Annotated in this window: 53 protein-coding genes and 1 tRNA gene (2 of these 54 cut by a window edge); 23 read left to right on the forward strand and 31 right to left on the reverse strand. The window is 64.7% G+C overall.

Going from position 1 to position 56,426, the window contains the following annotated elements:
• Positions 1–11 carry the end of an SOS-induced cell division inhibitor SulA gene (sulA, locus tag QO207_RS17125; protein WP_301533533.1) on the forward strand. It extends 463 nt beyond the left edge of the window, so the window shows 11 of its 474 coding nt (coding positions 464–474); the start codon falls outside the window, past its left edge; the stop codon is at positions 9–11.
• Positions 12–55: 44 nt separating this feature from the next.
• Here the strand turns inward: sulA and QO207_RS17130 are convergent, their stop codons facing one another.
• The 6 genes from QO207_RS17130 to fadB all read right to left on the reverse strand — a co-directional run bounded on the left by QO207_RS17130 (position 56) and on the right by fadB (position 7,431).
• Positions 56–295: a hypothetical protein gene (locus QO207_RS17130; RefSeq protein ID WP_301533534.1), complete on the reverse strand. Its 240-nt coding sequence runs from the start codon at positions 293–295 to the stop codon at positions 56–58.
• A gap of 107 nt (positions 296–402) precedes the next feature.
• On the reverse strand, positions 403–924 hold the full coding sequence (locus tag QO207_RS17135) for a DUF6586 family protein (protein WP_301533535.1): 522 nt from the start codon (positions 922–924) through the stop codon (positions 403–405).
• Between the two features lie 67 nt (positions 925–991).
• Positions 992–3,598, reverse strand: a complete 2,607-nt coding sequence (topA, locus tag QO207_RS17140) for a type I DNA topoisomerase (protein WP_301533536.1) — start codon at positions 3,596–3,598, stop codon at positions 992–994.
• A gap of 92 nt (positions 3,599–3,690) precedes the next feature.
• A complete protein-coding gene (locus tag QO207_RS17145; protein WP_301533537.1) occupies positions 3,691–3,954 on the reverse strand; it encodes a DUF1653 domain-containing protein in 264 nt (87 codons plus the stop codon).
• A 123-nt stretch (positions 3,955–4,077) separates the two neighbouring features.
• Positions 4,078–5,253, reverse strand: a complete 1,176-nt coding sequence (gene fadA / locus QO207_RS17150; RefSeq protein WP_081519444.1) for an acetyl-CoA C-acyltransferase FadA — start codon at positions 5,251–5,253, stop codon at positions 4,078–4,080.
• 30 nt (positions 5,254–5,283) lie between these two features.
• Positions 5,284–7,431: a fatty acid oxidation complex subunit alpha FadB gene (gene fadB / locus QO207_RS17155; protein WP_301533538.1), complete on the reverse strand. Its 2,148-nt coding sequence runs from the start codon at positions 7,429–7,431 to the stop codon at positions 5,284–5,286.
• 474 nt (positions 7,432–7,905) lie between these two features.
• Between fadB and QO207_RS17160 the strand changes: the two genes are divergently transcribed.
• Positions 7,906–8,712 (forward strand): hypothetical protein, encoded by an 807-nt coding sequence (locus QO207_RS17160; protein WP_301533539.1) that lies wholly within the window; start codon positions 7,906–7,908, stop codon positions 8,710–8,712.
• Positions 8,713–8,717: 5 nt separating this feature from the next.
• On the opposite strand, the gene QO207_RS17165 is transcribed toward QO207_RS17160, so the two are convergent.
• The gene (locus QO207_RS17165) at positions 8,718–9,152 is read right to left on the reverse strand and encodes a hypothetical protein (RefSeq protein ID WP_301533540.1); all 435 of its coding nucleotides are present in this window, start codon (positions 9,150–9,152) and stop codon (positions 8,718–8,720) included.
• 81 nt (positions 9,153–9,233) lie between these two features.
• Here QO207_RS17165 and QO207_RS17170 point away from each other — a divergent pair, with 81 nt between their 5' ends.
• Positions 9,234–9,674 carry a universal stress protein gene (locus tag QO207_RS17170; RefSeq protein WP_301533541.1) on the forward strand — a complete coding sequence of 147 codons (441 nt, stop codon included), beginning with the start codon at positions 9,234–9,236 and terminating at the stop codon, positions 9,672–9,674.
• 44 nt (positions 9,675–9,718) lie between these two features.
• Here QO207_RS17170 and QO207_RS17175 read toward each other — a convergent pair whose 3' ends face one another.
• Positions 9,719–10,405 (reverse strand): hypothetical protein, encoded by a 687-nt coding sequence (locus tag QO207_RS17175; protein ID WP_301533542.1) that lies wholly within the window; start codon positions 10,403–10,405, stop codon positions 9,719–9,721.
• Between the two features lie 67 nt (positions 10,406–10,472).
• Positions 10,473–12,389: an ATP-binding cassette domain-containing protein gene (locus QO207_RS17180; protein WP_301533543.1), complete on the reverse strand. Its 1,917-nt coding sequence runs from the start codon at positions 12,387–12,389 to the stop codon at positions 10,473–10,475.
• Positions 12,390–12,600: 211 nt separating this feature from the next.
• Between QO207_RS17180 and QO207_RS17185 the strand changes: the two genes are divergently transcribed.
• A complete protein-coding gene (locus tag QO207_RS17185; RefSeq protein WP_301533544.1) occupies positions 12,601–14,526 on the forward strand; it encodes a transglycosylase SLT domain-containing protein in 1,926 nt (641 codons plus the stop codon).
• A 61-nt stretch (positions 14,527–14,587) separates the two neighbouring features.
• Positions 14,588–14,968 (forward strand): lysozyme inhibitor LprI family protein, encoded by a 381-nt coding sequence (locus tag QO207_RS17190; RefSeq protein WP_301533545.1) that lies wholly within the window; start codon positions 14,588–14,590, stop codon positions 14,966–14,968.
• A gap of 133 nt (positions 14,969–15,101) precedes the next feature.
• Here QO207_RS17190 and QO207_RS17195 read toward each other — a convergent pair whose 3' ends face one another.
• From QO207_RS17195 to QO207_RS17220, 6 genes are all read right to left on the reverse strand, one after another.
• Positions 15,102–15,911, reverse strand: a complete 810-nt coding sequence (locus QO207_RS17195; RefSeq protein ID WP_301533546.1) for an MOSC domain-containing protein — start codon at positions 15,909–15,911, stop codon at positions 15,102–15,104.
• A gap of 289 nt (positions 15,912–16,200) precedes the next feature.
• A complete protein-coding gene (locus tag QO207_RS17200; protein WP_301533547.1) occupies positions 16,201–17,130 on the reverse strand; it encodes a chemotaxis protein CheV in 930 nt (309 codons plus the stop codon).
• Positions 17,131–17,243: 113 nt separating this feature from the next.
• Positions 17,244–18,164 (reverse strand): lipid kinase YegS, encoded by a 921-nt coding sequence (yegS, locus tag QO207_RS17205; RefSeq protein WP_301533548.1) that lies wholly within the window; start codon positions 18,162–18,164, stop codon positions 17,244–17,246.
• Positions 18,165–18,243: 79 nt separating this feature from the next.
• Complete coding sequence (locus tag QO207_RS17210) at positions 18,244–19,803, reverse strand: FGGY-family carbohydrate kinase (protein WP_301533549.1); 1,560 nt, start codon at positions 19,801–19,803, stop codon at positions 18,244–18,246.
• A 7-nt stretch (positions 19,804–19,810) separates the two neighbouring features.
• Positions 19,811–21,385, reverse strand: coding sequence for a glycerol-3-phosphate dehydrogenase/oxidase (locus QO207_RS17215; protein WP_301533550.1), 1,575 nt, complete (start codon positions 21,383–21,385; stop codon positions 19,811–19,813).
• 4 nt (positions 21,386–21,389) lie between these two features.
• On the reverse strand, positions 21,390–22,985 hold the full coding sequence (locus QO207_RS17220; protein WP_301533551.1) for an FAD-binding oxidoreductase: 1,596 nt from the start codon (positions 22,983–22,985) through the stop codon (positions 21,390–21,392).
• A 158-nt stretch (positions 22,986–23,143) separates the two neighbouring features.
• Here QO207_RS17220 and QO207_RS17225 point away from each other — a divergent pair, with 158 nt between their 5' ends.
• A complete protein-coding gene (locus QO207_RS17225) occupies positions 23,144–24,172 on the forward strand; it encodes an AraC family transcriptional regulator (RefSeq protein ID WP_301533552.1) in 1,029 nt (342 codons plus the stop codon).
• 256 nt (positions 24,173–24,428) lie between these two features.
• Here the strand turns inward: QO207_RS17225 and glp are convergent, their stop codons facing one another.
• Both glp and moaB read right to left on the reverse strand, forming a co-directional pair.
• Positions 24,429–25,643 (reverse strand): gephyrin-like molybdotransferase Glp, encoded by a 1,215-nt coding sequence (gene glp, locus QO207_RS17230; RefSeq protein WP_301533553.1) that lies wholly within the window; start codon positions 25,641–25,643, stop codon positions 24,429–24,431.
• The gene (gene moaB, locus QO207_RS17235; RefSeq protein WP_184586989.1) at positions 25,640–26,179 is read right to left on the reverse strand and encodes a molybdenum cofactor biosynthesis protein B; all 540 of its coding nucleotides are present in this window, start codon (positions 26,177–26,179) and stop codon (positions 25,640–25,642) included. Before moaB ends, glp begins: the two co-directional genes overlap by 4 nt.
• Before the next feature lie 70 nt (positions 26,180–26,249).
• On the opposite strand from moaB, the gene mobA reads away from it, so the two are divergent.
• The 3 genes from mobA to QO207_RS17250 all read left to right on the forward strand — a co-directional run bounded on the left by mobA (position 26,250) and on the right by QO207_RS17250 (position 27,370).
• Positions 26,250–26,837, forward strand: coding sequence for a molybdenum cofactor guanylyltransferase MobA (gene mobA / locus QO207_RS17240; RefSeq protein WP_301533554.1), 588 nt, complete (start codon positions 26,250–26,252; stop codon positions 26,835–26,837).
• A gap of 91 nt (positions 26,838–26,928) precedes the next feature.
• The gene (locus QO207_RS17245; protein ID WP_253448783.1) at positions 26,929–27,150 is read left to right on the forward strand and encodes a YgdI/YgdR family lipoprotein; all 222 of its coding nucleotides are present in this window, start codon (positions 26,929–26,931) and stop codon (positions 27,148–27,150) included.
• 143 nt (positions 27,151–27,293) lie between these two features.
• Positions 27,294–27,370 (forward strand) — tRNA-Pro (locus QO207_RS17250).
• A 112-nt stretch (positions 27,371–27,482) separates the two neighbouring features.
• Here the strand turns inward: QO207_RS17250 and QO207_RS17255 are convergent.
• The 3 genes from QO207_RS17255 to QO207_RS17265 are packed head-to-tail and all read right to left on the reverse strand — an operon-like array spanning position 27,483 to position 29,235.
• Positions 27,483–28,358, reverse strand: coding sequence for an NAD(P)-dependent oxidoreductase (locus tag QO207_RS17255; RefSeq protein ID WP_301533555.1), 876 nt, complete (start codon positions 28,356–28,358; stop codon positions 27,483–27,485).
• 51 nt (positions 28,359–28,409) lie between these two features.
• Complete coding sequence (locus QO207_RS17260) at positions 28,410–28,649, reverse strand: glutaredoxin family protein (protein WP_301533605.1); 240 nt, start codon at positions 28,647–28,649, stop codon at positions 28,410–28,412.
• 28 nt (positions 28,650–28,677) lie between these two features.
• Positions 28,678–29,235, reverse strand: coding sequence for a TetR/AcrR family transcriptional regulator (locus QO207_RS17265; protein WP_301533556.1), 558 nt, complete (start codon positions 29,233–29,235; stop codon positions 28,678–28,680).
• 182 nt (positions 29,236–29,417) lie between these two features.
• On the opposite strand from QO207_RS17265, the gene QO207_RS17270 reads away from it, so the two are divergent.
• From QO207_RS17270 to QO207_RS17280, 3 genes are all read left to right on the forward strand, one after another.
• A complete protein-coding gene (locus QO207_RS17270; protein WP_301533557.1) occupies positions 29,418–30,014 on the forward strand; it encodes a glutathione S-transferase family protein in 597 nt (198 codons plus the stop codon).
• 75 nt (positions 30,015–30,089) lie between these two features.
• The gene (locus tag QO207_RS17275) at positions 30,090–30,956 is read left to right on the forward strand and encodes an MBL fold metallo-hydrolase (RefSeq protein WP_301533558.1); all 867 of its coding nucleotides are present in this window, start codon (positions 30,090–30,092) and stop codon (positions 30,954–30,956) included.
• A gap of 175 nt (positions 30,957–31,131) precedes the next feature.
• Entirely contained in the window at positions 31,132–32,403 is a 1,272-nt protein-coding gene (locus QO207_RS17280; RefSeq protein WP_301533559.1) for an OprD family porin, read from the forward strand.
• 71 nt (positions 32,404–32,474) lie between these two features.
• On the opposite strand, the gene QO207_RS17285 is transcribed toward QO207_RS17280, so the two are convergent.
• Positions 32,475–33,683: an ammonium transporter gene (locus tag QO207_RS17285; protein WP_301533560.1), complete on the reverse strand. Its 1,209-nt coding sequence runs from the start codon at positions 33,681–33,683 to the stop codon at positions 32,475–32,477.
• Positions 33,684–34,088: 405 nt separating this feature from the next.
• Between QO207_RS17285 and QO207_RS17290 the strand changes: the two genes are divergently transcribed.
• The 5 genes from QO207_RS17290 (at position 34,089) to QO207_RS17310 (ending at position 37,817) form a co-directional block, all read left to right on the forward strand.
• Complete coding sequence (locus tag QO207_RS17290; protein WP_301533561.1) at positions 34,089–34,406, forward strand: YqjD family protein; 318 nt, start codon at positions 34,089–34,091, stop codon at positions 34,404–34,406.
• Between the two features lie 15 nt (positions 34,407–34,421).
• Positions 34,422–34,802, forward strand: a complete 381-nt coding sequence (locus QO207_RS17295; RefSeq protein WP_301533606.1) for a phage holin family protein — start codon at positions 34,422–34,424, stop codon at positions 34,800–34,802.
• The gene (locus tag QO207_RS17300; protein WP_301533562.1) at positions 34,799–35,143 is read left to right on the forward strand and encodes a hypothetical protein; all 345 of its coding nucleotides are present in this window, start codon (positions 34,799–34,801) and stop codon (positions 35,141–35,143) included. Before QO207_RS17295 ends, QO207_RS17300 begins: the two co-directional genes overlap by 4 nt.
• 105 nt (positions 35,144–35,248) lie before the next feature.
• Positions 35,249–36,415 (forward strand): EAL domain-containing protein, encoded by a 1,167-nt coding sequence (locus tag QO207_RS17305; RefSeq protein WP_301533563.1) that lies wholly within the window; start codon positions 35,249–35,251, stop codon positions 36,413–36,415.
• Between the two features lie 70 nt (positions 36,416–36,485).
• Positions 36,486–37,817, forward strand: coding sequence for a deoxyguanosinetriphosphate triphosphohydrolase (locus QO207_RS17310; protein ID WP_301533564.1), 1,332 nt, complete (start codon positions 36,486–36,488; stop codon positions 37,815–37,817).
• Positions 37,818–37,832: 15 nt separating this feature from the next.
• On the opposite strand, the gene QO207_RS17315 is transcribed toward QO207_RS17310, so the two are convergent.
• Positions 37,833–41,474 carry a transporter substrate-binding domain-containing protein gene (locus tag QO207_RS17315; RefSeq protein ID WP_301533565.1) on the reverse strand — a complete coding sequence of 1,214 codons (3,642 nt, stop codon included), beginning with the start codon at positions 41,472–41,474 and terminating at the stop codon, positions 37,833–37,835.
• Between the two features lie 8 nt (positions 41,475–41,482).
• A complete protein-coding gene (locus QO207_RS17320; RefSeq protein WP_017519319.1) occupies positions 41,483–42,109 on the reverse strand; it encodes a response regulator transcription factor in 627 nt (208 codons plus the stop codon).
• A 903-nt stretch (positions 42,110–43,012) separates the two neighbouring features.
• Here QO207_RS17320 and QO207_RS17325 point away from each other — a divergent pair.
• A complete protein-coding gene (locus QO207_RS17325) occupies positions 43,013–43,405 on the forward strand; it encodes a response regulator (protein ID WP_301533566.1) in 393 nt (130 codons plus the stop codon).
• Positions 43,406–43,418: 13 nt separating this feature from the next.
• Here the strand turns inward: QO207_RS17325 and QO207_RS17330 are convergent, their stop codons facing one another.
• Entirely contained in the window at positions 43,419–43,766 is a 348-nt protein-coding gene (locus QO207_RS17330; protein ID WP_301533567.1) for a YggL family protein, read from the reverse strand.
• 250 nt (positions 43,767–44,016) lie between these two features.
• Here QO207_RS17330 and dacB point away from each other — a divergent pair, with 250 nt between their 5' ends.
• A complete protein-coding gene (gene dacB / locus QO207_RS17335; protein ID WP_301533568.1) occupies positions 44,017–45,453 on the forward strand; it encodes a D-alanyl-D-alanine carboxypeptidase/D-alanyl-D-alanine-endopeptidase in 1,437 nt (478 codons plus the stop codon).
• Between the two features lie 40 nt (positions 45,454–45,493).
• On the opposite strand, the gene QO207_RS17340 is transcribed toward dacB, so the two are convergent.
• Together QO207_RS17340 and rlmKL are read right to left on the reverse strand one after the other, a co-directional pair.
• Positions 45,494–47,905: a diguanylate cyclase gene (locus QO207_RS17340; protein ID WP_301533569.1), complete on the reverse strand. Its 2,412-nt coding sequence runs from the start codon at positions 47,903–47,905 to the stop codon at positions 45,494–45,496.
• A 103-nt stretch (positions 47,906–48,008) separates the two neighbouring features.
• A complete protein-coding gene (rlmKL, locus tag QO207_RS17345) occupies positions 48,009–50,192 on the reverse strand; it encodes a bifunctional 23S rRNA (guanine(2069)-N(7))-methyltransferase RlmK/23S rRNA (guanine(2445)-N(2))-methyltransferase RlmL (protein WP_301533570.1) in 2,184 nt (727 codons plus the stop codon).
• A gap of 481 nt (positions 50,193–50,673) precedes the next feature.
• On the opposite strand from rlmKL, the gene rmf reads away from it, so the two are divergent.
• Positions 50,674–50,892: a ribosome modulation factor gene (gene rmf / locus QO207_RS17350; protein WP_081519407.1), complete on the forward strand. Its 219-nt coding sequence runs from the start codon at positions 50,674–50,676 to the stop codon at positions 50,890–50,892.
• A gap of 132 nt (positions 50,893–51,024) precedes the next feature.
• On the opposite strand, the gene QO207_RS17355 is transcribed toward rmf, so the two are convergent.
• Positions 51,025–52,050, reverse strand: coding sequence for a quinone-dependent dihydroorotate dehydrogenase (locus tag QO207_RS17355; protein WP_301533571.1), 1,026 nt, complete (start codon positions 52,048–52,050; stop codon positions 51,025–51,027).
• Between the two features lie 53 nt (positions 52,051–52,103).
• The gene (locus tag QO207_RS17360; RefSeq protein WP_301533572.1) at positions 52,104–52,325 is read right to left on the reverse strand and encodes a DUF2835 domain-containing protein; all 222 of its coding nucleotides are present in this window, start codon (positions 52,323–52,325) and stop codon (positions 52,104–52,106) included.
• A 150-nt stretch (positions 52,326–52,475) separates the two neighbouring features.
• Here QO207_RS17360 and QO207_RS17365 point away from each other — a divergent pair, with 150 nt between their 5' ends.
• On the forward strand, positions 52,476–53,357 hold the full coding sequence (locus QO207_RS17365; RefSeq protein ID WP_301533573.1) for a DUF6685 family protein: 882 nt from the start codon (positions 52,476–52,478) through the stop codon (positions 53,355–53,357).
• 2 nt (positions 53,358–53,359) lie between these two features.
• Here QO207_RS17365 and QO207_RS17370 read toward each other — a convergent pair whose 3' ends face one another.
• On the reverse strand, positions 53,360–53,767 hold the full coding sequence (locus tag QO207_RS17370; protein ID WP_301533574.1) for a helix-turn-helix transcriptional regulator: 408 nt from the start codon (positions 53,765–53,767) through the stop codon (positions 53,360–53,362).
• Positions 53,768–53,889: 122 nt separating this feature from the next.
• On the opposite strand from QO207_RS17370, the gene QO207_RS17375 reads away from it, so the two are divergent.
• Positions 53,890–54,102 carry a DNA-binding protein gene (locus QO207_RS17375; protein ID WP_301533575.1) on the forward strand — a complete coding sequence of 71 codons (213 nt, stop codon included), beginning with the start codon at positions 53,890–53,892 and terminating at the stop codon, positions 54,100–54,102.
• On the opposite strand, the gene QO207_RS17380 is transcribed toward QO207_RS17375, so the two are convergent.
• Complete coding sequence (locus tag QO207_RS17380; RefSeq protein WP_301533576.1) at positions 54,093–54,623, reverse strand: hypothetical protein; 531 nt, start codon at positions 54,621–54,623, stop codon at positions 54,093–54,095. The two genes, QO207_RS17375 and QO207_RS17380, sit on opposite strands and share 10 nt — an antisense overlap.
• 199 nt (positions 54,624–54,822) lie before the next feature.
• Here QO207_RS17380 and QO207_RS17385 point away from each other — a divergent pair, with 199 nt between their 5' ends.
• On the forward strand, positions 54,823–55,038 hold the full coding sequence (locus tag QO207_RS17385) for a hypothetical protein (protein ID WP_301533577.1): 216 nt from the start codon (positions 54,823–54,825) through the stop codon (positions 55,036–55,038).
• A gap of 674 nt (positions 55,039–55,712) precedes the next feature.
• Here the strand turns inward: QO207_RS17385 and QO207_RS17390 are convergent.
• Positions 55,713–56,426 carry the 3' portion of an NAD-glutamate dehydrogenase gene (locus tag QO207_RS17390; RefSeq protein ID WP_301533578.1) on the reverse strand. 4,149 nt of this gene lie beyond the right edge of the window, so only the last 714 of its 4,863 coding nucleotides appear in the window; its start codon lies off the right edge, out of view — the gene reads right to left on this strand; the stop codon is at positions 55,713–55,715.

Raw genomic sequence — 56,426 nt, forward strand, 5'->3', positions numbered from 1 at the left:
GTCTGGGGTGATCGGATCGAGAAGCTTCGCCGCGAACGCGGCGAAGCGGAAGAACTCAGTGCAGGACGCGTGGGCCTTCTTCATCCACGCTCATGTCGCCGCCTTCGGCAAGACGACCAGCCATCTGCACACCGACATTGAACATCGCCTTGGCGATCTCGATGTGCTGGCCCTGCAGGAAGCCCTTGGCATCGGCGGAGAACTCCAGGGTCACCAGCGCCTCCTCTTCGTCCGCACGACGCAGCACGATACGCCCGTCAGGCAGCTCGACAATTTCCAGAAATGAGGTTGGCATAGCGACGTTCTCCACAGCAGAACGCGTAGTGTAACAGCCACATTCGCCGCGCCCTAGCCAAAGCTTGCGCGGACCGACCGGAAGGCCGGCACGCTGTGAAGCAGGAATCAGAGCTCGGTCAGCGATGCGCGGAAGCGCAGCACCAGCTCCTTGAGGGATTTGCGCCAGGCTTCCAGCTCGTCATTACTCAACTCAACTGGTGCCTCGTCGTCGACATTCACCGCCTGGATCAGCGGCTGGGTCGGATCGACCTTGGCCTTCTTCGGCTCGCTCGGCGGCTGGAACAGTGCGGCGTAAGCGCCCAACAGGCGACCCAGCCAGGCTTCCGACGATTGCGCCAGTTCGACCATTTCCGCCAGCTCCGGGCTTGGCGCTGCGGCCAGCACCTCGGCATTGAGCAGCAGCTCGACGCGCGGCGCACCGGCCTGGGGCAGGCGGTAGTAGCCGGCGATCTCATGGGCCACGCCAAGCACCGCTCCGTAGAGGTGGAACAGCGCCGCTTCACGCTCGGCCTGGATGCGCGCCTGGGCGTTCATTGCGCGCGCCGTTTCGGCGTTGCGCCAGGCTTCCAGGGCAAGGCCGGCGAAGAACAGCTTCTGGTTGGTGCGGGTATAGAGTTCGTTCGCCATGACCGGGCCCTCTGCAGTCGACTTCGGCAGTATAAGCACGCCCCGCCTCAGCGGGGCGCGCCTTCCATCAGCGCTTGTCTTCGACCTTCCACTTGCCGCCGTCGAAGAACGCACGCCAGCCGGTGGGCTTGCCGTCGACTTCGGACTGCACGTACTGCTCCTTGGTCTTGCGGCTGAAGCGGATCACCGCCGGGCGACCATCCGGGTCTTTCGCCGGAGCGGACAGCAGGAAGTGGTACTTCGGATCCAGCTCTTCCTTGTGCGGGATCAGCTCGGCCACCAGCGGAGCGCGGGTCTCGCGGTTCTTCGGGAACTGGCTGGCGGCCAGGAACAGGCCGGAAGCGCCGTCACGCAGTACGTAGACGTCATCGACCTTCTCGCACTTGAGTTCCGGCATGCGGATGGCGTCCATCTTCGGCGGCGCCGGCTCGCCGCTCTTAAGCAGCTTGCGGGTGTTCTTGCAGGTCGGGTTGGTGCAACCGAAGAACTTGCCGAAACGGCCGGTCTTGAGCTGCATCTCGCTGCCGCACTTGTCGCATTCCAGGCTCGGGCCTTCGTAGCCCTTGATGCGGTACTGGCCTTCCTCGATCTCGTAGCCGGCGCAATCGGGGTTGTTGCCGCAGATGTGCAACTTGCGCTTCTCGTCGACCAGGTAGGCATCCATCGCGGTGCTGCAGATCGGGCAGCGGTGCTTGCCACGCAGTACGCGGGATTCGGATTCGCCTTCGTCATCCGCAGCGATCTCGTCGCCAGGAATCAGGTTCACGGTCGCCTTGCAGCGCTCTTTCGGCGGCAGGCTGTAGCCCGAGCAGCCGAGGAACACGCCGGTGGAGGCGGTACGGATCATCATCGGCCGGCCGCACTCGCGGCAGGGGATGTCGGTCAGGGTCGGCTGGTTGGCGCGCATGCCGTCGTTGGAGGCTTCGGCCAGGTCGAGCTTCTTGCGGAAGTCGCCGTAGAACTCGTCCAGCACGTTCTTCCAGTCGCGCTCGCCCTGGGCCACGTCATCGAGGTTCTCTTCCATGCCGGCGGTGAAGCCGTAGTCCATCAGGTTGGAGAAGCTCTCGTTGAGGCGGTCGGTGACGATGTCGCCCATCTTTTCCGCGTAGAAGCGGCGGTTGTGGGTGGTGACGTAGCCACGCTCCTGGATGGTGGAGATGATCGCCGCATAGGTGGACGGGCGGCCGATACCGCGCTTTTCCAGTTCCTTGACCAGGCTGGCTTCGGAGAAGCGTGCCGGCGGCTTGGTGAAGTGCTGGCTCGGGTCGAGCTTGAGCAGCTTCATCGCATCGCCCTGGTTCATCAGCGGCAGGACATCATCCTCGCCCGGCTTGCTCTGCTGCGGCAGCACCTTGGTGTAGCCGTCGAACTTGAGGATGCGGCCCTTGGCGCGCAGCTCGAAGTCACCGGCAGCGGCGCTGACAGTGGTCGACAGGTATTCGGCCGGCGGCATCTGGCAGGCGACGAACTGGCGCCAGATCAGGTCGTACAGGCGCTCGGCGTCGCGCTCCATGCCCGACAGCTGGGTCGGACGCAGGTTGACGTCGGAAGGACGAATCGCTTCGTGCGCTTCCTGGGCGCCTTCCTTGCTCGAATAGAAATTCGGCTTGGCGGGCAGGTATTTCTTGCCGAACTCGCTGTCGATGAAGCCGCGCACCATGTCGATGGCGTCGGCCGACAGGTTGGTCGAGTCGGTACGCATATAGGTGATGTAGCCGGCTTCGTAGAGACGCTGGGCCATCATCATGGTCTTCTTCACCCCGAAGCCCAGGCGGTTGCTCGCGGCCTGCTGCAGGGTGGAAGTGATGAACGGCGCCGAGGGCTTGCTGGAAGTCGGCTTGTCTTCGCGCTTGGCGATGCTGTAGCTGGCGGACTTGAGCTTCTCCAGGGCAGCGGTGGCCTGGGCTTCGTTCAGCGGCTTGAAGGCTTCGCCCTTCTCGCGCACCACTTCGAAGCGGACCTTGTCGTTCTTCGGCGTGCCGAGGTCGGCGTGCACTTCCCAGTATTCTTCCGGGACGAAGGCGCGGATCTCGCGCTCACGCTCGACCACCAGCTTCACCGCCACCGACTGTACACGGCCGGCGGACAGGCCACGGGCGATCTTCGCCCACAGCAGCGGCGAGACCATGTAGCCCACCACGCGGTCGAGGAAGCGGCGTGCCTGCTGGGCATTCACGCGGTTGATATCCAGCTCGCCGGGCTGGGAGAAGGCCTCCTGGATGGCCTTCTTGGTGATTTCGTTGAAGACCACACGCTTGTAGCGCGAGTCGTCGCCGCCGATGGCCTCGCGCAGGTGCCAGGCAATGGCCTCCCCTTCGCGGTCCAAGTCGGTTGCGAGATAGATGGTGTCGGCATCCTTGGCCAGGCGACGCAGTTCCTCGATCACCTTTTCCTTGCCGGGCAGGATCTCGTACCGGGCCTTCCAGCCGTGCTCCGGGTCGACACCCATGCGGGTGACGAGCTGGCGCTTGGCCTTCTCCTTCGGCGACAGGGCCGGCGCCTCGGCAGCAGTCTTGCGCGTTTTTGCCGCAGGCTCCTTCGACGCGGACGAGCCGCTGGTGGGCAGGTCGCGGATGTGGCCGATGCTCGACTTCACCACGTACTGGTTGCCCAGGTACTTGTTGATGGTCTTGGCCTTGGCCGGTGATTCCACGATGACCAGCGATTTACCCATGGATCGGAATATTCCTGCGTCGAAAAGATGAATTTACAAGGAGGGAGGAGCTAGGAGCGGCACCGCTATATATAGTGGCGGTCGCGCCAAGGTCAAGCTTGGGTTTCGCCAGACGGGCCTGTCAGAAGACCCAGCGGATCGTCTTCGGCGCTGACCAGAGCGAAGCGCGGAACCTTCTCGCCATTCACTTCCACCGCTTCGGTGAACATGCTCAGTGGGCGTACCCAGAGGCCGAACTCGCCGTAAAGCGCCTGGTAGATCACCAGCTCTTCCTCGGTCTCGGAATGCCGGGCGACGCCGAGCACGCGGTACTGCTGTCCCTTGTAATGTCGATACAGTCCGGGCTGCAAATGCATGTCGGTTCTCCCTCGGCCGGCCAAAAGGCGGCGATTGTGCTCATTGCGCTGCCGCGGGGCAATCCCCGTCCGACAAAAACGAAAGCCGGGGCACAAGGCCCCGGCTCTCCCATCGTCGAAAGCTTAGACGCGTTCGAAGACGGTGGTGATGCCCTGACCGAGACCCACGCACATGGTGGATACGCCCAGGGTGCCACTGTTCTGCTTCATCACGTTCAGCAGGGTGCCGGAGATACGCGCACCGGAGCAGCCGAACGGGTGACCCAGGGCGATGGCGCCGCCGTGCAGGTTGACCTTCTCTTCCATCTTGTCGAGGATCTTGAGGTCCTTCAGCACCGGCAGGGCCTGTGCGGCGAAGGCTTCGTTGAGCTCGAAGAAGTCGATGTCGTTGATGGTCAGGCCGGCACGCTTGAGCGCCTTGTTGGTCGACGGTACCGGGCCGTAGCCCATGATCGCCGGGTCAACACCTGCCACGGCCATGGCGCGAACCACGGCCATCGGCTGCACGCCCAGGTCCTGAGCACGCTGGGCGCTCATGACGATCATGCAGGAAGCGCCGTCGGTGATCTGCGAGGAAGTACCCGCAGTCACGGTGCCGCCCTTGGGGTTGAACGCCGGTTTCAGGGCGGCCAGGCTTTCCAGGGTGGTTTCCGGACGGATGGTCTCGTCGAAGTCGAAGACCTTCAGGAAGCCGTTCTCGTCGTAACCTTCCATCGGGATGATTTCGTCTTTGAACTTGCCTTCCTGGGTCGCTTTCCAGGCCAGCTGGTGCGAACGCACGCCGAACTTGTCCTGCGCCTCGCGGGTGATGCCGTGCATCTTGCCCAGCATTTCGGCGGTCAGGCCCATCATGCCCGACGCCTTGGCAGCGTACAGGGACATGTGCGGGTTCGGATCGACGCCGTGCATCATGCCGACGTGGCCCATGTGCTCCACACCGCCGATGACGAAGACGTCACCGTTGCCGGTCTGGATCGCCTGCACGGCAGTGTGCAGGGCGCTCATGGACGAGCCGCACAGGCGGCTGACGGTCTGGCCGGCGCTGGTGTGCGGGATCTGGGTCATCAGCGACGCCATGCGCGCGATGTTCCAGCCCTGCTCCAGGGTCTGGTTGACGCAGCCCCAGATCACGTCCTCGACTTCCGCCGGGTCGATCTTCGGGTTGCGCTCCAGCAGCTTGCTGATCAGGTGCGCGGACATGTTCTCCGCGCGGGTGTTGCGGTGCATGCCACCCTTCGAACGGCCCATCGGGGTGCGGCCGAAGTCGACAATGACGGCGTCTCTCGGATTCAGGCTCATAAATTCACTCTCGCTCTATTCGTTGCGCACTCAACCGAAGAACTTCTGGCCGTTCTTGGCCATTTCACGCAGCTTCGCGGTCGGGTGGTACAGCGCACCCAGGTCGGCGTACTGGTCGGCCAGTGCGACGAATTCGGCCACACCGATGGAGTCGATGTAACGCAGGGCACCGCCACGGAAGGGAGGGAAGCCGATGCCGTAGATCAGGCCCATGTCGGCCTCGGCAGCGGTTTCGACGATGCCATCTTCCAGGCAACGCACGGTTTCCAGGCACAGCGGGATCATCATGTAGTTGATGATGTCCTCGTCGGTCAGCTCGCGCTGCTCGGTGACGATGGACTTCAGCAGCTCATAAGCCTGCGGGTCGGTGACTTTCTTCGGCTTGCCGCGCTTGTCGGTCTCGTAGGCGTAGAAGCCCTTGCCGTTCTTCTGGCCCAGGCGATCGGCGTCGTACATCACGTCGACGGCAGTCTTGCCTTCCACGGCCATGCGGTCCGGGAAGCCTTCAGCCATCACGTCGCGGCCGTGGTGGCCGGTGTCGATGCCGACCACGTCGGACAGGTAGGCCGGGCCCATGGGCCAGCCGAACTTCTCCATGACCTTGTCGATGCGCACGAAGTCCACACCGAAGCCCAGCAGCTTGGAGAAGCCGCCGAAGTACGGGAACAGCACGCGGTTGACCAGGAAGCCGGGGCAGTCATTCACCACGATGGGGTTCTTGCCCATCTTCTTGGCGTAGGCCACGGTGGTGGCGACGGCAACGTCGCTGGACTTCTCGCCACGGATGACTTCGACCAAGGGCATCATGTGCACCGGGTTGAAGAAGTGCATGCCGACGAAGTTTTCCGGACGCTTGAGTGCCTTGGCCAGCAGGTTGATAGAGATGGTGGAGGTGTTCGACGCGAGAACCGCATCTTCCTTCACGACGCCTTCAACTTCGGCCAGAACGATCTGCTTGACCTTCGGATTTTCGACCACGGCTTCGACGACGATGTCGACGGCGCCGAAATCACCGTAGGACATGGTCGGGCGAATGGCGTTCAGGGCCTCGGCCATCTTGGCCGGGGTCATGCGGCCTTTTTCGACGCGCTTGCCCAGCAGCTTCGAGGCCTCGTTCAGACCCATCTGGATACCCTCTTCGCGGATATCCTTCATCAGGATCGGAGTGCCCTTGGAAGCGGACTGGTAGGCGATGCCGCCACCCATGATGCCGGCGCCCAGTACGGCGGCCAGTTTCACGTCCTTGGCGATCTCGTCGTACTGCTTGGCCTTCTTCTTCAGGTCCTGGTCGTTGAGGAACAGGCCGATCAGGCTCTGCGCAACCGAGGTCTTGGCCAGTTTCACGAAGCCCTGGGCTTCGATCTCCAGCGCCTTGTCACGACCGAAGTTGGCGGCTTTCTGGATCGACTTGATCGCTTCGACCGGAGCCGGGTAGTTCGGGCCGGCCTGGCCAGCGACGAAGCCCTTGGCGGTCTCGAAGGCCATCATCTGCTCGATGGCGTTCAGCTTGAGCTTTTCCAGCTTCGGCTGACGGCGGGCCTTGTGGTCCAGCTCGCCGGCGATGGCGCGCTTGACCAGGTCCAGGGCGGCGGCTTGCAGCTGCTCCGGAGCCACGACGGCGTCGACGGCGCCGACTTTCAGCGCGTCTTCAGCACGGTTTTCCTTGCCCGAGGCGATCCACTCGACCGCGTTGTCGCAGCCGATGATGCGCGGCAGGCGGACGGTACCGCCGAAGCCCGGGTAGATGCCCAGCTTCACTTCCGGCAGGCCGACCTTGGCGGTGGCGCTCATGACACGGAAGTCGGCAGCCAGGCACATTTCCAGACCGCCGCCCAGGGCGATGCCGTTGATCGCGGCTACGGTCGGAACGTTCAGGTCTTCGAAGTCACTGAAGATCTTGTTGGCTTCGAGGTTGCCGGCCAGCAGCTCTTCGTCGGACAGCTTGAAGTTGTCGACGAACTCGGTGATGTCGGCGCCGACGATGAACACGCCCTTGCCGCTGGTCACGATCACGCCCTTGACGGACGCATCGGCCTTGATGGTATCGACTGCTTGGCGCAGTTCATTCAGGGTGAGTCGGTTGAACTTGTTGACGGACTCGCCCTTGAGGTCGAAATTCAGTTCGACGATGCCGCTCTCAAGAGCCTTAACCGTGATGGCTTTACCTTGGTAAATCATCAACTGATCTCCACGCTAGGGAAGCTTGAAATCACACGTCGGACACCGTGTATCGGGACCGTTCGGCAGCGCCGAGGATAGTCCCAAAGCTTGCGGCACACCCGCCGACGCGATAGCCGGGGCGTTCTGATCGAATCATCGCACATGGCAAACGCTCGATTCATACGCCCGTTTGATTTGGGTGCGCCCACCTTCTAGCAAAAGCCAATGCTTGTCAATCGGCGAGACGTAACAGTCGCAAAGCGGCCGGGGCGTCTGGCCCGGAGCATTCAGCGCAGCCCTGACGAGCTATTCACCACGCCTATCGTGACAATTGTTACCTGGCACAGACGTCCCGACAGCCACTGTTCAAACCCCATGGCCCGCGCTAGAGTCGGGCGCAATGGCGATCTGCCCTCTGCCAACCTGAGCAGACGCCTGGAACCTGTGGAAAACAAAACAACAAGAAGCCCATGGCTCCAAGGAGTTGGAACGATGCCCAGCCGTCCGCTCGTGCGCCTGCTGTCCGCACTCGCGCTCACCGCCCTGCCCCTCTTCGCTGCTGCCGACACCGCCAGCGACCTGCTCAATGTTCATCAGACACGCCTGGCCGCGCAGCGCAGCCTGGGCGACTTCTTCATGTTCAACGCCATGGAGGGCGACCAGAAGTACGCCAAGATGGTCGAGGCCTCGTCGCAGAGTGCCACCGACGCCCTGGCCAAGCTCGGGGAAATGCCCGGCAACGAATCGAAGAAGCTCAATAGCGAGCTGCAGGAGCAATGGAAGGCCTATGCGGCCCAACTGCACACGCTCACCGGCGCGCTGGACAAGAGCGGCTACACCGACCTGCAACCAGTGGCCGACCTTGCTGCACAGAATCGCAAGCTGCTGGACACCGCCGAGCAGCTCTACGCAAAGATCCAGGATGAAAGCGGCAGCAAGGTCCCGCCGCTGACCCAGCAGACCCGCGACCAGAGCCTGCTGATGCAGGACATCGCGGTGGACTACGCCTCGCGCAATGCCTCGGTGGGCGCCAGCTTCTTCGGCGGCGGCGAGGAGCGCCCACTGGACGACCTGGCCAACCGCTTCGCGATAAACCTGGTGAAGCTGCAGCAGGCGCCGCAGACCACCCCGGAAATCGGTCAGGAGCTACGCGGCGTGGCGATCAAGTGGCGCTACATCGAGAAATCGCTGCAGAACTACAACCAGAACAGCGTGCCGTTCCTGATCAACAAGTACTCCGACCGCATCATCGAAGACCTGGAGAAGGTTTCCGATCTCTACGCCGCGCAGCAGAGCTGAACACTTCAGGCATGCTGTTTAAGGAAAGTAGCGACCCGCTCCAGGTCGCTGCTGTCGCCCCGCTCGCCCCAGTACAGCGCGAGGAACTGCGGGGTCGCCTCGACCATGTAGACGTCCTTCGGCAGGCTGGCCAGCGCCTGGGCCAACTCGGCCGGGGCGCTCGCTTCGCGCCAGCGGTCCAGCCACACGCCCGGCTCGCTCTGCCAGTAGCACCAGGCATCGCGGTTCTTCCCGCGGGCGCGGTGGTACTGCGCGCATTGGCGCGGCGGCTGCCGTTCCAGCCAGTGCGGCCACTCCTGCCGGGCCATCTGCATGGCCAGGCCCAGGCGCCGCGCCTGCAGGCGCAGGTCCATCTGCCCGCGCTGGCCGCGCGAGGGGATCAGCCAGGTCAACGGGCTGAGCACCAATGCGATGAGAAGAATTACCATCCACGTGGTCATATCGGTTATACCGGTCAAACAGGTCAAGCACGGCCATTGGGGCCATACTGATTGATAACGAGTCCCCCGGAGGAGACGCTCATGCCCTACCAACACATTCTGGTCGCCGTCGACCTTACCGAAGAATGCGACCCGGTGATGAAGCGCGCGGTCGCCCTGGCCAAGGCCAATGACGCGCGGCTCTCGGCGGTGCATGTGGTCGAGCCCATGGCCATGGCCTTCGGCGGCGACGTGCCGATGGACCTGTCGATGCTGCAACAGCAGCAGTTCGACCAGGCCAAGGAACGCCTGCACCAGTTCACCCTCACCTATGCGGAGATCACCAGTTCCCAGTGCCACCTGGTGTACGGCCAGCCGCGCCAGGAAATCCACCGCCTCGCCGACGAACAGAACTGCGACCTGATCGTGGTCGGCAGCCATGGCCGCCATGGCCTCGCCCTGCTGCTGGGCTCCACCGCCAACGACGTGCTGCACGGCGCCCCCTGCGACGTTCTCGCCGTACGCCTGCAGAAGACCAGCTGAGCCAGCACCGATGAATCAGCGGGCCCGAAAGGGCCCGCTGCGTTTCAGGCCCCGAGCATGTCCCCGCTCATCAGCAGCGGCCGTACCTTCTGCAACTGCGCCTCCAGCGAATAGCTCATGCTCGACGCCATGGAGAAGAAGCTGAGGAAAGCCTTCAGGTTCGAGTCGCCGTCGCAGGTCTCATGGATGCGCTGCCAGAACGCCTGGTTCACCAACTGCAACTGCTGGAACTGCTTCACCAGCCCCTTCAGCTCCCAGTCCGCATGCCGTCCTTCACGGAAGTTGAAGTACTGGCGCATCAGGTACAGCGACACCGCGCGCAGGATGAACTCCTGGTTGCTGGCGAACGGCAGGTGCTGCTGCGCCATCGGCTTGAGCTTGCCCAGCAGCGGGCAGGCGCTGGTGGCCATGATCACCCCGAGCAATGCGCGCAGGCCCTCTTCCAGGCCGGCGTGCTTGATGTACTCGCGCTCCGGCGTGCGCACCTGCACCGCGACCTTTTTGAAGGCCGGCAGGCCGCGGAAGTCCTCGATCACCCGGTGCAGGTCCACCGCCGCCGGGCAGTGGCGGTGCTTGCTGCGATCCAGCGGGCAGTTGCTGCACTGGTTGTAGTCCAGGCGCGTCCAGCGCGGCGCCTGGTCGGCGGTGTCCGGGTCGTAGTGACGTTCCAGTTCGATGCGGTAGCTGAACTCGTGCTCATCATCCAGGGTGATGCGGTACTCGATTGCCATTCGGCCATCCCTAACAGTCTTTGATCAGCGATACGCACACAGCAGGCACATCACCGGACCGAACGGATCACTCCTCCAGCTCGGCCCAGCGCTCGATCAGTTGGTCCAGTTCCCCTTGCAGCGCCCCCAGGCGATCCAGCACCGCCTGCGCCTCGTTCGGCGGACGCTGGTAGAAAGTCGGCGCCGCGGTTTCTGCCTGCAACGCGGCCATTTCCGTCTCCAGGGCCTCGATCTGCCCCGGAATGGCTTCCAGCTCGCGTTGCAGCTTGTAGCTCAGCTTCTTCTTCGGTGCCGCCGCTTCCACCGCGGCCGCCGGAGCGGCTACCGGTGCTTCGGCGACAGGTGCGGCGGCCGGCTTGTCGCCCTTCTCCTCACCCACCCCCAGCAGCTTCGGCGAGCCGCCCTGGCGCAGCCAGTCCTGGTAGCCGCCGACGAATTCGCGCACGCGCCCTTCGCCTTCGAACACCAGGGTGCTGGTGACCACGTTGTCGAGGAAGGCCCGGTCGTGGCTGACCATCAGCACGGTGCCATCGAAGGTCAGCAGCACCTCTTCCAGCAATTCAAGGGTTTCCACGTCCAGGTCGTTGGTCGGTTCGTCCAGTACCAGCAGGTTGGCCGGCTTGCTGAACAGTTTCGCCAGCAACAGGCGTGCCCGTTCGCCACCGGAGAGCGCTTTCACCGGGGTGCGGGCGCGCTGCGGGGAGAACAGGAAGTCGCCCAGGTAGCTGAGGACGTGGCGATTCTGCCCGTTGATGGTGATGAATTCGCGACCTTCGGAAATGTTGTCGATAACGGTTTTTTCCGGCTCCAGCTGGTGACGCAGCTGGTCAAAATAGGCCACTTCCAGGCGGGTGCCTTCCTTGACGCTGCCAGAAGTCGGCTGCAGGTCGCCCAGCAGCAGCTTGAGCAGGGTGGTCTTGCCGGTGCCGTTGGCACCCAGCAGGCCGATGCGGTCGCCGCGCTGCAGCACCAGGGAGAAGTCGCGGATCAGCGCCGGGCCGCCCGGATGGGCGAAGCCGGCTTTCTCGACAACGATCACCTGCTTGCCGGATTTCTCGGCCGTCTCCATCTGGAAGCTGGCTTTGCCCTGACGCTCGCGGCGCTCGGCGCGCTCGTTGCGCATGGCCTTGAGCGCCCGCACGCGGCCTTCGTTACGGGTGCGGCGGGCCTTGATGCCCTGGCGAATCCAGACTTCTTCCTGGGCCAGGCGCTTGTCGAACAGCGCGTTGGCCGCTTCTTCCGCCGCCAGTTCCTGCTCTTTATGGGCGAGGAAGCTGGCGTAGTCGCCGTTCCAGTCGATCAGGTGGCCGCGGTCCAGTTCGAGGATGCGGGTCGCCACGGCCTGCAGGAAGGAGCGGTCGTGGGTGATGAACAGCACGGCGCCGGGGAAGTCCGCCAGGGCGTTTTCCAGCCAGGCGATGGCGCCGATATCCAGGTGGTTGGTCGGTTCGTCCAGCAGCAGCAGGTCCGGCTCGGCGACCAGCGCCTGGGCCAGCAGCACGCGACGACGCCAGCCGCCGGAGAGCTCGGCGAGGGTCTTGTCGGCCGGCAGCTGCAGGCGGCTCAGGGTGGTGTCCACCAGTTGCCCCAGGCGCCAGCCGTCGCGGGCTTCGAGGTCCTGCTGGACGTGCGCCAGCTTGTTCAGGTCCTCTTCGCTCTCGATGTGCATGCTCAGGTGGTGGTAGCGCGCCAGCAGCTCGCCGACTTCGGCCAGGCCTTCGGCGACCACGTCGTAGACAGTGCGGTCGTCGGCGCGCGGCAGTTCCTGCGGCAGCTCGCCGATCTTCAGCGACGGGGCGCGCCAGATATCGCCGTCATCGGGCTTCTGCTCGCCCTTGACCAGCTTGAGCATGCTCGACTTGCCGGTGCCGTTGCGGCCGATGATGCAGACCCGCTCACCGCGAGCGATCTGCCAGGACACCTTATCCAGCAGCGGAGTGGTGCCAAAGGCGAGGGACACGTCGGTTAACTTGAGCAGGGTCATGAGGGCATCTTCCGTAAAACAGGGCGCGCAGTTTAAGGGAAAGCGCGCAAAAGTCAGAGGGTCGCACACAATCTCGCGCGGCGAGACATGCGTCCGCCTTTGCGCCATGCATTCCGGACGGCGCTTTCGCCGCCCGCGCGCAACAGGCTAAGCTAGGTGGCAGCGGGCGCGCGCCATTCCTGCGCCCACCGATCATCTTCCCGGAAGAGCCATGCGCGGTCGTCTTTTCTCACTGTTCTCCTGCCTGATCCTCAGCCTGTCCGCCTCGACAGCCAACGCAGCGTCCCTGCCCCAGCAGCGCCAGATGTACGACGAGGCGCAGAAAGCGCTGGCGCGCGGCGACAGCGGTCCGTACTTCGCCTATCAATCGGCACTGGCTGATTATCCGCTGCAGCCGTACCTGGCCTACGACGAACTGACCAGCCGCCTGAAAAGCGCCAGCAACCCCGAGATCGAGCGCTTCATCGAACAGCACGGCGACCTGCCGCAGATCAACTGGCTGAAACTGCGCTGGATGCGCCAGCTGGCCGATCGCGGCGACTGGAGCACCTTCGTCCGCTATTACGACCCGAAGATGAACTTCACCGAGCTGGACTGCCTCTACGGCCAGTACCAGCTGGGCCACGGCAAGAAGGCCGAGGGCTACGAGACCGCCGAGAAGCTCTGGCTGGTCGGCAAGCCGCAGCCGGACGCCTGCGACACCACCTTCGCCATGTGGCAGGCCGACGGCCAGCTCACCGAGGAGAAGGTCTGGAAGCGCCTGAAGCTGGCCGCCGAGAAAGGCAACTACAGCCTCGCCACAGTGCTCTCCAAGCGCCTGCCGACCCTCGGCAGCCAGGGCGCGCTGATGGTCAACGTCGCGCAGAACCCCGCGCAACTGAGCCAGACCACCCGCTTCAGCGCCCGCGACCATGCCACCGCCGACGTCGTCGGCCTGGGCCTGCGCCGCCTGGCCAAGCAGGACCCGGAAAAGGCCATCAACCTGCTGGACTACTACAGTTCGGTGCTGCCCTTCTCCAGTGACGAGCAAGTCTCCATCGCCCGCGAGATCGGCCTGAGCCTGGCGCGCCGCTACGACCCGCGCGCCCTGCCGATGATGGTCAAGTACGACCCGCAGCTGCGCGACGATACCGTCACCGAATGGCGCCTGCGCCTGCTGCTGCGCCTGGGCCGCTGGCAGGAAGCCTACGACCTGACCCGCGCGCTGCCGCAGTCGCTGGCGGAAACCAATCGCTGGAAGTACTGGCAGGCGCGCTCGCTGCAACTGGCGCAGCCGCAGAACAAGCAGGCTGTCAGCCTGTACAAGCCGGTGGCCGACGAGCGTGACTTCTACGGTTTCCTCGCTGCCGACCGGATCAACGCGCCCTATCAGCTGAACAATCGACCCGTTTCGCTCGATGCAGGCACCCTGCAACGCGTGCGCAATGCGCCGAGCACCCGCCGCGCCCTGGAGTTCTATGCTCGCGGCGAGATCATCAACGCCCGCCGCGAGTGGTACAACGCCGCCCGCCACCTCAGCCACGACGAGCTGCTGGCCCAGGCGAAGATCGCCTACGACATGCAGTGGTACTTCCCGGCGATCCGCGCGATCAGCCAGGCCAAGTACTGGGACGACCTGGATATCCGCTTCCCCATGGCCTACCGCAACACCCTGGTGCGCGAGGCGCGCAACCGCGGCCTGCACTCCAGCTGGGTGTTCGCCATCACCCGCCAGGAAAGCGCCTTCATGTCCGATGCGCGCTCCGGCGTCGGCGCCACCGGTCTGATGCAGCTGATGCCGGCCACCGCCAAGGAAACCTCGAAGAAGTTCGGCATCCCGCTGGCCTCACCGCAGCAGCTCATCGTGCCGGACGTGAACATCCAGCTCGGCGCCGCCTACCTGAGCCAGGTGCACGGCCAGTTCAACGGCAACCGCGTGCTCGCCACTGCCGCCTACAACGCCGGCCCCGGCCGCGTGCGCCAGTGGCTGAAGGATGCGCGCCACCTGGCCTTCGACGTCTGGGTGGAGACCATTCCGTTCGACGAGACCCGTTCCTACGTGCAGAACGTGCTCTCCTACGCAGTGATCTACGGGCAGAAGCTCAACGCGCCGCAGCCCATCGTCGACTGGCACGAACGCTTCTTCGACGAACTCTGACCCATCCCCCGCCCGGCACTCGCCGGGCGGTCTTCATCCCCTCAAGGAAAAGGAAGTTCCCATGCGCAAGACCCTGCTCTCCCTCACCGCCCTGGCCGCCGGCCTGCTCAGCGCAGGCAATGCCCTGGCCGCCTGCGAGAAGCCGCGCAACGCCTTCGACAGCGTGTACTGCCTGAGCACCGAGTACGCCCAGGTGGACCGCGAGCTGAACAATGAATTCGGCACCCTGCGCAAGATGCTCAACGACGGCCAGAAGGCGGCGCTGAAGAAGAGCCAGATCGCCTGGATCAAGGACCGCGACGCCCAGTGCAGCTATGAGCGCGACGGCGGCTACTTCGTCAACCTGCAGTGCGCGGTGGACAAGACCAACGAGCGCCTGACCGTGCTGCGCGAACGTGAGCGCGAGTGCCAGAGCACCGGTTGCGTCGACAGCAAGCTGTAAAGCGCTGACGGCTGCGGCTAACTGTAGGAGCGAGCTTGCTCGCGAACAGATTTTCCGGCGGCGCAGGCGTCAGGCGGGTTCGCGAGCAAGCTCGCTCCTACAAGGTGGGGCCAGGCGCACGAGGCGATGCGCCCTACTCCAGCACTTCCACCGGCATGCCCAGCTTCAGCTCGCCGCGGTTCTCCGCCACCAGGTTCTGGCCGAACAGGGCTTCGCCATTGACGTTGCGGTAGCCCATCAGGGTCGCCAGCGGTTCACGGGCGGCGTCGCGCTCGCCGGTGTGCGGGTCGATGGTGGTGAGGATGCAGCGCGAGCAGGGCTTGGCCACCTTGAAGGTGACGTCGCCGATGCGGATACGCTTCCAGCTGTCCTCGGCGAAGGGCTCGGCGCCCGCGACCACCAGGTTCGGGCGGAAGCGCAGCATCTCCAGCGGGCGGCCGACCTTTGCCGACAGATCGTCCAGCGAGCCCTGGCCGATCAGCAGCAGCGGGAAGCCGTCGGCGAAGTGCACGTGCTCGCCGGGCTCGGCGTAGGCGGTGTCGACCTGCCGCGCGCGCTCTTCGGGAATCTGCACCAGGCGCACTTCGCGACCGAGGAACGTGCTCAGCCACTGGGCTGCCGCATCGCCGGCATCCGGCACTTGCAGCATGTCGCGCCAGATCATCACGCCACGCAGATTCTCATCGCTGCCCGGCACCTCGACCAGCAGATCATCCATGCCCGGACCACGCAGGCGCAGCGTGCTGAAGTCTTCCTTCCAGCGCGCCTCAATGCGGCCCATCTGCGGCAGCAGGCGCTGGGTCAGGAAACGGCCGTTGGCAGCCTCTACCACCATCCAGCGTCGATCCCCTTCCAGACCCAGGGCGTCGAGATGGACCGACTCCAGGGATTCATAGGCGGTGGATTTGACCGGGTAGCGGTAAAGCTCGCTCAGGCTGTACATCGAAGGGCTCCAATCGGGCAGGCGAAAGGGACCTTATACGGGGTGGGACGCTCGTCTAGCAATGGCGGGTGGTCGCCTGTAGGGGCGGGGTCGCGGGCATGGCCTGCCGCGGGAGGTTCGCCGGACGCTCATGGCGAGGGAAGAAGGATTTCGCGGAGAAGCTCCGCTCCTACAAGAGCGGGGCCGGGCGCTCTTGTAGGAGCGAGCTTGCTCGCGAACCGCAGGATGCCGATGTGCATGGCGAAAAGCATTCGCGAGCAAGCTCGCTCCTACGAAAAGCAGGGAATGGTCAGGCGGGGACTTTCTGCAGCCGCCGGCGCACCACTTCCACCAGTTGGTCCGGCTGGAACTTGGAGAGGAAGTCGTCGCAGCCGACCTTCTTCACCATGGCGTCGTTGAAGCTCCCCGACAGCGAGGTATGCAGCACCACGTAGAGGTCGCGCAGGCGCGGGTCGTTACGGATCTCGGTGGTCAGCCGATAGCCGTCCATCTCCGGCATCTCGGCGTCGGTGAAGACCATCAGCAGCTTCTCTTCCATGTCGAGGCCTTCGTCGGCCCAGCGCTTGAGCTGGTTGAGCGCGCGCAGGCCGTCGGTCGCCACGTTCAGGCGCAGGCCCAACTGGCCGAGGGTGTCGCGCAGCTGCGAGATGGCGACGCTGGAGTCGTCCACCACCAGCACTTCGCGGCCACGGGTCTGGCTGAGCAGGCGGTCGTCCAGGCGGTCGCTGGAAACGCGGGTGTTCATCGGTACGATCTMGGCCAGCACCTTTTCCACATCGATGATCTCCACCAGGCGCTCTTCCACCTTGGTGATCGCGGTCAGGTAGTGCTGGCGGCCGGCGCCACCGGGCGGCGGCTGGATCGACTCCCAGTTGAGGTTGAGGATGCGCTCCACCCCACCCACCAGGAAGGCCTGCACCGAGCGGTTGTACTCGGTGACGATGATGGTGCTGTTGGCATCCGGGGTCAGCGCGCGCATGCCGATGGCGCGCGACAGGTCGATCACCGGCAGGGTCTGGCCGCGCAGGTTGATCACTCCGCAGATCATCGGGTGGCGCTGCGGGATCAGGGTCAGGCGCGGCAGCTGCAGCACTTCCTGCACCTTGAACACGTTGATCGCGAACTGCTGCCGCCCGGCCAGGCGGAAGACCAGGATTTCCAGGCGGTTCTCGCCTACCAGTTGGGTGCGTTGATCGACAGTGTCGAGAATACCGGCCATGCCTGCTCCAGATTCGGAATGAGTCGTGCGGGAACGCTATCGGCCGTATCTGTCGGAACAAGATGCTGGCCGTGCGCCATCATGCACGACTCGTTTCGTTGGAGCCAGTGTGCTCAGCCCTTCGGCGTGTCCAGCCGCCCAGCGGACGAGAGCAACGGCGAATCCGCCGGCAGGTGCATCGACAGCGCCGCCGGGCGCACCTCGAAGCGCAACTTGCGGCCCTCCAGCGGTTCGCCGTCGAGGTTGACGTCCAGCCCCTCGCGGGCCTCCACCTCGACCCAGGGCAGGCGCGCGCGGACGAACACATCCTGGGTGCCGAAACCGCTGCCGAGCAAGGCGCCGAGGGTGCCGACCATGTCCTGTGGTGTCGGCAGGATGCTCACATCCAGCAACCCGTCGTCCGCCGTCGCCTGCGGGCACAGCAGGTGCCCGCCGCCAGCTTGCCGGCCATTGCCGATCCCCAGGGCGAGGAACTCGCCTTCCCAGCTGAAATCCGGCCCGGTGAAGCGACCCTGCGCCGCATGCACCTCGGAAAATCGCGTCAGGCCGGTGAGCAGATAGGCCGCGCCGCCGAGCAGTTTCTTCAGGTCTTCCGGGGTATTGGCCGTGACCTTCGAGCCGAAGCCGCCGGTGGCCATGTTGAGGAACATCTGTCCGTCCACCTCGCCCAGGTCGATGGGCCGCGCCGGCACGTCCAGCAGCGCCAGCGCCGCGGCCGGTTCCAGCGGCACGCCGGCGGCGCGGGCGAAATCATTGGCGGTGCCCAGCGGCAGAATCGCCAGGCTGGCCTTGCCAGCGTTTTGCGCAATAGCCTCGGCAACATCGCGCACGGTGCCATCGCCACCGCCGGCGATCAGCGTCGTGTAGCCCGCCGCCAGGCCCTCCTCCACCAGCCGCCGGGCGTCGCCGCCCTCCCAGGTCACCCTCACATCCAGCTCTCGACCCGCCTTGCGCGCGGCCAGAACGGCACTGCGCACCTCTTCGTTGGCGGCTTGCTTGCCGTGCAGGATCAGCAGGGCCTTGGATTGCGTCATGGCGGGTTTCCTCCCGGTGAGTCCATTGGATATGGACTCAGACTAGCCCGCGGCGATTTCCTCCCACTTGTTTTGCCACTCAGGCCGGGTAGCCGGTGATCTCGCGGATGCTCTGGTACAGCGGCTTGAGCTGCTTGTACATGCGCTGGTAGACCTCGCCGTAGAGCCGCTCGTAGGTGCGCTGCGCCTCCGGGTTCGGCTGGAACACGTCGCCGACGCGGGTCATGGCGGCGATGGCGCTGGAAAAGTCCGGGTACAGCCCCAGCCCCACCGCGCAATCGATGGCTGCACCCAGGCCGGACGCCTCGTAGACGTGCGGGCGCTCCGCCGGCAGGCCGAAGATGTCGGCGGTGAGCTGCATCGCCGCATCGCTCTGCGAGCCGCCACCGGCCACGCGCAGACGCTGGATGCGGGTGCCGGAGCGTTTCTCGATGCGCTCCTTGCCCTGGCGCAGTGCGTACGCCAGGCCTTCGAGGATGGCGCGGTAGATATGCGCGCGGGTGTGCACGTCGCCGAAGCCGATGATCGAGCCCTTGGCTTCCAGCCCCGGCTCGCGGATGCCCGGCGTCCAGTAGGGTTGCAGCATCAGGCCCATGGAGCCGGCGGGGACGCTGTTGACCAGCTCGTCGAACAGCTTCTCCGGCTCGATGCCCAGCTCCTGCGCGCGCTGCATCTCGCGCAGGCCGAACTCGCGCTTGAACCAGCTGACCATCCAGAAGCCGCGGTAGATCATCACCTCGGTGTTGAAGTGATCGGGAATCGCCGCCGGATACGGCGGGATCAGCGGGATGGTCTCCAGGTAGCGCGAGCGGGTGGTGTTGATGGTCGCAGTGGTGCCGTAGGACAGGCAGGCCACGCTCGGGTCGATGGCGCCCGCACCGAGCACTTCGCAGGCCTTGTCGGCGCCGGCGGCGATCAGCGGCAGGCCTTCGGGAATGCCCGTCAGGCGGCTGGCTTCGGCAGTGATCTCGCCGAGTTTCTCGCCGGGCTTGAACAGCTCCGGCAACTGCTCGCGGCGCACGTCCAGCACCTGCCACTTCCAGTCGCGCGGCGCGGCCCATTGCAGCTTCTTGTAGTCGAACGGCAGGTAGGCAACGCTGCAGGCCACCGAGTCCACGTAGCGCCCGCACAGGCGCTGGGTGAGGAAGCCGGAAAGCAGCAGCACCTTGTGCGTGCGCTGGTGGATATCGGGCTGCTGCTGGGCGACCCAGTTCACTTCGGCCTGGGTGCGGAAGTAGTCCACCGCGCCCTGCGCGCCCACCAGCTTGAACAGCCAGCCCCACGGCCCCTTGATCGAGCCTTCGAGCTCGGCGCGGCGCTGGTCCAGCCAGATGATCGCCGGGCGCAGCGCCTGGCCGGCTTCGTCAACGTGGATCACCGTGCCGCGCTGGGTCGTCAGCGAGACGCCACGGATGCGGCTGCGGTCGATGTCCACGCTGGCCCAGAGGCGCTTGCAGGCCTCACCCAGCTGCTCCCAGTAATACTCCGGGTGCTGCTCGGCCCAGCCGGGCTGCGAGGAGAAATACGCCTCCAGTTCGACCTTGCCCTTGCCCACCAGGTTGCCCTGGAGATCGAAGAGCAGCGCGCGCACGCTCTGGGTGCCGTTATCGATGGCCAGCAGGTAGTTCTTGTTATCCATGGGGCTCTCAGTACGGAAGGCTATAGCAGCGACGCCACAGCGCCAGATAGTCCTGTTCTTCGCGTTTCCAGCGCGTGTCGTCCCAGCCCAGGCGTGGCTGGCACAGCGCGCGAATCCTCGGCATCTCGTGGGCGCCGCCGTCGGCCAGCAGCAGGCCGATTCGGGTACGGCGCAGCAGCAGGTCGTCCAGGTGCAGCACCAGTTCGCCCTCCGCCGCCCAGGCCAGTTCGGCCCAGAGCGAATCGGTATGGCCGATGCACTCGCTGCCCACGGCCTTGAGCACCCGCGCCAGCTCCGGCAGCGCGCGGCCATGGCGGCCGCGCAGGCGGGTTTGCTGGGGCGGTGTCAGCCCGGGCAGGTCAATGCTTTGCACGGGCTCGAAGACCTGCTCGCCAGCCGCTTCCAGCGGCCGTTCCAGCATCGGCGCGCAGGCCGCGAGCACCTCCAGCGCCAGCAGGCGGAAGGTGGTGAGCTTGCCGCCGGCCAGGGTCACGCAGCCGGGCTCGACCCACAACGCATGCTCGCGCTTCTCATCCGAAGGCTTGAGCGACGGCGCACCATCGCTGACCACCGGGCGCACACCGGCCCAGGTGGAGCGCACATCCGCCGCGCTGATCTGGGCAGAGGGGAATTGCTGCGCGCAGGCCGCCAGCAGGTAATCCACTTCCTCGCGGCTGATGGCGGCGTCGTCATCCAGCGTGGCACGGTGATCGAGATCGGTGGTGCCGACCACGGTTGCGCCTTCCCAGGGGAAGACGAACACCGGGCGCTTGTCCTGTCCGTGCATGAAGCTGAAGGCGTGGGCGACCGGCAGGCGCCAGGCCGGCAGCAGCAGGTGGCTGCCACGCAGCGGGCGAATGTGCTCGCTGCCGTGCTTCTGCCGCAGGGCATCGGCCCAGGCGCCGGTGGCTAAAGCCACGGCACGGGCACGGAAGCTGAAGCGCTCGCCGCTTTCGCTGTCCTCGGCGACCAGCCCCTGGACACGGCCGTCGCGGCGATCCAGTTCGATCACCTTCAGACCGTTCAGCGCTTCCGCGCCTTCAGCACGCGCTTCGCCGAGTACGCGCATCACCAGGCGCGCGTCGTCGGTGACCGCATCCTGGAAGCGGGTGCCGCCCAGCAGGCGCTCTTCCTTCAGGCCCGGCGCCAGGTAACGCAGCTCTTCCAGGCGATGAAACAGGTGGTTGCGCCGCCCCGCCAGCGCGTCATACACCGACAGCAACGTGCCGAACACCCGCGGGCCGGGGAAGCCGCCCTGGTAGTGCGGCATGATGAAGCTCAGCGGATCGACCAGCCCTGGCGCCTCGCCGATCAGGCGCTGGCGCTCGCGCACCGAGTCGCGGGTCAGGCCGAACTGGCCCTTGGCGATGTAGCGCAGGCCGCCGTGGACCATCTTCGACGAGCGACTGGAGGTGCCCCAGGCGAAGTCACGCTGCTCGATCAGCAGGCAACACCAGCCGCGTCGCGCGGCTTCACGGAGGATGCCGGCGCCGGTAATGCCACCACCGACGACGATCAGGTCCCAGTCACGCGCAGCCAGCTCCGGCAGCGCCTCGGCGCGCCACGCCGCATTCCAGGCCATGGGTTCAGTCCTGCAGCAGGGTGCCGGGGTTCAGCCGGCCGGACGGGTCGAAATGCCCGGCCAGCGCCTTGATCGCGGCCATGCCCAGCGGGCCCTTTTCCACCGGCATATAGGGTGCGTGGTCCTTGCCGACGCCATGCTGGTGGCTGATGGTGCCGCGGTTGTTGGCGATGGTCTGGCTGGCAGCATGCTTGAGCTTGCCCCAGCGCTCATGGGTTTCCGCATAGCTGGCGGCCGGGCGGAACACGTAGGTGGTGTAGATGCTCGACCCTTCGCCATAGACGTGGGACAGGTGGGTGAACACGTGCACGCGCTCGCCCTCGGCGGCCAGTCCTTCACGCAGGCTGGCTTCGATGCGGTTGAGCAGGTTGTCGACGTTGGACCAGTCGGTGGCGGTTTCCAGGGTGTCGACCACGTAGCCGTTCTCCCACAGCGCCTCGCGCAGGTAGGGGAAGCGGAAGCGATTCTGCGCCCACTTCTTGCCCAGCAGGGTGCCGGTGAACACGCCGCCGAAGCCTTTAAGAATCCGCCGCGCGGCACGCAGCGAAGTCGCGTTCTGCGCGCGGTCGCCGGTGACGCCGAAGGTCAGCATGCACTTGCCCTCGGCTGCGCCGCGCAACTTCAGGTAGCGTTCCAGCCAGGCGATCTGCCCCGGATGGCCGGCCAGCGCCAGCTGGGTGGTGGTTTCCACAGCATTCGACAGGCGCAGCATGGACAGCGGGACGCGCGCCTGGGTCAGGGTGCGGATGCCTTCCAGCGCCTGCTCCCAGGACGGCAGGAATACCGCGTAGAAACGCTCGTCCTCGGCGATGCGCGTCACCCGCACCTTCACCGACGACAGAATGCCGAAGCGGCCTTCGGAACCCATCACCACTTCGCGCAGGTCGGGGCCGGCGGAGGATGCCGGGAAGGTCGGGATCTCCAGGCTGCCGGCGAAGGTTTCCAGGGTGCCACCGGCGAACAGCTGCTCGATGCGCCCGTAGCGCAGCGACTGCTGGCCGCTGGAGCGACTGGCGACCCAGCCACCGAGGGTGGAGAGTTCCCAGGACTGCGGGAAGTGGCCGAGCGTATAGCCACGGGCGCGCAGCTGGCTTTCCACCTGCGGGCCATTGGCGCCGGGGCCGAAGGTGGCGATCAGGCTCTGCTCGTCCAGCTCCAGCAGGCGGTTCATGTGCTCCAGGGACACGGTGAGCACCGCCTTGTCGGACACCGGCGGGTTGATGTGACCGGCCACCGAGGTGCCGCCGCCGTAGGGGATCACCAGGCAGTCCCAGAGCTCGGCGAATTTCAGCAGCTCGCGGATCTGCTCGGCGGTCTGCGGGTAGGCCACGCCATCGGGGAACACGCCGAAGTCGCCTTCGCGCATCGCCAGCCAGTCCGGCAGGCTCTGGCCACGGGCGTGCAGCAGGCGGTCGCGAGCTTCGCGCACCACCAGCGGGTGCTCGGGCAGGCGCGATGCCGGCACCTTGGCCAGCACCTGCTCCAGCGTCGCGTCCGGCAGCGTCAGGCCGGGGCCGACCAGTTCGGCGAGAAAATCACGCCCGTTATCGGGCAATTCCACCACCGTCGTTTCTTCACCCCAGCCGTTCCAGCGTCGCATGCCCGCTCCTTCCTGTTCAGGGTCTGAACCCGCTAATTCGATTGCTATTTCGGTGCCGCTTGATGGCTGCCTATACTAGCCAGCCGCCCTGCCCTGTCACTGTCGGATCAAGACAGGCGCAGTTGCCGATCGAGACACCCAGAACAAGAACTCACGCCATGCATTCCCTCGGCTACACATCCGTCCCCGCACTGCTGAAATACCTGCGCCACGCCGAGTCCCTCGGCATGGATCTGGACGTCGCCCTCCAGGCGGCGGGCCTTGAGCGTTCGCAGTTGAACGACAACAGCCAGCGCCTGCCCAGCGAAGCCCACGAGCGCTTGCTGCAGCACCTCTGTGCGCACTCGGGCGATCCGCTGTTCGGCCTGCACTCGGCGCGCTTCGTGCAGCCCGGTTCGTGGAGCGTGCTGGGCTACATCACCATGAACTGCGCCAACCTGGGCGAAGCCATGGGCCGCATCATTCCCTACGAAAAGCTGGTCGGCGACATGGGCGTCAGCCGCCTGGAGCCGGGCGAAGACCACATCAAGCTGATCTGGAACTGCCGCCACGAGGCCGCGCAGATCCGCCGGCACATGGTGGAGAACGTGCTGGCGTCGTGGCTGCTGTATGCGCGCTGGATCGCCGACACCAATGGCTCGCCGCAGGAGGTCTGGTTCGAGCACGCGCAGCCCGAGGGCACCGACGTGGCCGAGTACGAGCAACTGTTCGGCTGCCCGGTGCGCTTCGAGCAGCCCTTCAGCGCCCTGCTGGTACCCCTGCAGTTGCTGGCGTACCCGCTGCGCCAGGCCGACGCCAACCTGCTGCGTACCTTGGAAGAACACGCCCTGGCGCTGATGGCCGAACTGGACGACGACGAGCCGCTGCCGCTGCGGGTGAAGAACGCCCTGCGCCTGCTGCTGAAAGACGGTCTGCCGCGCAAGGAGCGCGTCGCCGAGCGCTTCGAGATGACCGTACGCACCCTGCAGCGCCACCTGCAACAGGCCGGCACCAGCTACCAGCAGATCCTCGACGAACTGCGCCAGGAACTGGCCGAGCACTACCTGGTGCACAGCGACCTGCCGATCCAGGACATTGCCCAGTACCTGGGCTTCACCGAGTCGCGCTCGTTCCACCGCAGCTTCAAGGGCTGGACCGACCAGACGCCGGGCGAGTATCGCCAGCAGCATAAAAAAACGCCGGTCTGAGACCGGCGTTTTTCATCGAGCGGCGAGCAGGTTCGGCCTTGCGTAGGAGCGGACTCCGTCCGCGATTGGCCGATCGCCGCGCCAGGCTCACCAAGGAGAGGCCAACAAGACATCGCGGACAGAGTCCGCTCCTACAAAAGCACGAGTGCCGTGGCGCCTCTGTAGGAGCGAGCTTGCTCGCGAACCGCCTCACACCGAAGCGCGGAATGTTCGCGAGCAAAGGCTGGGCGCCCCCTCGGTCCTACGAAAAGCAGACTCAGTCGAGCAGTTCGCTGAACGGAATGAAGGTCAGCCAATCGCCTTCGGCCAGCGTCGCGCCCTCACGCACCTCCGCCAGCCCTTCGGCCCAGGCCGCGCTGCGCAGCACGCCGGAGCTCTGGTTGGCATAGGGCACCGCGCGGCCATTCTCCAGGCGCGCGCGCAGGTATTCGCGGCGGTTGCCCGGCTTGGTCCAGTTGAACCCGGCCGGCACCTGCACGCGCAGCGGCTCGACCTTCTGCATGCCGAGGCGACGCATCAGGTAGGGGCGTGCCAGCAGCGCGAAGGTCACCAGGGTGGACGCCGGGTTGCCCGGCAGGCCGATCACCGGCACCTGCTGGTAGTGGCCGACGGTCAGCGGCTTGCCCGGTTTGATCGCCAGTTTCCACAACGCCAGTTCGCCCGCCTCGCGCAGGGCCGCGCCGAGGAAGTCCGCTTCGCCGACGGAAACACCGCCAGTGGAAAGGATCAGGTCCACATCCGACAGCCCGGCCAGGGCCGCACGGGTACGTTCCAGATCATCCGGGAGGATGCCGGCGTCGACCACTTCGCAGCCAAATCGCTGCAGCCAGGTGCGCAGCAGGTAGCGATTGCTGTTGTAGATCTGCCCCAGCGCCAGCGGCTGGCCCGGCTCCACCAGTTCATCACCGGTAGACAGCAGGGCCACGCGCGGACGACGGCGCACCTGCAGTTCGGCATGCCCGAGCGAGGCGGCGAGGCCGATTTCGATCGGTCCCAGGCGCGTGCCGGCAGGCAGTACACAGTCACCCTTGCGGGTTTCCTGGCCTTGCGGGCGGATATGCTGGCCAACCTCAAGGGCTTCGAGGAAGCGCACGCGGCCGTCTTCCAGCACCTCGGCGTTTTCCTGCATCTCCACACAGTCGGCGCCTCGCGGCACCGGCGCACCGGTGAAGATGCGCACGCAGGTGCCCGGCTGCAGCGGTTCGCCTGCCTGCCCGGCGAAGATCTTCTGGCTGACCGGCAGCGCCTCGCCCTGCCAGTCGGCCAGGCGCAGGGCGTAGCCGTCCATGGCGCTGTTCGGCCACGGCGGCAGGTCCAGGCCGGCGAGCAGTGGCTCGGCCAGCACGCGGCCGTCCGCCGCGCTCAGTGGCAGGGTTTCGGTTTCACGGATCGGGGACTGTTCGGCCAGGCTCAGCAGACGCGCCAGGGCGTCCTCGACCGGCAACAGGCCCGGCTTGTCACAGCAGCTCATCCGCGGCTCTCGCAGGGCGCCGCCTTCTTCAGGTGCGGGACGAAGTTGCACGGGCGGTGGCTGGCGTCCAGCTGCTCGGCGAGGATGCCGTCCCAGGCAGTGCGGCAGGCGTTGGTGGAGCCCGGCAGGCAGCAGACCAGGGTGCCATTGGACATCCCGGCCAGGGCGCGGGACTGCACGGTGGAGGTGCCGATGTCGGCCACGGAAATCTGCCGGAACAGCTCGCCGAAGCCATCCACCACTTTATCCAGCAGGCAGGCCACGGCTTCCGGGGTGCTGTCGCGGCCGGTGAAGCCGGTGCCGCCGGTAACCAGCACCACCTGCACTTCATCTTCGGCAATCCAGGTCGCGACCTGGGCGCGGATACGGTAGAGGTCATCCTTGAGCAGGACGCGGGCGGCCAGGTTGTGCCCGGCAGCCTTCAGGCGGTCGACGAACAGCTGGCCGGAGGTGTCGGTTTCCACGGTACGGGTGTCGCTGACGGTGAGGACGGCGATGTTCAGCGGGACGAATGGCTGCTCGGCCTTGTGGCTCATGATGAGGGCCCTTGCTTGTGAGGTTGGAATGCGCGGTGTTATATCACAGGCCCGCTCTGGAGACCCTGACATGCCACAAGCCCCGCTCCCCCCCTGTTCCGTCCTGATCCTCGCCGGTGGACGCGGCCAGCGCATGGGCGGCCAGGACAAGGGCCTGCTGGAATGGCAGGGCCGCCCGCTGGTGAGCTACGCCGTCGACCTCGCCCGTCCACTGGGCGATGACCTGATCATCTCCTGCAACCGCAACCAGGAGCGCTACGCCGCCTACGCCGACCGCCTGGTGCAGGACGACAGCCCGGACTTCCCCGGCCCGCTGACCGGCATCCGCGCCGGCCTGGCCGTGGCCCGCCACTCCCACCTGCTGGTGCTGCCCTGCGATGCGCCGCTGCTGGACGCGCCCCTGGTGGAGCGGCTGCTGCGCGCCTCTGCCGAGGAGCCCGAAGTCGTGCACATGCTGCGCCGAGCTGCACAGTGGGAGCCGCTGTTCTGCATCGTGCCGGTGGCCATGCGCGCGGGGGTGGAACAGGCCTGGCAGTCAGGCGACCGCAGCCCGCGCCATGCCTTCCTGAAACTGGGTCTCAAGGCCGTGGATTGCCCGGCCGACGAGCCGCGCCTGGCCAATTTCAACACCCCAGAGCTGCTCTATCACGGTCGATAGCGGCGCGTTCGAAAATTTTCCGGGAACTATGGTGCAAAGGCCCCGGTCAGACTTTTCGTACTTTTTTGTTCGCTCATCAGGAGATTCACCCATGAACAAACGGATGCTTCCCGCCTTCCTGCTCGCCCTGGGCTTTAGCGTGCTCGCTGGTTGCTCCACCCCGTCCGTCATCACCCTGAACGATGGACGCGAGATTCAATCGGTCGACAAACCCAAGTACGACGACGAATCCGGCTTCTATGAGTTCGAACAGCTGGATGGCAAAACCGCCCGTGTGAACAAGGATCAGGTGCGTACCGTCAAGGACCTCTGATTCTCCCGGCGATGAAAACGCCTCGCAGGCCTGACCGGTCTGCGGGGCGTTCGCGTTTTACCGGGGAGCGAAAAATATTTTCAAATATTTTTCGCTAACCCCTTGTGCATCAAATGGTTTTCGGTAGAATGCGCGCCAACAAACGGAGCGTAGCGCAGCTTGGTAGCGCGTCTCGTTCGGGACGAGAAGGTCGCTGGTTCGAATCCAGTCGCTCCGACCAAATCCCGAAAAACCCGCCTCACGGCGGGTTTTTTATTGCCTGCGATTTCTATCCCCCGGATCGGCAGGCAGAAAAAAGCCCGTCCAGCAGGACGGGCTTTTTCATGGGCGACTCAGAGCTGCCCGGATTTGCGCAGCGCGACCTGGGACAGCGCGCTCCAGTCGAGGTCGCCGTCGCCATGGGCAATGGCTTCCAGCAGGTTGTCACGCAGGATGCTGGCAATCGGCAGCGGCACGCGCTGCTCCTGGCCGGCCGACAGCGCCAGGCCGACGTCCTTCAGACCCAGCTCCAGGCGAAATGCCGCCGGATCGAAACGCTGCTCGGCGATCAGCGCACCGTAATTGCGGTACACCGGCGCGTTGAACAGGGTGCTGCCCATGATATCCAGCAGCTCGGCCGGTGCGACGCCGAAGCTCTTCACCAGTGCCACGCTCTCCCCCATCGTCTCGATGGCACTGGCAATCATGAAGTTGCCGGCGATCTTCACCACCACGGCGCGCAGCGGATCATCCCCCAGGGGCCAGGTCTTCTGACCGAGCACGTCGAGCACCGGCTGCGCCTTGGCGATGGCCGCCTCGGGACCGGCGACCAGGATGTTCAGCTTGCCGGCGGCGGCCACGTCAGTGCGACCGAATACCGGGGCGGCGACGAACTCGACGCCCTGCTCGCGGTGCAGCTCCACCAGCTCGCCGACCAGCGCCGTGGACAGCGTGGCCATGCTCAGGTGCACCAGCCCGGCCTTGGCCGAAGCCAGCGCACCGCTGTCGAGCAGTACGGCGCGGGTGGACTTGTCGTCGGCCAGCATGGAGATCACCAGCTCGACATCGAAAGCCTGCACGGGGCTGGTGGCGGCGATGGCACCCAGTTCCACCAGCGGTTCGGCTGCCGCCGGCGAGCGATTCCACACAGTGACCTGGTGACCGGCCCTGATCAGGTTGGCAGCCATGGCAGCGCCCATGCCGCCCAGTCCGAGAAATCCGATCTTCATTGCTAAGCGCCTCGCAGCGTTCGATGGATGAGCGGGAAAGCCGCCGACGAATCAGCGGCTGAGAAAGCTGGCGACCTGTTCGGTATCGAACGGCCAGCTGAGCTCGGCGCCGCTATCGCAGCGGCGCAGCACGGGAATGCTCAGGCCGTACTGTTCGACCCACTCCTCGCGGTCGGCGATGTCGACCAGTTCGACCAGCAGGCCGTGCTCGACGAAGGGCATCAGCACCGCTTCGGCCACCTCGCACAGGTGGCAACCAAGGGTACCRAACAGTTGGCATTCGGGAGGCAAGCTGGATTCCTGGGATGGCGGCATGGGTTCAGACTCCGGCGTGCTTGAGCAGTGTGTCGACCGTGGCGCGGGCCTCTCGCGCCTGCAGCGCGGGGCCCTGCATGTGCGCCATCACCAGTACGCCTTCGAGCAGATACTGTAGCTGGCGAGCCAGGGCTTCCGGCTCCGGCGCCCCCAGGCGGGTCAGCTGCGCGGCGAAGAAGCGCCCGAGGAAGGCCTTGTGCTCGGCGGCCTGCTGGTGGATCGGATGGTCGCGGTCGTGGAATTCACCGGCGGCATGGATGAATGCGCAGCCGCAGAAGTCGGGGCTGTTCAGCACTTCCTGCAGGCCATCGAACACCGCGAGGATCGCCTCGCGCGGCGCGAGGACGCGCTCGGCCACTTCCATGCGTTCGACCATGCGTGCGTGGCGCTCTTCCAGCGCCGCCATGATCAGTTCGTCCTTGGACTTGAAGTGCTTGTACAGCGTCATCTTCGCCACGCCCGACTCGGCGAGAATGCGGTCGATCCCGGTGGCGTGGTAGCCCTCGCGGTAGAAAAGGTCCTGGGCGGTGGCGAGCAGCAGCTCGCGTTTGCTGGATGCCATGGCATTCCCTCCTGACCGGACATTATGCGCGAGGCTCGGCGCCCATGGGGAGACCGAGTACCTCTCGGGGGCCGACGACCTGCACGGTCATTTCGCTTGAACTATACAGACCTGTCTGTCTAATATCTATCCCACTGCCCTGACCCAGCAGCCCCACAATAACAGCGCAAAGGACTCCCGCCATGAAGCTCCACGACGTCGCACTCTCCGGCAACTGCTACAAGGTTCGCCTGTTCCTCGGGCTGATCGGCCAGAAGGCCGAGCTGGTGCCGGTGGACCTGCAAGGCGGCGCACACAAGCGCCCGGCCTTCCTCGCCATCAACCCGCGCGGCCAGGTGCCGGCGCTGGAGGATGGCGAGCTGCGCCTGGGCGACTCCCACGCCATCCTGGCCTACCTCGCCCGGCAGTACGCCGAGCCGCACTGGTACCCGCAGGACGCCATCACCCAGGGGCGCATCGCCCACTGGCTGAGCTTCTCGGCCAACGAGGTGCAGCACGGCCTGGCCCTGGCGCGGGTGATCCAGCTGTTCAAGCGTCCCGGCGATCTGCCCGCTGCCCAGGCCAGGGGCCGGCATGCGCTGGAGCTGCTCGACGCCGCCCTGGCCGATCACCGCTGGCTGGCGCAGACCGACTTGCCGAGCATCGCCGACATCGCCATCTACCCCTACGTCGCCCTGGCCGAAGAAGGCGGCCTGGAGTTGTCCGGCTACCCCTACGTGAATGACTGGCTCGCCCGCGTCCGCGCCCTGCCCGGCTACATCGCGCAACCGGCGCTCTGATCCACCCGCCGATCCACCCTGCGCGCCGCCGCGAACACGGCGGCGCCCTCCTCGCTGCACGAAAAGGAAATTTCCATGCGTCTGCCATCCCTGCTGCTGGCCGGGCTGTTCGCCCTCGCCTGCCTGGACGTCCAGGCCGCCGACCTGCGCTTCTCGCTGATCCGCACCTCCGGCGTCACCACCCTGGATGCCTTCACCGTCGCCGGTGGCGACTGGACCCGCCAGGTGCCGCTGAACCACACCGCCGTGCTGATCCAGCACCACGCCGCCACGCTGCTGTTCGACACCGGCCTGGGCAGCCAGGCGGACGCGCAGTTCAAGCAGGACATGCCCTGGTGGGACAAGCCGCTGTTCCAGTACGAGGGCCTGAAACCCGCGCGCCAGCAATTGCAGGGCAGCGGCATTCGCATCGACCGGATCATCCTGTCCCACGCGCACTGGGACCACGCTTCGGGCCTCTCGGACTTCCCCGAAGTGCCGGTCTGGGCCACCTACGACGAGATCAACTACGCGCACATCGCTCAGCCGCCAGCGGTGTTTCCCAGCCAGTTCCGCCATCCGGTGAAGTGGGTGCCCTTCCAGTTCGAATCCGGTCCGTTCCTTGGCTACGACCGCAGCCTGGACCTGTTCGGCGACGGCAGCCTGGTGCTGGTGCCGATGCGCGGCCACACACCTGGCTCGGTCGGGCTGTTCATCACCTTGGAAGATGGCCGCCGGTTCTTCTTCAGTGGCGACACCACCTGGCGCCTGGCGGGCTTCACCGGACCGCACGAGAAGTTCTGGGTCAGCCGCCGACTGGTGGACAACAACCGCGACCAGACCCTGGCCGAAGTAGCCCGCGTACACGAACTGATGCTTGCCTATCCAAAGCTCACCGTGGTGCCGGCCCACGACGCCGAAGTGCAGGACAAGCTCGGCTACTACCCCCACTGGATTCAGTGAAAGCCGCGCCAGCCGCCGCTCAGCGCTTCAATAGCCAGCTTACTAATCAGCGACTAAGGTCTAAGGGTCGTCAACATTCGGTAATGATTTAGTAGATAGGCTGTAACAGATCGACATGCCGGACCGATCCACCGGCATCACCGAACTGCCCCAAGCGCTCGAGGAGACAATAACAATGAGCAAGACCCCGATCGCCCGTGCCGTGGCCTTGGCCACGCTGGGTACCAGCTTGACCGTTCCGACCTTCGCCCATGCCGACTTCATCAAGGACAGCAAGGCAACCGTCGAACTGCGCAACTTCTACTTCAACCGCGACTTCCGCCAGGACAGCCCCGCCCCGAGCCAGAACAAGGCCGAGGAATGGGCACAGGGCTTCATCCTCAAGTACGAATCCGGCTACACCGATGGCACCATCGGCGTCGGCGTGGATGCCCTGGGCACCCTGGGCCTGAAACTCGATTCCTCGCCTGACCGCAGTGGCACCGGCCTGCTGCAGCGCTCGCGCAGCGACGGCCGCGCCGAGGACAGCTACGGCGACCTGGGCATCACCGCCAAGCTGCGCGCCTCCAAGAGCACGCTCAAGGCCGGCACTCTGATGCCGAAGATGCCGGTGGTGCAGTTCAACGACACCCGCCTGCTGCCGCAGACCTTCAGCGGTTTCGCACTGAACTCCGCGGAACTCGACGGCCTCACCGTCGACGGCGGCCGCCTCTACCAGGTCAACCAGCGCGACTCCTCGGACTACGAGGACATGACCATTACCGGTGGCGGCAAGCGCAACATCAAGCTGGGCGATAGCCTCACGTCCAACAAGTTCCTGTTCGGCGGCCTCACCTACAAGTGGACCGACAGCCTGAGCACCAGCTACCACTACGGCGGCCTGGAAGACATCTACAAGCAGCATTACCTGGGTCTGATCCACGTGCTGCCGATTGCCGACAAGCAATCGCTGAAGTCCGACATCCGCTGGGCCAAGTCCGATGACGACGGCGGCAGCAACGTCGACAACAAGGCGCTCAACGCCATGTTCACGTACTCCCTGGGCTACCACGCGTTCGGCCTGGGCTACCAGAAGATGAGCGGCGACACCGGCTTCGCCTACATCAACGGCACCGACCCCTACCTGGTGAACTACATCCAGATCGGCGACTTCGCCAACAAGGACGAGAAATCCTGGCAGGCGCGCTACGACTACAACTTCGCCGGCCTCGGCATCCCCGGTCTGACCTTCATGACCCGCTACGTGAAAGGCGACAACATCGACCTGATCACCACCGACGGCGAAGGCAAGGAATGGGAACGCGACACCGACATCGCCTACGTCTTCCAGGACGGCCCGCTGAAGAACCTGGGCGTGAAATGGCGTAACGCGACCATGCGTACCAACTACACCAACGATTACGACGAGAACCGTCTGATCGTCAGCTACACCATGCCGCTCTGGTAACCCGCACGGCATGACGAAAAAGCCCGGCAGATGCCGGGCTTTTTTGTTTCTCGCTCCTGCAGCCTTGCACCTCAGTCCTGGCTGAGCGCACCGATCTTGTGGATCGACAGGTCGGCGCCGTAGTACTCCTCTTCCTTGCTCAGGCGGATGCCCACCGCCGCCTTCACCCCGCCATACACCAGCAGGCCGCCGGCGAACGCCACCAGCACACCGAGCAACGTACCGATCGCCTGGCTGGCCAGGCTGACCCCGCCCAGGCCACCGAGCGCCTGCTGGCCGAAGATGCCGCAGGCAATGCCGCCCCAGGCGCCGCACAGGCCATGCAGCGGCCAGACACCCAGTACGTCGTCGATCTTCCAGCGCACCTGGGTCGCGGTGAACGCCCAGACGAACAGCGCCCCCGCCACCAGCCCAGTGGCCAGCGCACCGATGGGGTGCATCAGGTCGGAACCAGCGCAGATCGCCACCAGCCCGGCCAACGGGCCGTTGTGCAGGAAGCCCGGGTCATTGCGCCCCACCAGCAGCGAAGCCACGGTGCCGCCAACCATCGCCAGCAGCGAGTTGACCGCCACCAACCCGCTGGCGCCGGCCAGGGACTGCGCACTCATCACGTTGAAGCCGAACCAGCCGACGATGAGAATCCACGAGCCCGCCGCCAGGAACGGGATATTCGAGGGCGCAAAGGCCACCAGGCGACCGTCGCGGTAGCGTCCATTGCGCTGCCCGAGCAGAACCACCGCCGCCAGCGCCAGCCAGCCACCGAAGGCATGCACCACCACCGAGCCGGCGAAGTCATGGAAGCTGGCGCCGAACTCCGCCTTCAGCCACTCCTGGAAGCCGAAGTTGCCATTCCAGATCAGCCCTTCGAAGAACGGATAGACGAAGGCCACGATCAGCGCCGTGGCGCACAGCTGCGGGCCGAACCTGGCGCGCTCGGCGATGCCGCCGGAAATGATCGCCGGAATCGCCGCGGCGAAGGTCAGCAGGAAGAAGAACTTCACCAGCGCGTAGCCGTTTTCGTTCGCCAGCTGCGCCGCCGGCTGCAGGAAGGTGACGCCGTAGGCGATCCAGTAACCGATGAAGAAGTACGCCAGGGTCGAGATGGCGAAGTCCGAAAGGATCTTCGACAGCGCGTTCACCTGGTTCTTCAGGCGCACCGTGCCCACTTCGAGGAAGGCGAAGCCGGCGTGCATGGCCAGCACCATGACCGCGCCCATCAGCAGGAACAGCGTATTGGAGCCGTGCACCAGCGTTTCTACGGCACTATTGAGGTTTTCCATCGCGACAGGCAGCCCCTAGGGTCAAGGGGAAAGCACCAAAACGGCTCGCTACCACCACGCCGCGCACCACCCTGAAGCAGTGATGCACCACGCGGGGGCCAGGCGCTGATCCAGAATGGCTCACAGGCCTTCCGGTCAGCTCGGCAATTTTTTGTACTTCCTTTGGTTTTTCAGTCAGTTGAGAGAGCATTCCCGGTTAGAAAGCGCTCCGGGCGCGCCCCGCCTTGGGGCAATGTGCTCTCCTTGCGCACCAGGGAAATGCAAGCGGCATACCATCGAGGGGAAAATCAGCGGCTAGGCTTAAGCCCGCAGCCGAGCGCGGCCCCGCAGTGAATTTATGAGAAACTTTCCAGCGATCCTGGGGCTCGAAATCTAGGAACCTCAACCCGTAACAAGGAGCATCACATGCCTCGCAAGACCGCAGTGAACGCCGCCAAGGATGAACTCCTGGCCGAATTCCAGGCCCTCGTCAGCGACACCGAGAAACTCCTGCAGAGCTCCGCCGACCTGGCAGGCGCCGAAGCCGACCAGATGCGCGCGCAGATCCACGAGAGCCTCAAGCGCGCCCGCGAAGCCATCTACTCGACCAAGGACTCGCTGCGCGACCAAGGCAAAGCCGCCGTGGACGCCACCGAAGACTACGTCGGTGATCATCCTTGGCAAGCGGTGGGCGTCGCCGCTGGCGTCGGTTTCCTGCTCGGCCTGCTGGTCAGCCGGCGCTGATCGATGAGCGACGGAATGGACGCCGGATCGAAACCTTCGGCCAACTCCCCTTCCCTGCGGCGCTTCGGCGCCGCAGTCCTCGGCCTGCTGCACGGACACGTGGAGCTGCTCGGCGTCGAACTGCAGGAGCAGAAGACCCGCACTGTACAGATGCTGCTGATGGCCGGCCTGGCGCTGGTTTTCGCCCTGCTCCTGCTGGTGGCCCTGTCAGTGCTGGTGCTCATCGTATTCTGGGACAGCTACCGGCTGCAGGCCGCTATCGGCCTGTGCCTCTTCTATATCGGCGGCTGCCTGCTCTGCGCCTGGCGCCTGCACCTGCTGGTCACCGACGAGGGCTCGCCGTTCAGCGCCACCCTCGATGAACTGGCCCGAGACCGGGAGCGACTGCTGCCATGAGCGAAATGCCGGACGCCCGTAACCTGACCCGCGCCGAACTGCGCAAGGCGATCATCCGCCTGCGCCTGGAAATGCAGCGCCAGCAGATTCGTCAGGAAGGCGAATTGCTGATGCAGCCCCTGCGCCAGGCACGCAACCTCGGCCAGAACTTCCGCAGCAGCCTGCACGGCAGCACACCCCTGTGGGGCGCCGGTGGCGCCGCTGCGCTGGCCCTGTTGTTGGGCCGCAAACGCCGCTGGATTCGCTTCCTGCGCCTGGGGATTGCGCTGCTGCCGATGATCCTGCAGATGCGCAACAAAGCTCACCCGCAGGACCCGCCGCCACCTTCGACGCACCTCTGACCCTCAGCTCGATGCACCGCTGAGGAGCAGACTGGCCACATTCTTGCAAAGCCTGGAAGCACCAGCGCCTTGGCGCTTCCAGTCACGCCACTAAGGATGTGTCCCTTGATCGACGGGCAACCCACCGCCTGCTTCCAGCCCTTCATCGACACCGCGACCGGCCTGATCGCCGGTGTCGAAGCCCTGGGACGGTTGCGCCAGGACAACGGCGACCTGCACTCGGTCGGCCCGCTGTTCTTCAACCCGCGCGTCGGCCTGGCCGAACTGCGTCGTCTCGACCGACAGATTCGCGATGCCGCCCTCGCGCGCATCCACGAAGCGCCCAGCGACTGGTTCCTCAGCCTGAATATCTCGCCGCGCTGGATCAGCCGCCTGCGCCCGAACCAGCCGCTACCCAGCCTCAAGCAGTTGCAACAGCAGGGCGTGCCTCCGGAGCGCGTGGTATTCGAGATCACCGAACTGGGGGGCGCCCACCAGCGCCTGCCGGAAGTGGTCGCACGCTACCGCGACGCCGGTGCGCGCATCGCCATCGATGACTTCGGCGCCGGCTACTCGCAACTGGACCGCGTGCTGGCCCTGCAACCGGACATCCTCAAGCTGGACATGCGCCTGTTCCAGGAAGCCGCCCGCGGCGGCCCCAGCGGCGAGGTGGTCAAGGCCCTGGCGCAGATGGCCGAGAAGACCGGCTGCTGGATCATCGCCGAAGGCGTGGAGACCGAAGAAGAGATGGACTTCGCCCTGGAGTGCGGCGCGCGCTACGTGCAGGGCTTCCTGTTCGCCAAGCCGGCACTGGACTTCCCCGCCAGCGACGCCTTCCGCGATGTCTTCGCCCAGCGCCGCGACCAGTACGTGCACCGCAAGCTGCAGGAACGCGCCAACCTCATCCAGTTGCGCCAGCAACTCGCGGAACTGATGAACATGTTGCGCCCCTGGGCAGAGGGCGGCGCGATGCTCAGCAGCCTGCCGCCAGCACCTGACTCCTTCAATCGCCTGCTGCGCATCTACCAGTGCGACCGCCACGGCACCCAGACCTCGCCGAACCTGGAGTGGAACGGCCTGTTCTGGAAGGAGAACCGTCGCTACCTGGGGCACAACTGGTCCTGGCGCCCGTACTTCTACCAATTGCTCGCCGAAGGCTGGGAGGAGCGCCGCCTGACGCTGTCCAACACCTACCGTGACGCCACCACCAACCAGTACTGCATGACCGCCGGCCAGTTCATCGACCAGGGTCGACGCCTTCTGCTCATCGACATAGACGCCGAAGGTCTCTAGCGCCGCGATTGAGATTGCCGGCGCGAACGGCTAGCGTTGCCGGTATCTCTTCTGAATGCGAAAAAGACCTATGGACTGGCATACCCTGCTCCCCCGGGAACGTCTCGGCAAACCGGTGCACAGCAGCGCCGAACTTGGCCGCAGCGCCTTCCACAAGGACCACGACCGCATCATCTTCTCCGGCGCCTTCCGCCGCCTGGGGCGCAAGACCCAGGTGCACCCGGTGTCGAGCAACGACCATATCCACACCCGCCTGACCCACTCGCTGGAAGTGGGCTGCGTCGGCCGCTCGCTGGGCATGCGCGTCGGCGAAATCCTCCGCGACCGCCTGCCGGAATGGTGCGATCCGGCGGACATGGGGGTGATCGTACAGTCCGCCTGCCTGGCCCACGACATCGGCAATCCGCCCTTCGGCCACTCCGGCGAAGATGCCATCCGCCACTGGTTCCAGCAGGCCGCCGGGCGCGGCTGGCTGGACTCCATGAGCGAGGAGCAGCGCTCGGACTTCCTGCATTTCGAAGGCAACGCCCAGGGCTTCCGCGTCCTCACCCAGCTGGAGTACCACCAGTTCGACGGTGGCACACGGCTGACCTACGCCACCCTCGGCACCTACCTCAAGTACCCGTGGACGGCGCGTCACGCTGACTCGCTGGGCTACAAGAAGCACAAGTTCGGCTGCTATCGCAGCGAGCTGCCGCTGCTGGAGCAGATCACCCAGAAGCTGGGCATGCCGCAACTGGAGGACGAGCGCTGGGCGCGCCACCCGCTGGTGTACCTGATGGAGGCGGCAGACGATATCTGCTACGGCCTGATCGACCTGGAAGACGGCGTCGAAATGGAGCTGCTCGACTACAGCGAAGTGGAAGCGCTGCTGCTCGACCTGGTCGACGACGACCTGCCGGAAACCTACCGCCAGCTCGGCCCCAAGGACTCGCGCCGGCGCAAGATGGCAATCCTGCGCGGCAAGGCCATCGAGCACCTGACCAACGCCGCCGCCCGCGCCTTCGTCGAACAGGAGCCGGCGCTACTTGCCGGTACTCTGCAGGGCGACCTGGTGGAACACATGCACGGCCCGGCCAAGCGCTGCGTCCAGCGCGCCAAGGCGATGGCGCGGGAGAAGATTTTCCAGGACAAGCGCAAGACGCTGCACGAGATCGGTGCCTACACCACCCTGGAAATCCTGCTGAACTCCTTCTGTGGCGCCGTGCTGGAGCAGCACCGCCAGAGCACGCCGTCGTTCAAGAATCAGCGCATCCTCGACCTGCTGAGCCACTACGCGCCAGACCCGAGCTGGACGCTCTATCGCTCCTTCCTGCGCGTGACCGACTTCATCGCCGGCATGACCGACAGCTACGCGACCGAAATGGCCCGCGAAATGACCGGGCGCTCCAGCCCGGTCTGAGGCGCCCCTGGTGGATCAGGCGGCGAGGTGACGCAGCTGGTGCTGCAGACTGTCCTGCAGGTCCGCCATGGCCTGCTTGACGCTCAGAGCGCGCTGACGCAACTCCTGCCGATCCAGACCGTCCTTGCAACCGCCTTCCAGCTTGCCGCACAGGTCCTGGAGGGCTTCGGCGTTGACCAGCCGCGCAGCCCCCTTCATGCGGTGCGCAAGATCCGCCAGTTGCCGCCAGTCACCCGCCTCCCACAGCGGCCAGAGCTGGCCGATATCGACCTGGTTGCTGCTGTAGAGCTCCTCCAGCAGCCGGCGGATCAGCCCCGGATTGCCACCGGTCATTTCCCGTAGCGACTTCAGGTTGAATGCGGGGTCCTGAGCGCCGTCATCCTCTTTCTCGTCGTCGAAAGCCGTGCTCTTGGGCACCTGCTCCAGACGCTGACGCAGGTTATCCAGGCCGATGGGTTTGAACAGGCAATCGTTCATCCCGGCGCGCCGGCAATTTTCCACCTCGTCGGGCTGCGCATTGGCGGTGAAGCCGTAGATCACGCAGGGCTCGGCTTCCATGTCCGCCTCCAGTTCGCGAATCTTTCGCGCCAGACCATAGCCGTTGAGCACCGGCATGTTGCAGTCGGTGATCACCAGGTCGAAATCCCCCGGATGCCAGAGCTGCAGGGCCTGCTGGCCATCGGACGCCACCTCGACCTGATGGCCCAGGTGCTCCAGCTGCTGGGTCAGCAGCATGCGGTTGGCCACGTGATCATCGACCACCAGCACCTTCAGCGTGCGCTCGGATTGCCGCGGCGCCAGGGCCGGCACGGCCTCGATCTCCGGCATGCCCTCCAGGGTCTGGAGCAGAAGCTTGACCGTAACCGTGGTGCCCTGCCCCGGATGGCTTTCCATGCGCACGGTTCCACCCATCATTTCCGCCAGCTTGCGACAGATGGTCAGCCCCAGCCCGGTGCCGCCGCGGCTGGTGTTGCTGCTGTGGACAACCTGACTGAAAGGCTCGAACAGCTGGCGCTGGTCGTCCTCGGAAATACCGATGCCGCTGTCCTTCACGCTGACCTCCAGCGCCAGCCGCTCACCATCCACCCGCTCGCCGGACACGCGGATCTTCACGTGGCCGACGTCGGTGAACTTGATGGCGTTGCTGACCAGATTGGAGAGGATCTGCTTGAAGCGCAGCGGATCGATCAGCACATCGCAGGCAGCCTCGGCCTCGATCTCCAGCCGGAGTTCAAGTGCCTTCTGCCGAGCCAGCCCGTCGAACACCCGCGCCACGGATTCCACCAGCCCGCGCAGGTGCGCGCGCTCGGGCATTAGCGTCAGGCGGCCGGATTCGATCTTGGCGACGTCGAGAATGTCGCCGATCAGCGTCAGCAACGAGCGCGCGGAGTCGTAGGCCACCTCGACCGGTTCGCGCTCCCAGTGCCCCTGGTCCGCGCGTGTCAGCGCCAGCTCCAGCATGCCGATCACCGCGTTCATCGGCGTGCGGATCTCGTGACTCATGGTGGCGAGGAAGGTGCTCTTGGCACGGTTGGCCTCCTCGGCCTGCTCCTTGGCCGCCTCCAGCTGATGATGCAGGCGCTCGCGCTCGGTAACGTCGATCCAGCCGGATACAACACCGGACACTTCCCCTCCCGGCCCACGGTAGGGCGTCGCCCAATAGTGGATCTCGCGGACCTCGCCGAGGATCTGCAGGACCAGGTCAGAAGCCACCTTGCCGTCCTGCTCCATCGCCTGCAGATGGATCTGCTGCAAAGTCTCCGCGTCTCGCGGCGCCAGCCAGGAGCAGTCATTCACCCGTGTGCCGACGACAGCCTCGCGATCCATGCCGGTTTCCTTGAGGAAGCCAATGTTGCACGTCACCAGTCGCCCCTCGCGATCTCGCACGGCCACCGGCTGCGGAATGCCGTCGATCAAGGCACGCTTGAACTCCAGGCGGTAGTTGAGTTCCTTCTCCGAGTCCTGCCGGCGGCGCACCTTGAGCCACAGCCGCCAGTTCCACAGCAGTACCAGCAGCAGAGCGAGAGCAGCGCCCCAGGCGAGCTGGACGAACCGGGTGCGATATCCCTGCCAGACGCTGTCCGGCCGCTCCACGCTGGCGGACCAGCGCGTGACGATGTTGCTCATGTCCTCGGGCGAAATGGCCAGGATCGCCTTGTTGAGGATGCTCAACAGCTCCGGGTCCGATTGCGATACGGCCAGGGAAAACTGCCCAGGCTCTCGGTCCAGCGCCAGCGCGACCTTGAGGTCCGGGTAATAGCGGGAAATCAGGTAGTTGGCCGAGGACAGCAGGTGGATGCCGGCATCCACCTTGCCCTCGCTGATCATCGAGAGGTCGTCGACGTTATTCTCGACCTCGACCAGCTTCACCTGCGGGTGCTTGGTGCGCAGGAAGTCCGCGATCACCGAGCCCCTGGGAGCCGCCACGCGGCGACCGTTGAGGTCATCCAGGGTGTGTAGCCACTGTGCCTTGCCGGAGGCGACGACGACGAAGGACGCGGTCATGTAAGGACGGGTGAAACCGAGCCACTCTTCCCGCTGTGCGGTGGGCGTGAGAGCGCCGATCACTTCAGCCTTGCCACTGCGCGCCTGGTCCAGCATGGCGGTAACGCTGCCCTGTGGGCGTACTTCGAAGTCGATACCGGTGCGACTCTGGATCAGCTCCAGAAGATCGGCGGCTATGCCACGGAACTGTCCCTGGGCATCGAAGAAGGACACCGGTGCCAATGCCTGGTCCACCACCACTACCGGGCGCGGATGTCGATCGAGCCAGCGCTGTTCCTGGGGGGTCAGGATCAGCCGCTGGCTGGCGATTGAGTAGGCTCCGCCCGGGCTCCAGCGACGCTGGACGGCCCCCTTCGCCTGACGTGGAATGGCGGCCAGGGTGCGGTCGATGATATTCAGCAGTTCCGGGTTGGCGGCGTTCAGCGCGAAGCTGAAACCCGCCCCATTGAAGCTGGCGAAATTGAGCAGCTTGAGATTGGCCAGATAGCCCTGGCTGATGAGGTATTGCGCACTGAATGCGTCACCGACGTACAGATCGGCCTGGCCGAAGGCGACTGCCTCCAGCGCCTGACGTACCGACTGGTAAGCCTGTATGGAAGCCCCGGACAAGTATCTGTCGCGCTCATCCGTGGCGAAGTAGTCGCTGACGACGGCGATGCGCTTGCCGGCGAGTTCCTCGGCACGGTCCATGCGCATACCCACCGGCCCGATGACCACCGGCTGATTGACGAAATACGGCACGGACAGGACAACTCCCGGCCGAGTCGACTCGTAGCGGGTGGAGCGACTGAGCAGGTCGATATCCCCGCGCTGGAGCGCCGCCACGGCAGCGCCCCGATCGGAGTAGCGGCGCACTTCCACCCGGACATTGAGGGTATCGGCAATGATGCCGACGAAGTCCGCCGTGATGCCTTCGAGATCGGTGCCGCTGGCGGTGACGTCGAACGGCGCGTAGTCCGGCGCGGTCACCCCCACCCGCAGCGTTCGCTTCTCCCGCAGCCAATGCCAGTCGGAGTCGGACAGTTGTACCCTGACCGGCTCGTCCGCCGATCTGGCCAGCAGATTTACGGACGTCCAATCAGGATGCTCCGCCATCACCCATCCGCAGCAGATGAGCAGTAACGCGCCGATGATGAAGCGGAAGCGGTACATCAGACACCTCAGACCAGCGCGTTTCGCTTGGCGAACTCGATCAGATCGACCAGCGAATGAGCATTGAGCTTCAGTAGCAATCGGGTCTTGTAGGTACTGACCGTCTTGTTGCTGATGAACATCTGCTCGGAGATTTCCTTGTTCGAATAGCCGTTGGCCAGGTATTGGAGAACGGCCATCTCCCGGTCGGACAGGCGCTGGATGAGCTCCTGATCATCCATCTGGCCATTGTTGCGACGGGTCTGGCGCACAGCGGTGCTGGGGAAATAGTTGTAGCCGGCGACCACTGCATTGACCGCACTGATCAGTTCCGCCAGGCCACCCTGCTTGCAGACGAAACCCGAGGCGCCGGCCTGCATGCAGCGCATGGCGAACAGCGAGGCGCTCTGGCCGGTGAGCACCAGCACCTTGAGCGGGAGCTCGAACGCAGAAATGCGGCTGATCACCTCCAGCCCGTCCAGTCGGGGAATACCGATATCCAGGACTACGAGGTCGGGGACCAGGTCCTTGACCAGCGAAAGCGCATCCACGCCATTATCGGTTTCACCGACAATCACATGCCCTTCCTTTTCCAGCAGTACGCGCATCGCCATTCGAATGACCGGATGATCATCCACAATAAGAACTTTGCTCATCAACCTTCCTCCCACCGACTCGTTCAAATGAAATGTCCGCGGGTAAGATATATGCCAAGTTCAGTATGTCGAGATTGTCCACCCTGATTATTTGTGATTAGAGGGAATTCCTACGCAACATCTATATAAATCCTACAAACCACCTCTCAGTAATTCTTTAGCCCAACCCGCCAGCAAGAATATTCTTACATGACTCAGTAGAAATGCTGACTTCGATCCCTGAGAAACCCCGGCACTATCTCTGCATATCCCGCCTAGCCGGAACCCTTATGCTCAAGCGCAGATCTCCCACACCGGACATCAAAGGTCCAGCAGTCTGAAAATCAACCCTGCTCCGGGGTCGCCAAACTCTGAAGAATGCTTCTGCAAATCAGCAGTTAGCGAGTAAAAAATGGCTCCCGAAGCGATGCTCGCCAGCAGACTGTACCGATCAGACAAATTGCTTTCAGGACGATGCTCCCGGCATTTAAATCGGCCGAGACGGATATGGAATCAAGAGGTTTCAAGTAGGCAGGGAATCTGGAAGGCGACTTGAATGAAAAAGCGCTAACACATGTCAGAAAATACACTTCTCAGTTAAATCACAAACTGCGCCTGAATAAATTCATGATTCTCAGATATAGCTTAAGCATCGATCGAAAATCCGCTCAACAATCCCGAAACCTGGCAATAAGACCAAAGTCCAAGAAAACTATCGATATAGAAAACATCAACTCACGGGCGACTTTTTTTCCGCGAAAACTCACATGAAAACTTCCACATGGAAGCCTTGAAAAACGAATCCGACCTGGAGCAACAAGCCCCCAATATTTCCGCAGTCAATGCCCCGGAGCGCAGCTGAACCGCCCCCATCCATATCGATGGCCAGCAACTGCCATCGACACTTTCAAGGAGTCTGTCCCCGTGCAGGACAACAAATTCAGCATCCTGGTCGTCGAGGACCATCCCTTCCAGCTCATCGCCACGCAGATGCACCTGAACCGCATGGGCTATTTCCGCCTGACACCCGCCCTGGACGCCAATGAAGCGCGCGCCGCATGCGAACGGCGCAGCGAGCCCTTCGACCTGCTGCTCTGCGATATCAACCTGCCAGGCACCAGTGGCGTAGAACTGCTGCGCGAGCTGGCCAGTGCCGGCCGGATTCGCCAGGCGGTCCTGCTCAGTTGCCGGGAAGAAGACGAATTGCGCTCGCTGCAGCAAGACCTCAAGGCCCGCGGCCTGCCGGTCCTGGCCTGCATGACCAAGCCTCTGGACCAATGGGCGCTGATGCGGACCCTGGAAGCCGAAGGGCTTTGAGTGTCAGCCCCACTCAGGGAGCGGCGGGATTGACCGGCTGATCCGGATACCAGGCATCCGCCAGCGGGCCGGCTTTGAAGCTTGCCAGTTCAGGTTGTTGTTTCAACCAACCCTCGATCTGTGCCCGCTGCTGTTCATCGACCGAGCCACGCCGAGCCAGGCAGATGAAACCGTATTCGTCGCAACCGCTGTAGACCAGATCATTGGGCTCCACGGCAACGGCAGCGAAGCGCTGCATGAAAGCCTCCACGGCCTCTTCGCTTTGCCCTTCCCGATACTGGAAACTGAGCTCGAATCCGAGCTCCTGGAATTCATCGACACACAACTTCTTGCGCAAACGACGGGAACGTTGAGTGGCCATCCGGAACTCTCCTGGACATGACAGTGGAATTGGCTTGAAAGCTCGGCGTCAGCATGCGCCCGGCTTGCCAAGCAACTCCGCAAGCAGGCTGCATGACGATCGGCAGCCGAACGCCTGCGCATACAGCAGCCGCTTGCGGCATAATGTGTAACAGCTCCCGATTCAACAGGGAGTATTCCATTTGTAGTGTTGCGCTTCATCTTTTCATTTTTTCAAGTCAATGCCCGACCACTGGGATGTCACCTTTTCTATGTTCAAATCACTGCGTGTCCTCGCTCTCGCTACCTTATTGCCCTTTGCCCTGCCTGCCGTTGCCCAGATCAACTCCACCCTGCCCGAACGCGTTCAGAAGGCGCTGCGGGCCAGCAAGCTGACCGACGACGCCCTGTCGCTGGTGATGATCCCTCTGGAAGGCCCCGGCAACGCCACCTATTTCAATGCCGACGTCTCGGTGAACCCGGCGTCGACCATGAAGCTGTTCACCACCTACGCCGCCCTGGAAATGCTCGGCCCCACCTACCAGTGGCAGACCGAGTTCTATACCGACGGCCAGCTCAAGGACGGTGTCCTCAACGGCAACCTCTACCTCAAGGGCGGCGGCGACCCGAAGCTGAACCTGGAGAAACTCTGGCTGATGATGCGTGACCTGCGCGCCAACGGCGTACTCAAGGTCACCGGTGACCTGGTGCTGGACCGCAGCTACTTCAACATCCCGCAGTTGCCGGTGTTCAACGACGACGGCGGCGACGACAACAAGCCGTTCCTGGTCGGCCCCGACTCGCTGATGGTCAACCTCAAGAGCGTGCGCCTGGTGATCCGCAGCGAAGGCAACAAGGCCACCGTACTGATGGATCCGCCGCTGGCCAACGTACGCATCGACAACCAGATCCAAGTGAGCAAGGCCGCGCCCTGCCCGGCCTGGCCGAAGCTGCGCTTCAGCCCGGTAACGCAGTTCGACGGCACCTCGCTGGTCGCCACCGGGCAGATTCCCCAGGGTTGCAGCGCGCAGACCTACATGTCGCTGCTTGAACACCCGGCCTACACCGCTGGCGCCGTGCGCGGCATCTGGCAGGAACTGGGCGGCAGCATCCTCGGCAAGGATCGCGAAGGCACCGTGCCGAAGAACGCCACCCTGGTGGCCCGCGCCCTGTCGCCGGACGTCGTGGAAATCATCCGTGACATCAACAAGTTCAGTAACAACACCATGGCCCGCCAGTTGTTCCTCTCGGTGGGCCGCCAGTACCGCAATGGCGCCGACGCCGACGATGCCCAGGCCGCGCAGCGGGTGATCCGCCAGTGGCTGGCGCGCAAGGGCATTACCGCAAGCCATCTGGTCATGGAGAACGGTTCGGGGCTGTCCCGCGATGAGCGCGTCAGCGCCCGAGAAATGGCGGCCATGCTGCAGGCCGCGTGGCACAGTCCCTATGCCGCGGAGTACATCTCCTCGCTGCCGATCGTGGCGAAGGACGGCACCATGCGCAAACGCCTGCGCGGCACACCCATGGCCGGCGAAGCCCACGTCAAGACTGGCACCCTGAACACCGTGCGCGCCCTTGCCGGTTTCAGCCGCGACGCCAACGGTCGAACCTGGGTGGTAGTGGCGATCCTCAACAGCAACCGGCCGTGGGGCGCCTCGTCGATCCTCGACCAGGTGCTGCTGGACCTCTACAGCAGCACCAAACACTGACCTCCACGCGAACCCCGGCCCACTGGCCGGGGTTTTCGTTTCAGGCCTCGACGCGTTCCAGCCGGTCCCGGCCGAGACGCTTGGCCCGGTAGACAGCGCGATCCACCTTGCGCATCAGGTCGTCAGCGCTCTCGCCAACGCACCATGAAGCCACGCCGAAACTGGCAGTCACCACGCCAACGCCATCCATGGGCTGGCCACGCAACGCCTGCCACAGTGCTTCAGCCAGTTGCCAGGCCTGGTCGGTCGTGCTTCCGGGGCACAGCACCACCAGCTCCTCGCCGCCCAGACGGCAGAACATGTCCACCTTGCGCAAGCGCTGGGCCATACGCTGGCACAGCGTGACCAGCACGATGTCGCCCGCCTCGTGGCCGTAACGGTCGTTGATGTCCTTGAAGTGGTCGATGTCGAACATCACCAGCGACAGCGGCTCGCCGCTACGCGCACAACGGGCCATGGCAAGGTCCAGTTGCTCCCTGAAATAACGGCGGTTGTGAATGCCCGTCAGGGCGTCGGTGACCGACAGGCGCCGCAGCTCCAGCTCTGCTTCCTTGCGCCGGGTGATATCGGTGGCGATGCCCAGGTAACCGGTCATGCTGCCAGCGGCGTCACGCATGCCGGTGATGATCAGGTTGATCTTCAATTGCCGGCCGTCACGCCGCACGCAGGTCCACTCGTGCTCCTCGTGCCCCTCGCCGACCAGCGCGCCGACTACCTCGAAGCCGCGAATGTCGCGACCGAGCAGGCTGGACAGATCGTGGGCGCGACGGCGGATCTCATCCTTGACGAAGACGTTCTCCGGCACCGGGCGTCCAATCACTTCCTGGGCGCTGTAGCCGAACATGCGTTCCGCGCCGACATTGAAGCTGCGTACAAAGCCACGCAGATCGGTGGACACGATAGCCACCTGGGTCGCCGCGTCGAGCAGTCCGTGCAGGCGGCTGTTCACCTCGCCCAGTTCCAACTCGGCGGCCTTGCGCGAGCTGATATCGGTCTGCGTGCCGATCATCCGCCGTGGCGCACCGTCGCTGCCACGCTCCACCACCTGGCCGCGATCCAGCACCCACAGCCAGCGCCCGCTCTTGCAGCGCAGGCGGTGCTCGCTCTGGTATTGCGACGACTCGCCGCGCAGATGGGCACGCAGTGCAGCGCAGCGCGACTCCTGGTCATGGGGATGGACGCGGCTGAGGCACTCCTCGGTAGTAGCGCCAATCTCCCCATCGCGGTAGCCGAGCATCGCCTTCCAGGCGTGGGAGTAGAAGACGTTGCCGGTATCCAGGCTCCAGTCCCAGACCCCGTGGCCGGCGCTGTCCATCGCAAAGTGCAGACGCGCCTGATTCTCCTGCAGCTCCAGCTGGTTGGCGCGCAGTTCGGCGGTACGCTCACCCACCAGTTGCAGAGCGCGTTGGCGCTGGCCGAGCAGGGTCAGGACATAGCCGGCCAGCAGCACCGAGGTCAGCCCGCCGCCAAACACCACCCACAACTGCGGATGCCCCTGGTTGCGCCGCAGGAAATCGCTGGAGGGCTCAACCCGCGCCAGATAATCGCGCCCGGCAAAGGCCAGGTGGCGCTCGGAAACCAGCCCGGCCGTGCGATCCGCCGCTACCGGGCTGCGATAAAGTGGGACATCAGGCCGCTGGTCGTTGGCATCGCGTAAAGTCAGCGCCAGTTGCTCGATGGTTCCCTCCGGCCCCTGCTCGATGAGCAGCCGATAGCTGATCGCCGCCAGCAGGATGCCCTGCAGGCCGACGCGGGTTTCCGCCGTGGGGCTGGGCACCACGCCACTGCGATAGAACGGCGCTGCCAGCAGCACGCCGGTGGAATCCGCGGGCGGCGCGCCAGGCAGGATCACCGGCATGGAAGCCGCGACTGCACGCTCCTTCACCACGCGCTGGGTCAGGTCGCGCCCCGGCAGTGTGGAATTGAGGTCCAGCCCCAGCGGCATTTCCTGCAGATATTCTGAAGCGCCATAGAGCACCGGGAAGTAGCCATCGCGGACCCGCGCCGGGATCGGTCGCCCCTGCAGGTCGAGCTCGAAAATCATGTAGTCGAGCATGCCGGCGGCATGGGCGCGGTCTTCGAAGGCCTGACGATTGCGCCCCTCCACACGGGGCAGCCAGGCATAGCCAAGGGTATCGCCCAGCAGCGGGCTTACGAAGTGCTCGAACTCCTCGCGAGAAACCTGCCGGGAGTTCTCGAAGAAACGCTGGATCGACTCCAGCTCGCTCTGTTGCACCGACAGCCGCTCGCGCACCCGATCGATCCGCTCGTTGGCGGCCAGGGCGAACTGCTGCTCCAGGGCGGTGCGGGCATTGCGCCAGACATTCCAGCCCAGCAAAGCCGTCAGCAACAGGCCCACCACCAGCACCAGGCCGGCGGCGCGCAAGGCCTTCTTCTGGCTGACGACTCCCTGAGCGGCGGGCAACTGCTCGTAGGCCGGCAACTGAGTCATCTGTATTCCCGTTCTCAGGGTTATCCAGTTCTTATAGCAGCCGATGGCCAATTGCCCAGTGATGACACGACGCACGGCCCGCGAAGGCCGCGCGTCGCGGGGTTCAGCGTACGCTGATGCGCCAGGCGCGGTGGATCTTGCTGTTGCGGGCGAAGTCCTGGTCCAGGGTCTGGGCGCTGATCTCCTCGACCTGGTAACGCGCCGCAAGGCCCTCGTCCAGCTCGAACTTGCGGAAGTTGTTGGAGAAGTACAGCACTCCGCCCTTGGCCAGGCGCGCCATGGCCAGGTCGATCAGCTCGACGTGGTCGCGTTGCACGTCGAACACGCCTTCCATGCGCTTGGAGTTGGAGAAGGTCGGCGGGTCGATGAACACCAGGTCGTACTCGCCGCGATCCTCGCGCAACCACTCCATCACGTCGCTCTGCACCAGGCGCTGCTTGTCGGAGAAGCCGTTGAGCGACAGGTTGCGCCGCGCCCAGTCCAGGTAGGTCTTCGACAGGTCAACGCTTGTGGTGCTGCGCGCATCGCCCTTGGCCGCGTGCACGGTGGCCGTGGCGGTGTAGCAGAACAGGTTGAGGAAGCGCTTGCCGGCAGACTCGCGCTGGATACGCAGGCGCATCGGCCGATGGTCGAGGAACAGGCCGGTGTCGAGGTAGTCGGTCAGGTTGACCAGCAGCTTTACGCCACCCTCGTCCACTTCCATGAAGCGGCCCTCGGCGCTCTGCCGCTCGTACTGTTTCTTGCCGGCCTGGCGCTCGCGACGCTTGATGACGATGCGCTCGGTGGGGATGCCCAGCGCCTGCGGTAGCGCGGCGAGCGCGTCGAGCAAGCGGATCTGCGCCTTCTCCGGGTCGATGGACTTGGGCGCCGCGTACTCCTGTACGTGTGCCCAGTCGCCATACAAATCCACCGCCAGGGCGTATTCGGGCATGTCAGCGTCATACACCCGGTAGCACTCGATCTTTTCCTTGCGCGCCCACTTGCCGAGTGCCTTGAGGTTCTTCTGCAGGCGGTTGGCAAACATCTGCCCACCTTCGCTCAGGCGCGCCTGCTCGATCACCGCAGCGCCCTGCGCTGGCGTTGACTCACTGCGTTCGCCACGGTCACCGGTCACGAACTGGCGCGGCTCCACGTCGAGCATGATCAGCTTGCAGGGCAGCGCGCCGTTGAAGAAGGCGTACTGCTTGTGGCTGCGAATGCCCATGCGCTTGCCCAGCTCCGGCGCGCCAGTGAATATCCCGGCGATCCAGCCCATGCAGCTCTGGCGCAGACGCTCGCCCAGGTGCTGGTAGAGATAGAGCAGGCTGGCTTCATCACCCAGGCGCTCGCCGTAGGGCGGGTTGCAGATGATCAGGCCCTTCTGGCCCTTGTCCGGACGCGGCTCGAAAGTGGCCAGCTCGCCCTGGTAGATCTTCACCCACTCGCCGAGACCGGAGCGCTCGATGTTGTTACGCGCCGGCTGGATCAGGCGCGGGTCGGCTTCGTAGCCGCGAATCCACAGCGGAGTCCTGGCCAGGCCAATCTCGGCGCGCTGCTGGGCTTCGTCTATCAGCTTCTTCCAGATCGCCGGTACGTGGCCCAGCCAGTTGCTGAAGCCCCAGCGCTCGCGCTTGAGGTTCGGCGCCACATCAGCGGCAATCAGGCCGGCCTCGATAAGGAAGGTGCCGACACCGCACATGGGGTCAGACAGCGCGCCGCCCTCAGCGGCGATCTTCGGCCAACCAGCGCGGATCAGCACGGCAGCGGCAAGGTTCTCCTTCAACGGCGCGGCGCCCTGCTGCAGGCGGTAACCGCGCTGGTGCAGGCTGTGACCGGAAAGGTCCAGAGACAGCACAGCCTGGCCGCGATCCAGGTGCAGGTGCACACGGATGTCCGGGTTGACCTTGTCCACGCTCGGACGCTGGCCGAACTCGGCGCGCAGGTTGTCGACGATGGCGTCCTTCACCTTCAGCGCACCGAAGTGGGTGTTGTCGATGCCCGAGCCCTTGCCGCTGAACTCCACCGCCAGGCTGCCGCCGGCGTCCAGATGGTCACTCCACTGGACGGCGTTGACGCCCAGGTAGAGGTCTTCGGCATTGCTGACCGGGAAGCGCGAGAGCACCAGCAGCACGCGGTTGGCCAGGCGCGACCAGAGGCACAGGCGGTAGGCCGTCTCCAGGTCGCCCTTGCCGCGAATGGCCGACACCTGGGCACGCGCCTCGGTCAGCCCGAGCGCCTGGGCTTCCTCCAGCAACAGGCCATCGAGCCCTTTCGGGCAGGTAAGGAAGAGATCGTGCAAATCCGACATGCAAATAGTTCCCGGGCCGTAGCCCTTTCATCAAAGCCGCTTATGGCCTTGTCGGCCACCTCGGGTTCATTCGAGAGAACCCAGGCAACCCCTGTAGTCATTTTCAGGGATGGACCGGCAACCGGCCTGCGGCCTCGCGTCGCAGAAAGTCATCCCACTCGTCGGAACGAGAGGTGGTCTCAATTAGACACACATTCCTCTTGATCCTCGGCAAGCTCCCGCCCCTGGCGGGTTATGCCGTACTGGCATTTTGCAAACCGGACGAACCTTATGGCCCAAACCCATAAGAGTTACGTCCTTATGACAAATTGGTCATTCACAGCCCCGGAACCTTTCGATAGAACTCGGGGTAATCCTTCACCGCAATGGTGTCGGGCGGGGCGCGTCACGCCGGCAATGCGCCCCATTTGGCGGAACATTCCGCCCGGCCTCCCTGGGGGGCCAACGGGACATAACAGTCAACAAGTGAGGGCAACACCCTATGAGAAGACTTAAGCGTGATCCGTTGGAAAGAGCCTTTTTGCGCGGTTATCAGCACGGCATCACTGGAAAATCTCGCGATCTCTGTCCGTTTACCCATCCCACTACCCGGCAATCCTGGCTCAATGGCTGGCGTGAGGGCCGTGGCGACAACTGGGATGGTTTGACCGGCGCCGCCGGTATTCAACGAGTGAACCAATTGCAGCACGCAACAGGCTGAATCCAGGGTCACCCCCGACTTCCCCAAGCCGCCCCATCCGGGCGGAAAAGGGCGCAAGCCCAAGGGCTCCGAAAGGAGCCCTACTTATTTCTACTGTCTGTATTTCTACCGTCTGTAGCTACCCCGCAGGAGCTAGGCCCGCTTGGCCGCCGCAATGGCGTCCACCGCTTCGCGGATCAGCGCCGGGCCCTTGTAGATGAAACCCGAATAGATCTGCACCAGGCTCGCGCCCGCAGCGATTTTCTCAGCCGCATGGGCGCCTTCGGTGATGCCGCCAGCGGCAATGATCGGCAAACGACCACTCAGCTCACCAGCCAGCACCTTGACGATATGGGTGCTCTTCTCGCGCACCGGGGCGCCTGACAGACCGCCCGCCTCGTTGCCGAACGGCAGGTTCTCGACGCCTTCGCGACTCAGGGTGGTGTTGGTGGCGATCACCGCGTCCATGCCCGACTCGATCAGCGCGGCAGCGACCATCGCGGTTTCCTCATCGCTCATGTCCGGGGCGATCTTGATCGCCAGCGGCACGCGGCGGCCATGCTGCACGGCCAGGTCTTCCTGACGCTGGCGCAGCGCTTCGAGCAATTGCTTGAGCGAATCGCCGAACTGCAGGCTGCGCAGGCCGGGGGTGTTCGGCGAGCTGACGTTGACCGTGACGTAGCTGGCGTGGGCGTAGACCTTGTCCAGGCAGATCAGGTAGTCGTCCACCGCCCGCTCGACCGGGGTATCGAAGTTCTTGCCGATATTGATGCCCAGCACGCCCTTGTACTTCGCCGCCTTGACCCGCTCGATCAGGTGATCGACGCCGTGGTTGTTGAAGCCCATGCGGTTGATGATCGCGGTGGCTTGCGGCAGGCGGAAGATGCGCGGCTTGGGGTTGCCCGGCTGCGGACGTGGGGTGACGGTGCCGATCTCGACGAAACCGAAGCCCAACTGGGCGAAGCCGTCGATGGCATCACCGTTCTTGTCCAGGCCGGCAGCCAGCCCCACCGGGTTGGCGAATTCCAGTCCCATGACCTTTACTGGCAGGCTTTTCGGAGCCTGCGTCAGCAGGCCGTTGAGGCCCAGGCGGCCACCGGCGCCGATCAGGTCGATGGACAATTCATGGGAGGTTTCCGGGGAGAGCTTGAACAGGAGCTCGCGGGCCAGGCTGTACATGGTCGGGCATCGGTCGGCAAAATGGGGCGCTATTATAGCCAGCCCGCCCTCGCTCAGGCGAGGCGACGCAGCGCCAGCAGCCGCCCGGAATCGTCGAATTCCAGCTCAAAGCTACCCTGGATACCGCTGTGGGTGACGAATGGACGCAGGTGATGCGCTGGCAGATTGACCTGCCGACCATCGCGACTGAGCACCTGGACCCGGTTGGCATGCCCGCGGTAGAGCGCCTGCAGCCGGTCCAGCGGCAACGAGATATCGAGAACTACGCGAGCCATGGAGGCCACCTCGAAAGTGATGGGAAGAATTTTGCCACAGACCACGCGCCAATCGGCGTCAGGGTTTCCTATGCTTAGGGCAATTCGCCGCGCATCCGCTCCGGCGCTTCCTGCACTGACCGTCCGGCCATCGGGAGTCTTGCGTCGTCCATGAGTCAACCACCCCGCCCCCGCAGCGTGACCAGTCGTCTTGCCGCCCTCGCCCAGCGCCTGGGTATCGGCGGCGCCGACGGACACAACGTGGCCGAGCGCAGTCGCATTCTGGATCTGCCCTTCGAATCGCTGCCGGCACTGGCCAGTGGTATCGGCTGGCAATCCGGGCCACCGCTATATCGCCTGATCGACCTGCCGCGCGGTGCTCTTTCCGGCCCGGTGCAGGAGGACAAGGCGCGCATTCACGCGGTACTCAAGCGCCTCGTCGCCGTGCGCCAGGAAGAACATCCCGCTGTCGACCTGCGCAGCATCGACGGCCTCTGCTGCCGCACCGTGCTGGACAGCTCGCGGCCGACGCTGGAAGAGCTGTCCAACTGCGACAACTGCCGCAAGGTACGGATCATCAGCTACAACGATTTCACCAAGGTGCTCGGCGTGGCCCTGCCTGGCTTCGAGCGCAAGGCCCCACTGCAGCTGCGCAGTGCCGGCTGGCACGGATCGAGGTTGTTCTGGGACGACGACAACCATCCCTGTGAGCTGGCCAACGCAGTGGTCTACGCGCGCCGGCGCGGGCTGGAGATCATTCTGCCGGCCAGCATCCAGCGCTTCGAGCTCCAGTCGGCGGTTTTGGATGAGCTGGAGCGCGACTTCCACATGCTCGGCATGCCGACCAAGGCATGGAGTGATGCCGCCTTCATGGAGTTGCTGCTGGAGACCGGCATGCCCTATGCGCGCTTCGGCCTGTTCAACTCGGAGACCCCGGAGAGCCTGCTGCTGCCCCGCGATCATCCACAGTCGGACGCCTTCGGCCGTGGCCTCAGGGAAGCCGGCGCCGCGGATGTCATTGCCTATCTGCGCCGCGTCGGCGCTGCGGCCTGACATCACTCGTCCCGCTTCAGTAGCTCTTCCTCCTCCTTGCGCAGGCTTTCCAGCACTTCTTCATGCCGGGCCTGCCACTCCTCCAGGCTGAGACCACTGGTGCTGAGCAATTGCGGATGGCGCTCGACCAGATAGACCGCCGCGCGCTGGGCGGAGTCGGCGACCTTCCAGGTCACCCGGGCCGAATCGAGCGGCCCTTCGTAGGTGATCCAGCGGCTGAAGTCCTCGTAGACACTGCAGACCTTCTGGAAATCCTCGTCGCGCATGCGCTGATTGCCGTACTCGATGTTCTCCACATCCTTGGGCTTCATACCGACAGTTTCGGCAAAAGCGCGGCGCGATAATCCAGTGAGCGAACGAAGCGCCCGTAGTCTTTCTCCTGCGGTGAACAGGAAATGTTTCTTCACCATATGTCATCCATCTCCGAGACTGCGAAAGCTCGGCAAAACACCCTAATAGTTGGGATAAAGTGGCTATCCAGAGCGAGGCAGAGGCCCGTGGATCAGGGGTGCGAGATGGTGCGGGATACCGCATGAACGATGAAAGTGAATTCACCGCGGATCTGCTGGCGGGGGGTTATTACGTGACGCCTCAGCGCTTTGCACAGCTGATAGGTCTGAACGACCGCCAGACCATTGTGCAGCGCTGGATCGATCTCGGAGAGATTCCCACACGCTGCATTGGCGGCCAGATCCTGGTGGACCTGGGCGCCCTGATCCTGATGACGCAGCCGGATCAGTCCTGATCGGCTTCCTGCGCCGCCTGCAGCGCCGGCACGGCCGGAATGCCGATTTCCACGCAGAGTTGCATGACGCGCTCCAGGTCGTTGCGGTAGACCAGTACGCATTGCAGCTCGGTATCCAGCGGCTCGCTGAAGTCCACCAGTACGTAGCCGCCCTTCTCCGGATAGAGTGCGCCGAGTTGAGTCTGGATGCGGTTCAGTGCGGCCAGCGGCTCGGCCTTGCGCAGCTGCTTGGCCTGCAGCACAAAGCTCACGCTCGGATCGAAGGACGCGCGAATCTCGCCGAACAGCTCCTCGTAGCTGTCGCCCATGAACAGCACGATTTCCGGCAGGCTGCCCGCCACGACCCACTCGCCCAACGGAATCGGGAAGCTCTCGTCGTAGTTGATATCCGGATTGGCGGCGAGGAAGGTCTGTGGATCGGCGTACGCCTGGGCGGCTTCGTCGGCGATCTGCGTGATCTCTTCCTCGCCCAGGCAGCCGGAGCTGATCAGCGTGAGGAGTTCGACGATTTGCGCTTTCATGGGGAGGTCCTGCGTAGAAATGAACAGCCGTGAAGGATATCGCTATTCGAAGAAAAACGCCGTAGGCAGGGAACCTTCTGACAGACCGATCGGTCGGATTTCGCCAGAACGATACTCACTATTGAACGGGATGATTTCTGCTCGACCCAAGCGGTTGATAGCCTGATTTCCATTCCGAACCAGCCTGCGTGCAAAAGCCATGAACCGTGTCCTCGCTCTTTTTACCCTGATCATGCCCCTGTGGATGGTGGGTTGCGCCAGCCAACCGGCGGCGCAACACGAGCCGTACAGCGACGAGCAGGTGAAGTCCTTCGCCGTGAAGATGCTGGGGGCGAGCAACATGTCGGACGAGCTGTTCGCCAAGTACCGGCGGGCGCTGACCGAGCCGCATGAGGATGGGCGGAGCGGGAGCTGATTGGGTTTTGGACCCGTTTTTAATTGCCTATCCAGGGCGTTCCTGCAGGCTAGCTCTGTTGTCTTTGCTTTTGTAGGAGCGGAGCTTCTCCGCGATGCTCTTGCTTTGGGTGTTCTGCGCCGCTTCGGCGCGCGCGCGGGGTCTGTGTTTCGCCCCCTCGGGCGAGTCCCTTTTGTCAAACGCCACAAAAGGAACCAAAAAGTCTCGCCCCTCCATCCGGCTTTTCGCTTCGAGAAAAGTACCCTCGGTTCTTCGGAGTTCCAGGGGCCCGCCACGAAGGGCCGTCCCTGGCCCATCGTGGCTCTCGCGACATCCATGTCGCTCAACCCCTGAAACTCCGATCACCTTCGGCCTCCTGAAAGGGGCACTCCGGAGCGTGCGGATATTCCTCTGGAAGACCTCAAGAGCAAAAGCGAGAGCCGGTGTTTGCGTAGGGCGCATACCCCGGAACAGGTTATCCGCCGATGCCACCACGGCGGGTAACGCTGACACGTTATCCGCCCTACCAACCGTTCGCGAGCAAGCTCGCTCCTACAGCACCGCCAAACACCGGAGCGCTCTTCGTAGGAGCGAGCTTGCTCGCGAACCCGCCCTGGAACCCCCGCAACCTCAGGCGAAAAAAAGCCCCGCACAAGGCGGGGCTGGAGCATCAAAAGGTCAGACGGTTCGGAGCATCAGGCCGGGCAGACGCCCTGCTGGTTGCTCTGTGCCAGATCGAGCAGCTCGCGGTTGGCCACGGCGTACATCGCATAGTCGGTGCTGGTGGAAGCCCGCAGCTCGGTGAGCATGGCGCGCCAGCGGGCGACCATCGGGGCGTGCTGTTCCAGCCACAGCGCCACACGCGCATCGATCTCCGCCGGGCCATCCGGCATCTGCAGCACGGAGACGGTGATCGCCCGCTGCTGCCAGTCCAGGTCGTCACGGAAGGCTTCGCGGGCCAGCGCCTGCCAGTTGTTTTCCACCGGCAGGGAGCTGATCTGCTGCAGGTACCAGGTCAGTTCCAGCTCGCTGCCCAGGGCGAAGTAGGCGCGCGCCACGTCGGCCGGGTCGCGGCCGGTGACGTCCGCCGCTTCGACAATCGGCAGCAGGGTGTAGAGGTGACTGGTGCCAGCGACCATGCGCGCCAGTAGCTCCGGCACGCCAGCATCGACGTAGGCCTGGTAGCGCGCCTGCCACAGCTCGCGGGTCGGGCCTTCGAGCAGTTCGTTGAGCTTCAGGCCCAGGGCAGCAATACGCGGGCCGAAGTGCGCGACGTCGCGGGCGGCGTCCTGCTCGTTGCGACGGCTGCGCAGGAACCAGCGCGTAGCACGGCGTCCCAGACGCATCAGCTCGTCCATCAGAGTCAGCTGCACCTCCGCAGGCACCTGGTAGTCCAGCGCCTCGATCTG

This window comes from Pseudomonas sp. CAN1 (assembly GCF_030462585.1).
Lineage (GTDB): Bacteria > Pseudomonadota > Gammaproteobacteria > Pseudomonadales > Pseudomonadaceae > Pseudomonas.

Coding starts and splice junctions, on each gene's coding strand:
- QO207_RS17130 (WP_301533534.1), bottom strand. CDS start 295: ATGCCAACCTCATTTCTGGAAATTGTCGAGCTGCCTGACGGGCGTATC.
- QO207_RS17135 (WP_301533535.1), bottom strand. CDS start 924: ATGGCGAACGAACTCTATACCCGCACCAACCAGAAGCTGTTCTTCGCC.
- topA (WP_301533536.1), bottom strand. CDS start 3,598: ATGGGTAAATCGCTGGTCATCGTGGAATCACCGGCCAAGGCCAAGACC.
- QO207_RS17145 (WP_301533537.1), bottom strand. CDS start 3,954: ATGCATTTGCAGCCCGGACTGTATCGACATTACAAGGGACAGCAGTAC.
- fadA (WP_081519444.1), bottom strand. CDS start 5,253: ATGAGCCTGAATCCGAGAGACGCCGTCATTGTCGACTTCGGCCGCACC.
- fadB (WP_301533538.1), bottom strand. CDS start 7,431: ATGATTTACCAAGGTAAAGCCATCACGGTTAAGGCTCTTGAGAGCGGC.
- QO207_RS17160 (WP_301533539.1), top strand. CDS start 7,906: ATGCCCAGCCGTCCGCTCGTGCGCCTGCTGTCCGCACTCGCGCTCACC.
- QO207_RS17165 (WP_301533540.1), bottom strand. CDS start 9,152: ATGACCACGTGGATGGTAATTCTTCTCATCGCATTGGTGCTCAGCCCG.
- QO207_RS17170 (WP_301533541.1), top strand. CDS start 9,234: ATGCCCTACCAACACATTCTGGTCGCCGTCGACCTTACCGAAGAATGC.
- QO207_RS17175 (WP_301533542.1), bottom strand. CDS start 10,405: ATGGCAATCGAGTACCGCATCACCCTGGATGATGAGCACGAGTTCAGC.
- QO207_RS17180 (WP_301533543.1), bottom strand. CDS start 12,389: ATGACCCTGCTCAAGTTAACCGACGTGTCCCTCGCCTTTGGCACCACT.
- QO207_RS17185 (WP_301533544.1), top strand. CDS start 12,601: ATGCGCGGTCGTCTTTTCTCACTGTTCTCCTGCCTGATCCTCAGCCTG.
- QO207_RS17190 (WP_301533545.1), top strand. CDS start 14,588: ATGCGCAAGACCCTGCTCTCCCTCACCGCCCTGGCCGCCGGCCTGCTC.
- QO207_RS17195 (WP_301533546.1), bottom strand. CDS start 15,911: ATGTACAGCCTGAGCGAGCTTTACCGCTACCCGGTCAAATCCACCGCC.
- yegS (WP_301533548.1), bottom strand. CDS start 18,164: ATGACGCAATCCAAGGCCCTGCTGATCCTGCACGGCAAGCAAGCCGCC.
- QO207_RS17210 (WP_301533549.1), bottom strand. CDS start 19,803: ATGGATAACAAGAACTACCTGCTGGCCATCGATAACGGCACCCAGAGC.
- QO207_RS17215 (WP_301533550.1), bottom strand. CDS start 21,385: ATGGCCTGGAATGCGGCGTGGCGCGCCGAGGCGCTGCCGGAGCTGGCT.
- QO207_RS17220 (WP_301533551.1), bottom strand. CDS start 22,985: ATGCGACGCTGGAACGGCTGGGGTGAAGAAACGACGGTGGTGGAATTG.
- QO207_RS17225 (WP_301533552.1), top strand. CDS start 23,144: ATGCATTCCCTCGGCTACACATCCGTCCCCGCACTGCTGAAATACCTG.
- glp (WP_301533553.1), bottom strand. CDS start 25,643: ATGAGCTGCTGTGACAAGCCGGGCCTGTTGCCGGTCGAGGACGCCCTG.
- moaB (WP_184586989.1), bottom strand. CDS start 26,179: ATGAGCCACAAGGCCGAGCAGCCATTCGTCCCGCTGAACATCGCCGTC.
- mobA (WP_301533554.1), top strand. CDS start 26,250: ATGCCACAAGCCCCGCTCCCCCCCTGTTCCGTCCTGATCCTCGCCGGT.
- QO207_RS17245 (WP_253448783.1), top strand. CDS start 26,929: ATGAACAAACGGATGCTTCCCGCCTTCCTGCTCGCCCTGGGCTTTAGC.
- QO207_RS17255 (WP_301533555.1), bottom strand. CDS start 28,358: ATGAAGATCGGATTTCTCGGACTGGGCGGCATGGGCGCTGCCATGGCT.
- QO207_RS17265 (WP_301533556.1), bottom strand. CDS start 29,235: ATGGCATCCAGCAAACGCGAGCTGCTGCTCGCCACCGCCCAGGACCTT.
- QO207_RS17270 (WP_301533557.1), top strand. CDS start 29,418: ATGAAGCTCCACGACGTCGCACTCTCCGGCAACTGCTACAAGGTTCGC.
- QO207_RS17275 (WP_301533558.1), top strand. CDS start 30,090: ATGCGTCTGCCATCCCTGCTGCTGGCCGGGCTGTTCGCCCTCGCCTGC.
- QO207_RS17280 (WP_301533559.1), top strand. CDS start 31,132: ATGAGCAAGACCCCGATCGCCCGTGCCGTGGCCTTGGCCACGCTGGGT.
- QO207_RS17285 (WP_301533560.1), bottom strand. CDS start 33,683: ATGGAAAACCTCAATAGTGCCGTAGAAACGCTGGTGCACGGCTCCAAT.
- QO207_RS17290 (WP_301533561.1), top strand. CDS start 34,089: ATGCCTCGCAAGACCGCAGTGAACGCCGCCAAGGATGAACTCCTGGCC.
- QO207_RS17295 (WP_301533606.1), top strand. CDS start 34,422: ATGGACGCCGGATCGAAACCTTCGGCCAACTCCCCTTCCCTGCGGCGC.
- QO207_RS17300 (WP_301533562.1), top strand. CDS start 34,799: ATGAGCGAAATGCCGGACGCCCGTAACCTGACCCGCGCCGAACTGCGC.
- QO207_RS17310 (WP_301533564.1), top strand. CDS start 36,486: ATGGACTGGCATACCCTGCTCCCCCGGGAACGTCTCGGCAAACCGGTG.
- QO207_RS17315 (WP_301533565.1), bottom strand. CDS start 41,474: ATGTACCGCTTCCGCTTCATCATCGGCGCGTTACTGCTCATCTGCTGC.
- QO207_RS17320 (WP_017519319.1), bottom strand. CDS start 42,109: ATGAGCAAAGTTCTTATTGTGGATGATCATCCGGTCATTCGAATGGCG.
- QO207_RS17330 (WP_301533567.1), bottom strand. CDS start 43,766: ATGGCCACTCAACGTTCCCGTCGTTTGCGCAAGAAGTTGTGTGTCGAT.
- dacB (WP_301533568.1), top strand. CDS start 44,017: ATGTTCAAATCACTGCGTGTCCTCGCTCTCGCTACCTTATTGCCCTTT.
- QO207_RS17340 (WP_301533569.1), bottom strand. CDS start 47,905: ATGACTCAGTTGCCGGCCTACGAGCAGTTGCCCGCCGCTCAGGGAGTC.
- rlmKL (WP_301533570.1), bottom strand. CDS start 50,192: ATGTCGGATTTGCACGATCTCTTCCTTACCTGCCCGAAAGGGCTCGAT.
- rmf (WP_081519407.1), top strand. CDS start 50,674: ATGAGAAGACTTAAGCGTGATCCGTTGGAAAGAGCCTTTTTGCGCGGT.
- QO207_RS17355 (WP_301533571.1), bottom strand. CDS start 52,050: ATGTACAGCCTGGCCCGCGAGCTCCTGTTCAAGCTCTCCCCGGAAACC.
- QO207_RS17360 (WP_301533572.1), bottom strand. CDS start 52,325: ATGGCTCGCGTAGTTCTCGATATCTCGTTGCCGCTGGACCGGCTGCAG.
- QO207_RS17365 (WP_301533573.1), top strand. CDS start 52,476: ATGAGTCAACCACCCCGCCCCCGCAGCGTGACCAGTCGTCTTGCCGCC.
- QO207_RS17370 (WP_301533574.1), bottom strand. CDS start 53,767: ATGGTGAAGAAACATTTCCTGTTCACCGCAGGAGAAAGACTACGGGCG.
- QO207_RS17375 (WP_301533575.1), top strand. CDS start 53,890: ATGAACGATGAAAGTGAATTCACCGCGGATCTGCTGGCGGGGGGTTAT.
- QO207_RS17380 (WP_301533576.1), bottom strand. CDS start 54,623: ATGAAAGCGCAAATCGTCGAACTCCTCACGCTGATCAGCTCCGGCTGC.
- QO207_RS17385 (WP_301533577.1), top strand. CDS start 54,823: ATGAACCGTGTCCTCGCTCTTTTTACCCTGATCATGCCCCTGTGGATG.